The organism is Pseudomonas sp. P1_A1 (assembly GCF_056406935.1).
Genome location: NZ_JBFTZE010000022.1, coordinates 55,363 through 108,170 on the forward strand (window position 1 = coordinate 55,363; position 52,808 = coordinate 108,170).

Below are 52,808 nucleotides of genomic sequence, written 5' to 3' on the forward strand. Positions count from 1 at the left end.
GCAGACCCGCGCCGTGCCGATCGACACTGGCTGGTTGACCGACTGCACCTGTACGCGGTCCTTGCCGGTGCGCATGAAACGGCCCTTGCTGAAGATCGGATAGCCGTCGCCCAGTGCCTTGTTCACGTCACGGCAAACACCGTCGATGACGGTAGCGGCGATCTGTCGGGTGCCGGCGTACTGGGTCATGATGTCGCCCCAGACGGTGCAGTCGGTGCGGCCGCCGTTGTCGATGACCACCACGTCGCCGGGCGCGACGTCTTCGATGAAATCGCCCACCGTGCCCGGCGGAACACTGGCCGAGACGTACTGCACGGTGAACGCCGGTCCGACGACGACCTTGTTGTAGTTGTCCAGTGGCGCCACACCGAGGCATTGGCCGGGCAGGCCGAGTTTGTCCAGGGCATCGGAGACGCCCGGGGTGTCCAGGCCTTCAAACAGGGCGACCAGTTCTTTGTCTTCGATATTCATCAGGCGTGCTCCACGTGGATCGCTTCGAATTGGGTGTCATGCATCACTTCGGCTACCGAGCGGCCGCTGCGGACCGCCTCGACCATGCCGTCCTGGCGGCGGGCGATGCGCTCGCCGAGGTCGATCACTTTCTCGATATGGGTTGAGGGCACGAACACCGTGCCGCAGGTGTCGGCGATGACATAGTCGTTCTCGCTGACATCGACGCCGGCGACGTTRATCGTCACGCCAGCGTCGATCTGCACCAACCGATTGCGCGCGCTGATCATGGTCACGCCACGGCCGTAAACCGGGTAACCGATGACTTCGCTACCGTCGATGTCGCGACTGAAACCGTCGATCACCGTGCCGCGCACTTTCTTGCCGGCCGCTGCATTGGCGAGGATGTCGCCCCAGCAGGAAATGCCTTCGATACCACCGGCGATCACCAGCACGCGATCGTCGCTGTCGATCTGTTCAACCACCGGGGTAATCAGGTGCACTGTGGGCGCACTGTCGGATTTCGCGGCCAGCAGCACCGTGCTGGCGCGGCCGACAATCCTTGGGCAGTTCCACAACGGGCGCAGCCCAACGGTGGCACCCGGCAGGCCGAGGAAGTCGAGCGCATCGGAAACCGTATTGGTACCCAGCGCCGCCAAGCGATCCAGCAAACTTTTATTGATCATGGGAAAGCCCCAGTGGTGACGGAGGCGCCCAGTGTCAGTGAGACAATTTGATAGGTATATTACTAATCACAGATACGTTAGATACGTTAAACCTATGGATTAGCCATGATCAATTTTCGTCTGATTCGTCACCTCTGGTTGTTCCTCGCTGTTGCCGAAGAACAGAATTTCGGCCGCGCGGCCAAGCGCCTGGGCATGTCCCAGCCACCGCTGAGCGAGCAGATCCAGGTGTTGGAGCAGGCGCTCAAGGTCAAGCTGTTCGACCGTTCGCGACGCGGGGCGAAACTGACCCCTGTTGGCGCCGCGATCCTGCCGGCGGTGCGCAAGTTCGCCGACCAACTGGAGCGTCTGGAACTCGCCGTGGAGGAGGCGGTGGCGGGGCAGTCGGGGATGTTGACCATTGGTGCGATTTCCACGGCCATGTTCGATGTGTTGCCGGGGCTGATCGAGCAGTTGAAGAACGATTACCCGCACCTCACCGTGTCCGTGCGCGAGATTGACAGCGTTGAAGCCGTCCCGGCGCTGGAGGCCGGCGACATCGATTTGGCCTTCGCCCGGCTGGACGGTGATCTGGGGGCCTCGATCAAATCACTGCCGTTGACTCAGGACCGCCTGGTTGTGGCCCTGCCCAGCGATCACCCCTTGGCTGCACGCACACGAATCAGCCTGTCCAGCCTGGCCACTGAACCTTTGGTGATGTTTTCCCGAAAGGTCAGTCCGGTCTACTTTGACAATCTGATCGCAACCTGCCGCGCCAGCGGTTTTTCCCCGCGCGTGCTGCATGAAGTGCGCTCGGTCGCCTCGCAAATTGCCTTTGTCAGCTGCGGCCAGGGCATCGCACTAGTACCGGCGTCGCTGAAAAAACTGGCGCCCGACAACGTGGTGTTTCGAGCGCTGAGCCAGAAGCTCCATGTCGTGACCACAGCGGTGGCCTGGAATGCAGATCGGCCCAACCCGCTGGTGGAGCACCTGGTAACCCGGCTCCAGTCCCGGGCGTGAGTCGACCAAGGCCCTGTGCGTGAACAGCAATGATAGGTTTGGCGTATGTAAGCCTTCCCCTATAAGGAATTTACAGATGGCTCGATTCCCTTGAAATTGCGAGCCTGGCCGCCGGCAACCCAGGCTCGGCGCAACCTTTTCGCTCAAGGAGTCCAACATCGTGCCCTCACCAGAAACGTTCACTCACGTGCAACTCCCTCTGACGGTGGAGGGTGTCCAGCTGAACGTGGCTGCCATCCATCGCGACGGCCACCTGGCGCCGATTGTGTTCCTGCATGGGTTTGGTTCGACCAAGGAGGACTACGCCGACATCGTGCAGCAGCCCCCACTGCGCAATAACAAAAGAGGGCGCAGAACCTGTGGGAGCGTGCGATGCGGCGATCCCACAGGATCTTCGTTGCTCAAATTTCTTGGTCAGACCCTGGCTGCGCTCGGTTTTGAGTAACCCTTGATTCCGGTGCGCTCTTCGATCTCACCCGAGCCGCTGATGTACCCGTAGCGAGACAGGTTGGGCATCAGCATCGCGGCGATGAAGGTGATGGTGACTACCACGGCGACATAGAAGAAAAAATACTCCTCGATCCCCTGGGATCGCAGCGACAAGGCGACGTACTCGGCAGTGCCGCCGAATGCCGCATTGCCGACGGCATACGGAAAGCCCACGCCCAACGCGCGTACTGCCGGCGGAAACAGTTCGGCTTTGACGATCCCGGCGATCGGGGTGTAGAGCGATGCAATCGCCAGCCCGCCAAACACCAGCAGAAATGCCGTAAACGGGCTGCTGACCGACTGCAATGAATAGAGCAGGGGGATCACCAGCAACATGGCCAACCCGGAAAACATCAGCATGTGCGCCTTGATACCGATACGGTCGGCGAGCAAACCAAAGAGCGGCTGGCAGAACATGAAGCCAACCAGGGCGGCCGTCATGATTAAGCTCACCGTTTCCGGGCTGAAGCCTGCGGAGATCACCAGGAATTTCTGCATGTAGGTGGTGAAGGTGTAGAAGTACAGCGAACCACCGATGGTGAACGCCACTACCAGGGCGACCGCCCGTTTGTGTTTGAACAGGCCGCGCAGAGAGCCGGCATCTTTGCGGTTCATGTCTTTTTTAGTGGCGGTTTCATGCATGGCACGCCGCAGATACACCACCACGATCGAGCTTACGGCACCGATGAAGAATGGAATCCTCCAGCCCCATTCGCGCAACTCTTCGCCGGTCAGGGTTTGCTGGAGAATGACCACGGTCATCAAGGCCAACAGCTGCCCGGCAATGATGGTGAAGTACTGGAAGGAACCATAGAAACAGCGGCGACCCGGTGTCGCGATTTCGCTGATGTAGGTGGCACCGGTGCCGTACTCCGCGCCGACGGACAGGCCCTGAATCAGCCTGGCCACCACCAGCAGAATCGGTGCCGCGACGCCTATGGTTGCGTAGGTGGGCATGACGGCGATCAGCAGCGAGCCGGCGCACATCATGAACACCGAGATAATCATCGACACCTTGCGGCCACGGGTGTCGGCAATCCAGCCGAAGATCCAGCCTCCGAGCGGGCGCATGAAAAAGCCGACGGCGAAGACACCCGCAGTCGACAATAACTGGCTGGTGGTGTCCCCCTTGGGGAAAAACGAAGCGGCAAAATAGATGGCGGTGTAGGCGTAAATGAAAAAGTCGTACCACTCCACCAGATTGCCCGAGCAGGCACCCATGATGGCTTTGACGCGGTTCGGCGCTCTCATCGGAGCGGCTTCGCCAGCGTGGTCTTTGGCGTCTGTGATTGATGCGCACATGCTGTTCACCCTTTCTTCAAGGCGAGGCGATACGAGGAGCACGCTGATGCGTGTCCGACGTGACGGGCTCGATGGGTTGTCGGGTTTAACGAAGAGGCGTGAACCCGCTCATGGCCGGGTTTACGGAAGAGAAAGGKGAGGGAGGATGCACGAGCATGGCGAGCTGTACGTGGCCCGGGGAAACCGGACAGGTCAGGTAAGACGAAGCATTGAACATCATGGCGCGAGCCCTCGAATCTTATTCTTGTAGTGAGCCGGGCGCTCTTTGGCACCGACGTTGATTGCACGCTACCGCAGAGTCAGGAGGCTAATAAGCCGTCAGGCAGGCCTAACTGATATACCTGAATTTTATAGCTTGGCGTGCAGCCCCGGCGGGCTGGGGGATACAGCCGACTCGCCAGTCTTGAGGCCTCGCGATACGCGGTTGGCTAGGCATTCCAAGGTGCGCAAATGCGATTACACTCACAGCACTTTCGACGCATATCGCGCCGAGCCCGATGCTGACTGGCCTGGTAATGGATGTCGTTCAACTCAAGACCCTGATTCATGTGGCCGAGCTGGGCAGTCTCAGCAAGGCCTCCGATCGTCTTCACATCGCACAGCCGGCCCTGAGCCGGCAAATTCGATTGCTGGAAAAGGAGCTCGGTACTTACCTGTTTGATCGGCATGGGCGAGGCATGGAGATTACCGACGCCGGTCGCGAAGTGCTGGCCCATGCCACCCGAATCATGGAAGAAATGGAGTCCATCCGAAGCTCGGTGGTGGGCGGAAAAACCTCTTTTCGGGGAACGGTGGTTATCGGGACAACGCCTACGGTGGCGGAAATCGTCACCGTCCCTCTGGTGCGCAAGATCAAGGAGGCGCATCCGAATCTCGGCATCAGGTTTTCCTCGGCCTTCAGCGGCTACCTGCTGGATTGGGTTCAGCGTGGCGAATTGGAACTGGCGATTTCATACGATCCGCAACCCCTGCACACGCTGCGTATTGTGCCGGTGATGATGGAAAACCTGCTGTTGGTCGGCCCTGCCAGCGCCAACCTGCGTCTTGATACGCCGGTGTCGTTCGCGTCTCTGGCCGAGCAGCAATTGGTACTGCCCAGCGCCCGACATGGCCTTCGGGTGATTCTGGATAACTGTGCGCGTGAAGTCGGGATCAAGCTCAAGACCAGCGTTGAAGCCGACTCCTTTGGCGCGATGATCGACCTGGTCCGCAATGGCTTCGGTTTGACCGCTTTGCCGTTGGCCTCGATTTACGCGCAAATCGAAGCGGGCGTGCTCAGTGCTGCACCGTTGGTCGACCCCGTTCCCATGCGTAAATTGGTCCTGGTCTTTCCCGCGGACAGGCGAGTCAGCCCGGCCGCGAAATTTGTCGGGGAGGCTTTTATCGAGATCGCTGCGGATCTGGTCAATCGCAAGATCTGGGCTGGGCACTTGCTCTAAGCAATCCCTGCGACACCGATATCACTTCTTCGACGATTTACTGCTGGCGGGGATGTGCAAGTAAGACATCACGCTCTCAGTTAGCTCGGTCGCCAGCTTGACCGCTTCTTTATTGCGCGCCATCACACCCGCCACCAATCCTTCGATCAAGGCGAGCACGGCGATGTTGGAGCTGGTCATGACCGGATGGTCGGCGGGGGCAAACAGCACGTGTTCGGCAATGCTGGTGAGCGGCGATGCGGGTGAGTCGGTGATCGCCAGCACCGAGGCGCCGCGCTCATTGGCGAAGCGTGCGAGTTGCAGGGTATCGAGGGAATAACGCGGCAGGGAGATCGCCAGCAACACATCCTGATCGGTGATGGCGGCCAGGCGGTAAGCGGCGTTTTCGTTGCCGCCCTCCATGCTGATGGCGGTGGCGTCTGCACAGAAGGGCATCAGGGTCGAGGCCGCGAGGCCGGCGAAGTAGACGCTGTTGCCAAAGCCCAGGATGTAAATTTTGCGTGCTTCGATCAGGCGGGTGACGAGCGCTTCAAAGGTGTCTGCGTGGTTGTTGGTGGCTGCCGTGGCGAGGTTGCTGGTGGCGCTCTGGATTTGCTCATGCAGGCCAAATGCACCGCCAGGACGATGCGCCAGTTCGTTGCGCAGTTTGTCGACCGGCGACACCATCTGCTGCAACGTCGCGACCAGCTCGGCCTTCATGCCGGTGTAGCCACCCAGGTTCAGTGCCTTGGCCAGACGATTGACCGCGGCCGGCGAGGTGGAGGTTTCATGGGCCATTTCTTCGATAGAAAACGGGCGCCGATCAGGGCGCCCGTTTTTTCATTCCGGTATCAAGGTATTTGTTTTGCTCATCCCTCGGCTTTCGTCGATTTGATGAGGTTGTTGCGCAGTTTCACGATCGCGTTCTGCAACTGTGCGAACTCTTCCGGTTCCAGACCCGTTGCGTGGGAAAGGCCCTTCTCGGGGCGGTCTTCGCGTAGCTGTCGACCGCTTTTCGTCAGGCTGATCCGCACCTGTCTTTCGTCCTCGGGATCACGCTGCCTCTGCAGATAGCCCATCGCTTCCAGCTTCTTCAGGATCGGTGTGAGCGTGTTCGATTCGAGAAACAGCTTCTCGCCCAGGCTGCCCACGGTTTGGTGGTCTTCCTCCCATAGCGCAACGATGGTGATGTATTGCGTATAGGTGAGCCCCAAGTGCTCGAGTATCGGCTTATAGGCCTTGCCGAAGGCCAGGTTCGTGGAATAGACCGCAAAACACAGGAAGTCGGAGAGCTTCAGATCAGCGGGGACGGTCTTGTCAGTGCGTTTCATGTGCTTCCTCGTTGGCCAAAGTAGAAGGCTCGCAAAGGCAAAATATACCTCGTATACGATTGTGTCGGAACAGCTCTGATTGTTGACGGTGGCCGGTTCGACAGCAACGTCTGACCGGCCGCACGTATGGGTTTGTGATTCGTATGCGCTTAAAGCGCATGCGATGTATTTGAGGGGGAAATGCTAAGCCGTGAGAACGTTCAGGGCCACGTCGATATTGCCGCGCGTCGCCTTCGAGTACGGGCAAATTTGATCCGCGGTGTGCGCCAGTGTCGTCGCAACGTCGTGCGCCAGACCCGGCACGCGGAGCGTCAATCGAGCCTGAAGGAAGTAGGCCGCGCCGGTCTGGCCCAGATCGACTTCGATGTCGACCGACAAATCAGACGGCAGCACCACGTTCATGTCATTGGCCACCAGCCCGACAGCGGCGGTGTAGCAGGCCGACCATGCACCGGCGAACAATTGCTCGGCGGTCGGGTGTGGCTGAGCAGCGGCGAACACGTGCGCCGGTTTCGCGCTTCCAGGCGACGACAGCGTGATGTCGAGGCTGCCGTTATGGCCACGCGACGTGCTGCCAGCGGCGCTGGCGGTGGTGTGAGTCTTGCCGGTCATCAGGACTTTTTCGATCTTGCTCATGGGGTGGATCCTCAACGTTTCGAATGATGTGATTTGTGTGTCGTATGCGTTTGTATCGCATGCGATGTAATAATAATTGCGCAGGCACCCATCGATGTCAATCAGTCGGGTTGCGCCGCCCGACGAGTGGCCGGGCAATACGCCGTCCGACTGTTTCAGCGATGTGCCGAATTCGTCATCAACCCGACCTAAAGCGATCAAGCCGTGAGCCTTGGACTGGACCAGTCTGACCGGTCTATCCAAGGAGATGACCATGATTCGACTGACCCTGATCGAAGCCCGTGAATTGGCCGAATCGATCCTGTTGCACAACGGTTTTAACCTGGCCCATGCGCAAGCGGTGGCGGCGACGGTGATCGCCGGTGAGCGCGATGGCTGTGCCTCTCACGGTTTGTACCGGATTCTGGGCTGCGTGAATTCCCTGCGGGCCGGCAAGGTGTCGGCCGACGCCGAGCCACGGGTGATCGACCAGGCGCCGTCGATTGTGCGGGTGGATGCTGGCGGTGGTTTTTCGCAGTTGGCGTTTCAGGCAGGTTTGCCGCTGCTGGCGGAGAAAACCCGGGCCAACGGGATTGCGGCGTTGGCGATCAATCGTTGTGTGCATTTCTCGGCGCTGTGGGTGGAGATCGAGCAGTTGACCGCCGCCGGGCTGGTGGCGCTGGCGTGTAATCCGAGTCATGCCTGGGTGGCGCCGGCCGGGGGACGGGTGCCGGTGTTCGGCACCAATCCCATCGCCTTTGGCTGGCCGCGCGAGGGGCAGGATCCGTTTGTGTTCGACTTCGCCACCAGTGCGATTGCCCGTGGCGATATCGAGTTGCATCGGCGTGCCGGCAAGGCGATTCCCGAGGGCTGGGGCGTGGACGCCGAGGGGCGGCCGAGCACCGATGCCAGCGTGGTGCTCGACGGCGGCGCGATGCTGACGTTCGGTGGGCACAAGGGCTCGGCGCTGGCGGCAATGGTTGAGTTGATTGCCGGGCCTTTGATCGGTGACCTGACCAGTGCCGAGTCGCTGGCTTACGACGCGGGCAGCAAGTCATCGCCGTACCATGGCGAGTTGATCATCGCGCTGGATCCGCGACGTTTTCTGGGAGCGGCCACTGAAGAGCACTTGGCCCGGGCCGAGGTGTTGTTTCAGGGGATTGAAGGGCAGGGGGCGCGCTTGCCGTCGCAACGGCGTTATGCGGCGCGGAAGCACAGTTTGGTGGAGGGCGTGCAGATTCCCGAGGCGCTGTACAACGATCTGAAAGCACTGCTGAGTTGATAATCCGAGCTCCTGTGGGAGCGAGCAGGCTCGCCCCACAGGAGGTGGTGTTGTCAGACCGGTTCGCGGTGGCTGGCGCCATCGACCAGGCGGGCAATGCCCAGCGGGTTGGCGTTTTTCAGGGCGTCGGGCAGCAAGGCATCCGGGCAGTTCTGGTAGCACACCGGGCGCAGGAAGCGCTCGATGGCCAGGCTGCCGACCGACGTGCCACGGGCGTCGGAGGTCGCCGGGTAAGGACCGCCATGCACCATCGCATCGCACACTTCAACGCCGGTCGGGTAGCCATTGAACAGTACCCGGCCGGCCTTTTGTTCCAGCAGCACCAGCAGATCGGCGTGTTCGTGCAGGTCCTGCGCTTCGCCGATCAGGGTGGTGGTGAGTTGCCCGTGCAGGCTGTGCAGTGCCTGTTGCAGCTGCGCCTTGTCGGCCACTTCGACGACGAGGGTGGTCGGGCCGAACACTTCTTCCTGCAACAGCGGATCACCCTTGAGCAGCAGGCTGACGTCAGCCTTGAACAGTTGCGGCCGGGCTTTATTGCCGTGCTGGTCCTGGCCTGCCAGATGGCTTATCCCTGGATGGTCGACTAACGCCTGCACACCTTTTTCGTAGCTGGCGAGGGTGCCGGCGTTGAGCATGGTTTGCGCCGGTTGTTCGGCCATCAAGGCGCTGAGCCGCGCGGTGAACGCGCTGAACTGTGGTGAGCCAATACCGATCACCAACCCCGGATTGGTACAGAACTGACCGCACCCCTGAACCACCGACGCCACCAGTTCACCGGCGATTTTTTCGCCCCGTGCGCGCAGGGCTTCAGGCAATACCAGCACCGGGTTGATGCTGCTCATTTCGGCGAATACGGGAATCGGTTGTGGCCGTGCGGCGGCCATGTCACAGAGGGCGCGACCGCCTTTGAGTGAGCCGGTGAAACCGACGGCCTGGATCGCCGGGTGCTTGACCAGCGTTTCACCGACGCCCGCGCCGTAGATCATGTTGAACACGCCTTTGGGCATGTCGGTTTGCTCGGCGGCGCGGATGATTGCATCGGCCACGCGTTCAGCGGTCGCCATGTGTCCGCTGTGGGCCTTGAACACTACCGGGCAACCGGCGGCCAGAGCGGCGGCGGTGTCACCGCCGGCGGTGGAAAAGGCCAGGGGGAAGTTACTGGCGCCGAACACGGCCACCGGGCCGACGCCGATCCGGTATTGGCGCAGGTCGACCCGTGGCAATGGCTGACGTTCGGGCAACGCGCGGTCGATGCGCGCCCCGTAGAAATCGCCCCGGCGCAGCACCTGAGCGAACAGGCGCATCTGGCCGCTGGTACGGCTGCGTTCGCCCTGGATGCGTCCGGCTGGCAGGGCGGTTTCGCGGGTGACCAGGGCGACGAATTCGTCATCCAGGGCATCCAGTTGCGCGGCGATGGCCTCGAGAAAATCTGCACGGCGTGTCGCCGGCAGATTGCGGAAAACCGGGTAAGCGGCAGCAGCAGCCTGGGCGGCGGCGTCCACTTCTTCCACGGTGGCTTGCATGAAAGAGAGGGGCAACGCTTCGCCGGTACTGGCGTCATGGCTGCGCAGGGTGATGCTGCCAGCGGCGCTGCGGGCGCCGCCGATGTAGTTGTGGCCGATGATCTGGGGCATGGAAAAACTCCTGTCGGGAACGGGGCAAGATTTTTGTTGTTTGTCGGAATGCAAAGATCGCAGCCTGCGGCAGCTCCTACATGGATCGCCATGGATCGCTTGTGTAGGAGCTGCCGAAGGCTGCGATCGTTTAGGGCCTCAAGCCAACGAATCACCCCGGCGCGCAGCGGCCGGCACGGCGTTATCCAGAGCAGCAATACGCGCAGCGGATTCAGCATCCACCTGATGCAACGACTTGCCGCGGGTTTCCCGGGTCAGGCCGACGGCCACGATGGAGATCAGCGCGGCACCCACCAGGTACCAGGCGATCGGTGTCGAGCTGTGGTACTTGTTGAGCAGGGTGATGGCGATCAGCGGCGCGAGGGATCCGGCGAAGATCGGCGCCACCTGGTAGCACAGCGAAAGGGCGGTGTAGCGAACATGGGTCGGGAACATTTCGGCCATCAGCGCCGAGTAGGGCGCATAGGTCATCGACTCGATGGCCAGGCCCAGGGTGATGGCGCCGATGATCAGCCAATTGTTGCCGGTGTCCATCATCGGGAAACCGACAAAGCCCCAGAATGCGGTGAGCACCGCGCCGGTAAGGTAGATCGGTTTGCGCCCGACGATATCCGACAGATACCCCATCAACGGAATCAGGAAGAAGTGCACCAAGTGCGCGCCGAACATCAGCAGCAGAATTTCCGAGGTGTCCTTGTGCACCACCAGTTTCAGGTAGGTGATCGAAAAGGTGACCACGGTGTAATAGAGGATGTTCTCGGCAAACCGCGCGCCGATCCCCACCAGCACCGCGCGCCAGTGATGACGCAACACTTCCACCACGCCCAGTTGTTGCTGCTTGGTCTGCGCTTGGCGGGCCTGGGCCTCCTTGAAAATCGGTGCGTCATCGACGCTGGTGCGAATCCAGTAGCCGATCAGTACCACCACCGCCGAGAACCAGAACGCCACGCGCCAGCCCCAGGCGAGGAATTGTTCCTCCGACAGGTTCGACGACAACAGCAGCAGGGCGACGGTCGCCACCAGGTTGCCGGCCGGCACCCCGGCTTGCGGCCAACTGGCCCAGAAGCCTCGTCGATTGTCCGGGCAGTGTTCGGACACCAGCAGAATCGCGCCACCCCATTCACCCCCGAAGGCGAAACCCTGGATCAATCGCAGCAACACCAATAACACTGGCGCGGCATAGCCGATGCTGTCGAAGCCGGGCAGGCAACCCATCAGGAACGTGGTGATGCCGACCACCACCAGGCTCAGTTGCAGCAGGCGTTTGCGGCCGAACTTGTCACCGTAGTGACCGAACACCAGCCCGCCCAACGGACGGGCGAGGAAGCCGACGGCGTACAGGGCGAAGGCGGCGATGATGCCGTCAATCGGGCTGTCGGTCTGGCGGAAGAACAGCTGGCCGAAGACCAATGCCGAAGCGGTGCCGTAGAGAAAGAATTCGTACCACTCGGCGACAGTGCCGGCCATGGCGGCGGCCACTACGCGTTTGAGTCCCGAGGGGGTGGTTGCGCTTTGCGTGTGTAAAGGATTGGACATGCTGGCGTTTCCTGTAGAGGCGCGAAAACAGGTAGCCGGGCCGGGGCCGCAAGGGCCGGCCCGGCAATCACTCAGAGGCCGACGTCCGGCAGCTCCGGACGATTGGCCATGGCCTTGGCCATGATCTGCTCGACGAACTCCCGATCAGCTTGCGGCAGTGCCAGGCGTGGCGGACGGGTCAGCGCGCTGCCGCGACCGGCGATGGCTTCGCAGAGTTTGATGCACTGCACCAGGTCGGCACGGGCATCGAGGTGCAGGATCGGCATCAGCCATTCGTAGATCGGCATGGCTTCGGCGAAGCGACCGGCCTTGGCCAGGCGGAAGATGGTCTCGCCTTCTTTCGGGAATACGTTCGACATGCCCGAGACCCAGCCTTCGGCCCCCACCGCGATGCTTTCCAGCACCACGTCATCGAGACCTGCGAACAGCACGAAACGGTCGCCGACTTCATTGCGCACGTCGATGAAACGGCGGGTATCGCCGGAGGAATCCTTGAAGCACACCACGTTGTCGCAGTCGGCCAGGGAAATCAGGATGTCCGGGGTGACGTCGTTTTTGTAGATCGGCGGGTTGTTGTAAACCATCAGCGGTACGTCGGCGTTCTTCGCCACGTAGCGGTAATGCTCGGCGGTTTCGAAAGGCTTGGAGCCGTAGACCAGCGCCGGCATCAGCATCACGCCGTCGACACCGACCCTGCGCACCGCGTTGGCCACCTTGGCCGCTTGCACGCTGGTGAATTCAGCCACACCGCAAATCACCGGCACGCGGCCGCGAGAGGCGTCGACCGCGACTTCGGTCACGGCGATTTTTTCTTCGGCGGTCAACGAGGTGTTTTCCCCCACCGAACCACACACCACCAGCCCCGATACGCCGTCACGGATCACGTTGGAAATCACCTGATGGGTTTTTTCCAGGTTGATGGAGAAGTCATCGTTGAATTGAGTGGTCACCGCGGGGAAGACGCCACTCCAGTTAATGCGCTTGCTCATTGTTGCCTCCGGTTCGTTTATTGTATTTCGTATACGATATTTTAAATGCCGATACTCGGCCAGTGGTTTTTTCAATCAATCAGGGTTTTTTATAGCCGTTGGTCTGGGGGAGTTTCAGGCACCTGGCCAGGTGTCTGACAGGCGATAGCCCTGTGGCCAGGGATCGCTGGGGTCGAGCAGCAATTGGTGGGTGCCGGTGATCCAGGCCCGGCCGGAAATGCACGGGTAGATCGCCGGGCGGCCGGCCACTTCGGTCATCGAATCGATGCGGCAATGGAATTCGGAACCGAGGATCGAACGGCCGATAAAGCGCTCGCCGACCTGCATCAATCCCTTGGCCTGCAACACCGCCATACGCGCCGAACAACCAGTGCCGGTGGGCGAGCGGTCGATCTTGCCGGGTTGAATCACCACGGCGTTGGCCCCGGTGGCGATGCCGTTTTCAACCACGATGGGCGCGGCAATCTGGCAGAAGGAAATATGCGACCACTCGGGGTTCAGCGGATGGACGAAGCCCAGTTGTTCATTGGCCGCGCGGGTGATTTTCAACCCGACCTCGACCAGCTCGGCCGCCTCATCGGGGCGGATAGAGAAGCCCAGGCGTGCGGCGTCGGCGATGACAAAACTGTCGCCACCGTACGCGGTGTCGACCTGTAACGAGCCGAGGCCTTCGACTTCGATCCAGGCGTCGAGGCGGTCAGCGAAGGAGGGCACGTTCTTGATTTCCACCCGTTCGACCTTGCCGTCGCGACAATCGGCCACGGCCTCGATCAAGCCGCCGGGCGCTTCGAGCACCAGCCGGGTTTGCGGTTCGGTCATCGGCAGGATGCCGCTGTCGAGCAGCACCGTGGCGACGCACAGCGAGTTGGAGCCGGACATCGGTGGCGTGTCGGCCGGTTCCATGATGATCCAGGCCATTTGCGCCCGAGGGTCCTTGGCTGGCACCAGCAGGTTGACGTGGCGGAACACGCCGCCGCGGGGTTCGTTGAGGACGAAATTGCGCAGGGTTTCATCCTTGGCGATCCAGCGCGATTGCTCCCACACGGTGGCGCCGGGCGGTGGGGCGACACCGCCGACGATCACGTCGCCGACTTCGCCTTCGGCGTGGCAGCTGACCACATGAATGACTTTCGATGAACGCATGGCTGACTCCTTTTATCGCCTGTCGTTACTTCACTGATTTGAGAAACGCCGCCGTTTCCGCATGCACCGGATTGCCAATCACCTGATCCGGCGAGCCGATCTCGTGCACCAGGCCATTGCGAAAGAACGCCACGCGGTCGGACACATCGCGGGCAAAGCGGATTTCGTGGGTCACCAGCACCATGGTCATGCCGTCTTCGGCGAGCATGCGCATGGTGTCCAGCACCTCGCCGACCAGTTGCGGGTCGAGGGCCGAGGTGGCTTCGTCGAACAGCATGTAGTCCGGCGACATGGCCAGGGCGCGGGCGATCGCCATGCGTTGCTGCTGGCCTCCGGACAACTTGCCGGGGAAGGTCTTGAGCTTGTCGCCAAGGCCCACGTGGGTCAGTTGCTGCACCGCCAGCGCCTCGGCGTCGCACTTGCTTTTGCCCAAGACCTTGCGCGGCGCCAGCATCACGTTTTCCAGCACGGTCAGGTGCGGGAAGGCATTCCACTGCTGGAACACGATGCCGATTTTCTGCCGCAGGCGGTTGAGGTCGGTGGCGCTGTGATGAACCTCGACGCCATCGACGCGGATGTTGCCTTTCTGGATCGGCTCCAGGCCGTTGATGCACATCAGCAGGGTCGATTTGCCGGAGCCCGAGCCGCCGATGATCGACACCACTTCGCCCTTGTCCACCGTCAGGCTGACACCCTTGACCACGGCCAGATCGCCGAAGGATTTATGTACGTTGTCGATCTCAATCATTTTCTTGCCACCTTCTTTCCAGACGAGCGCCCAGGCGTGCAACCACCAGGCTCATGACGTAATAGATAAGGCCCGCGACGCACAGCACCAGCAACGGTTCCTGAATGCGGGTGACGATGGTTTGCGAGGCGCGCAGCAGTTCGACGATGCCGATCCACATCACCAGCGCGGTGTCTTTCATCACCCCGAGCACCAGGTTCAGCCAGCCGGGAAAAGCCACCCGGGTAGCCATCGGCAGGACGATCCAGCGCAGGTCCTGCAAAAAGCTCAGGCCTAGCGAGCGACTGGCCCGCCGCAAGGTGAACGGCACCGACAGCACGCCGCTGCGCACGATCTCGGTGAAGTACGCGGCGGTGTAGACCCCCAGCACAATGCAGCCGACGCTGAAGGCGCTGAGGTTCAAGCCGACGATGCTTTTGAGCGAGTTGAACAGCACGAACTGAATCAACAGCGGCACGCTGCGAAACACGTCCAGCACCCAGGCCAGGGGCAGGCTGGCCCGTGGCAACAGCGCTCGCAGCAGGCCAAACAACAGCCCGGCGAAGGAGCCGAGGATGATCGACCAGAACGTCAGTTGCAGGGTGACCCAGGCGCCATCGAGCAGGAACAGCAGGTCATTCCAGGAAAAACTGGTGGAAAACATGGTCAAGCCCTCAGTAACGGAACAACCGCCAGGCCATCAGCCGGGCTGACGCGACGATCGCCTTGGCAATCAGGTAATACAGCGCCGCGGCGATGGCGAAGTATTCGAAGGTGCGGAACGTTTTGACGTTGTAGTCTTGGGTCACCCCGGTCAGGTCATTGTTCAACCCGACGATCACCCCCAGCGACGTCATCAGCACCGCCCAGACCATCTGATTGGTCAGCGGGTAGAAAACGATCCGCAACAGCTGCGGGACGATGATCATGCGGTAGGCCTGGAAGGCACTCATGCCCAGCGAACGCGCGGCGCGCACTTGGGTGTCGGGTACGGCCTTGAGGCCGCCGCGAAAGTTCTCCGCCAGATACCCGGCATTGTTGAAGGTGATCCCGGCCAGCAGGGCGAACCATGAGCTGACGTGCAAGCCCAGCGAGCCGAGGCCGAAGTAGAGGACGTAGATCTGGAACAGCGACGGGGTGTTGCGCGCGATCGATACCCAGCCGTTGCCGATGCCGCGCAGCAGCGGGGTTTTGCTTTCGCGCATCACCGTCAGGGCCAGGGCGATCAGCACGCCGAAGATCATCGACAGCGCGGCGGTCTCGAAGGTGACCCAGGCGCCGGCGAGCATGTCCGGCAGGGCGCGCAGGGTGGCGCGCCATTGGAAGGTGTAATCAAACATGCGCGAGCGTCTCCTGAGGGGTGGCAATGTTCAGCCAGGCCGGCAGACGACCGCTGGCCGTGGCACTGCAAGCGGTATCGACGCATTCAGCCAGGCTGGCGAAATGCACCTTGCGGCCCACCAGGCCGGGTGCGTAATGGGCGTATTTGCCGGAGTTGGTCATCAAGGTTGTTGCACCCGGCGGGATCACCGGTTCGCCGAGCATGCACCAGCAGGTATCGGTGACCAGGGTCGCGCCGAAGGCTTCGATCACGGCGATATGCCCGGCTTCGCGAGCCTGCTCCAGCACGGCGCGGCCGCAAGTAATGGCGAGGACCACCTCAGGGTGTTTGTGCCGACCCAGGCACAGTCGCGCCAGGTGAGCGAACTCGCTGAGAGAGAAATGCGGGTTACCCAGCGAGACCACATCCACCCGGCTGTCGCGGGCACTGTTGAGTTCGCGCCAACTGACCAATAGATCCTTCAGACGGATTGTTTCCACGGGCAGGGCTACATCTCCCTCCAGCACCTGCGCCGGGTCGATAGCTTCCGGGGTGATCCCGGCGATATGGAACAAGGGAGCGGCAGAGGTGGTGGCAAACGCCGCGCCGAACGCCTTGAGGTCGTCCAGGCTCGGCTTGCGGTTTTCCAACCCGCGCACCAGTGGAATCCGGCTGCCCGCCAGCGCGCCGATGTGGTAACCGAGCAACGGGTAGAAGGCATCGTCCAGTTCCCCCAGGGCGGGCACCTCGACCTGCAGTCGGGCCTTGCGTTGGGCGTCCAGGTGGCAGCCGATCAACGGGGCGCGGCCGGTCAGGGCGATGCAGATGTCCAGGTAGTCCGGGTACTTCAGGGTGCGTGCACCCAGCACGCTGTTGGCGTAGACCACCGCGTTGGATTCGGCCCAGACGATCTGCTCGCCCGCCTTCGGCGCACTGTCGAGCAGGTAGGGCGCGCAGGTGAAACTGAGTTGCGCACCCATCGCCATATAGGCATCGCCCAAGGCACTGGCCGGTTCGCCGAGCGCCGGGTCGATGCCCAATTCGCGCCAGCGGCGCTGGTCCACGGAAATTGAATTGAGGGTGGTGGGCACCCGCACTTTGGCGCCCCATTGCACCAGTTGTTCGGCAAAGCGCAGGCTCGCAGGTCCGGTGTAGATGCAGCCGTCGATGTGCGCCTGGGTGACATCCACCAGGCGGCGGGCACCTTGCAGTTCGGCCATGCGCAGGACGATCTGCATAGCCACTTGCGTAGCCTTGCCATGTTGGCCGTCGAGCAGCGCCCGGTCGTGTTCGGTGAGTTCGATCGGGGCGCTTGGGTCTTGCGTTTGCAATGGGCTGTCGAGTGCCTGCCAGGCATCGCCCGGCAGGTGTTCGAACACGGTTACCGAGGCGCCGTCGACCCGAGCGAAGGCCTTGCCGCGCAACGCGGCGAAGGCCTCCCGGCCGATGCACAGCACCGGCAGGGAGCGCTCGAAAATCGTCTGCGCGACGAGCACGCCCAAGGTCAGGATCTCATCGGGTTCGGCCAGCACCAATGCAGCCGGTGCGTGGCCGTTGCTGATCAGTTCCATCAACACGCTACTGCCGGTGCACGAGCCGCGACCGCTGGGGATGGCCAGCACGCGGCCGGCCAGGTGTTCGCCGCTGAGGGGGTGGTGACGGTCAATGATCTCGCCGCTAAACGGATCGACCCCGCCCCAGAAACTCAACCCGATATCGGCGAACAGCAGGGCGCCCTCGGCGGCGCCCGCGACCAGGCTGCGACCGGTCAGAGAAGTGGGCCTAGGCATGCCGGATACCTCAGTAGTAGACCTGGGGCACGGTCAGGTTGGTCGGCGGGATTTCAGTGCCGACCCATTTGACGAACAGCTCTTTGTAACGACCGGTGCGCACCTGCTGGTTGACGAACAGGTTGAGGTAATTGAGCAGGCCATACTCGTTGCGCTTGGCACCGAGGGAGACATAGTCGATCACGTACGGCGCGTTACCGGCGACTTTCAGGTTTTTGTATTTGCCCGACTTGAGGGTGGCGGCGGCCACGGTGTTGGTGACCACGGTGGCGTCGATATGGCCTTGGGCAACCGCCAGCAGGGTGTCGTTCTGCGACTGATAGGCGCGGAAGGTGCCGGTGCCCCAGTTCTTCACGTCTTTCTCCAGGGCGATGGCCTCATAGGTGCCGCTGGTGTTGCCCACGGGTTTGCCCTTGAGGTCATCGAAGCTGTTGATGCCGGTGTCGTCGCGGGTCAGCACCACCATCTGGAAGGCGAAGTAGGGCACCGTCAGGCCGACAGTCTTGGCCCGTTCGAGGGTGTCGGAGGTGGAGGCGACGATCACATCGGCCCGCCCGGAGACCAGCGCCGGAATACGGTCCGGGAACGGCGTCTCGACCACTTCGGCCTCGACCCCGAGGATTTTCGCCAGGTCACGGCAGTAGTCCACGTCGAAACCGGCCGGGTTGTTACCGGCATCGCGGAAACCCATGGGCGGGAAGTCCAGGGTCACGGCGCAGCGCAGCTTGCCCGAACCGATGATGTCGTCGAGCTTGTCGGCCTGGGCGGTGGCAATGAAGCAGGTACTGAGAACAGCGCTGAGGGCTACGGCAAATGCGGGGTTTTTCATAGAGGCCTCGTTGATGTGAGTGCTGTTGGATATCGTATTGGGGATTTCGTATACGATATTAAGTATAGCAATCAACGTGCCCGTTTCCAGGCCGAGACGTGAATTTGTTGGCAGGCCTTGGAGTAGAGGTGTTGCGGTGCGTCAGGGGGATGTTATGAGGGACCAGGTCCGCGATGGCGGGTGTTACAGATGGGAGCAATGGTTGTGCGGGGCGCCCCTTTAAGGAACATCTGCCCTGAAAGTCAAAAGATCGTCCGAACGCGGCCCGATCTTTTGACTTTGCTTTTGCTGGCTAGCCCTGCGGATCGAGGTTATCCAGCACTCGATTCACCGCCAATTCACCGAGCATGACCACCGATTGAATCCCCAACATCACGTTGCGATGTGGCATGTCCATCAACCCGGCGAACTCACTGAGCATCATGCTCGCGGACGCCAGGGATTCGCAGGCGTTGACCAGCAGGGTTTCGTTATCGACCTTGGGGCCGACGTGGTAAATGGTGCTGGGTTTGCGCTTGGTGTCTTTGGGGATGGGTGGTTTGAGGTAGTGGTCGAGGGCGCGGTCGGCGGCTTCGTGGAGCTTTCTGGAATCGAGGGATTCGTAGGGGGAAACGTCGTCGGTTTCCGGAGGATTGGGTGTTGGTTTGAACATAGATGGAACTCCAGATATTAAAAGTGGAGCCATCACCTTCGCTACCAAACGAAGAGGTGGTGGCCATACGCAGGTTGGTAGACCGGTCATCTGGCAACCCGGCGCGCCCAAGGGCGCCCTACGCATAGCCACCATAAAAACAGAGGACGAAAATAGTCTCTGCATTAGGTCGCGCTATGCGCCAGAAAACCGGGCTACCAAACCCGATCGCTGTTTTTCAGCGACAGGGAAACGATATAGCCCGGGCCACAGACGCACTAGCCGGCGGATTCTGGCGTAGTCGTAGGCAGCGGCGCAAGGATGTGTAGCCTGGGTGAGTATCTGGAGATGTCCACTAAACATCGCTGTTTAAAATCAAAAGATCGCAGCCTTCGGCAGCTCCTACGGATTCGGTGCTCGTCGCCATACCGCGGTCGAACACAGTCCCCTGTAGGAGCTGCCGAAGGCTGCGATCTTTTGATCTTTCCCACGCAGAGCGTGGGGCACATTTCGCCTAACGCTGAGTATCGCGATACTGACTCGGTGACAGACCAGTCAACGCACGAAACTGTCGGCTGAACGCACTGTGGTCGGTGTAACCACAGCGCAGGGCGATCTCGGTGATCGGCAACTCGGTGTGCAGCAACAGCCGCGAACCTTCTTCCAGGCGCGCCTTGTTGATCATCTGCCGTGGCGTGAGCTGGAACACCCGTTTGCAGTGACGCTCCAGTTGCGCCACGGAATAGCCGGCGATGGCGGTCAGTTCGGCGAGGCTGATGGGGCGGGCGAAGTGGCTGCGGATGTGCGCGTCCACGGCGGCGAGTTTCTGGAACGCGGGGTGATTGGACTGCGGCGATTGCAGGTCGCGGGAGATCCCGGCCAGGCCCACGATGTGGCCCTTTTCATCCTTCAAGGCGAGTTTGTGGGTCAGGCACCAGATCGGCTGGTTGCCGTAATACAGGTGCAGTTCCAGTTGGTCGGCCATCTCGCGACCGCTGGACAACACCCGTCGATCCTGTTCGGTGTACAGCGGGCCGAAGCGTTCCGGGAAGACCATTTCAGCGGTGAGCCCCAGCAGATCCTCGCGATGTTTGAAACCGCAACGCCGGGCCAGGGTCTGGTTGACGAAGGCGTAGCGGGCTTCGCGGTCCTTGATGAAAAACACCACGTCCGCCAGGGTGTCGAGCAGCGGCGCAATCGGCTGCAGGCTGTTCAACAGCGTGGGCAGGTCGCAGGGTTTGAAGGTGCTGAGCGAGGGGTACATGGCGCTGGGGTCTGAGGGCGACCCCGGGATCATAGAGGCTCGACAGCGCGGCCGAAACCCCCGAGGGGGAATCAGGCCGGCGGGGTGTCGTCCAGGCACATCAAGGTCTCGATTCGTGCCGGGCTGAAGGGTGGGCGGGGCGCTGAAGGTTGCCAGCCAAACAGGTGCTGCACCGCGCCACCACATACCCGGCCCTGACAGGCGCCCATGCCGCAGCGACTGGCCAGTTTGGCTTCGCGCCAGTCAGTGTGCCCGGTCAATGCGCCGTAGGGCACGTCTTCGCAGCGGCAGACCAGGGTGTCGGGGCGGGCCAGGGATTTGAGTTGCGGGTCGAGGGCGAAGGCCTGATTCAGTGCCTTGGCGAAACCCTGCCAGCGTGCCCGGCGTGGCCACAACTGGCGCGCCGCTTCAAGGTCACCGACTGCCGCGTGGCCCGCAATGGCACCTTCGACCAACGCCAATTCACTGCCACCAAACCCGGTGCATTCTCCCGCCGCAAAATGATCGACGCGACTGGCCTGCCAGGCATCCACGGCCAACGCCTGACCTTCGATGGCATAACCCAGTGCCTGGCCCAATTGAATGTTCGGGATCAAGCCGAAACCACAGGCCAGCCGATCACAGGCCAGTTCGACGATTTTGCCCTGCTGTTGCAGGCGCACACCTTCCAGCCGGTCAGTGCCAAGGGCGGCCAGCACATGCGTCGCGGTGCGGTAATGGCGGTCGAACAGGCTGAACGATTGCAGCCATTTGCCAGGCCAGCGGGGCAGTTGCGCGGCGAAACCGGCGACGACGGTGCGCGAGGCTTGCTCGGCGATGCGCTGGATCTGCGCGCCGTGTTTTTTCGCCGTGGCGGCACTCGCCAGCAACAGCGGGCCGCTGCCGGCGATCACCACGCGCTCACCCTGCACCGGCAGGCCCGCCTTGATCAGCGCCTGCAAACCACCGGCGCCGGTCACGCCGGGCAACGTCCAGCCGGGGAAGGGCAGCAGCAACTCGCGGGCGCCGGTGCACAGAATCAATCGGTGATAACTGATCAGCCAGCCGTCATCGTCATTTTCGACCAGCAGCTGTTTCGGACCGGGACTGGCGATCACCCGGGTGCCGGCGTGACGGCGAATGTTGCTGCACGCCTGCAATCGCTCACGCAGGCGACGGGCCTGATCGGGTACGTTGGCTTGAGGGCCGTCACGCCAGATTTGCCCGCCCGGCAGCGGATTGTCGTCGAGCATGACGATACGTGCGCCACTGGGGGCAGCGGCCAGGGCAGCGGCCATGCCAGCGGGGCCAGCACCGATGATCAGCAGATCGGCGTATTCGTTCATGGGCATGTCTGCACCTGCATGCCGTCACGGCACAGTGTCTGGCAGGCCAGGCGTCGCCGGCCGTCGATGGTCACCCGGCATTCCTGGCAAATGCCCATGCCGCACAGCGGTGCGCGGCGCTGGCCACTGACCGAAGTGCGCGTGCAGCCGTCGCTGCCCAGCGCCAAGGCTGCGGCGACGCTGGTGCCCTCGGCCACCTTCAAGGCGCGGCCGTCCAGCAGTAATTCAGGCATAGACAGGTTCTCCGAGGAAACGCTGGGGCAGATAGGGTTGTGCAGCCAGTGGCGGGGTTTCGTTGAACAGCTGCGCCACCAGCAAGTCGGCCGTGCCGGGGGCCGTGGTGACGCCCAACCCTTCGTGCCCGACCGCCAGCCACAAGCCCTGGTGCTGGGGGTGCTGGCCAACCAGCGGCAGGCCGTCGGGGCTGGCGGCGCGAAAACCGGTCCAGGCACGGATGCCGTTGAGCCGGGCCAGCCCCGGCATGTACTCGGCGGCACGCTTGAGCATTTTCGCCAACATCCAGCCTTCGACCTGCGGGTCGGTGGTGCCGAATTGCCGCGAGGCACCGATGAACAATTGCCCGGTGGGGCGCGGCTGAATATTGCAGGCGGTCGACGGGCCGGTGGCGTTGTGCGCGCTGGTGACGTAACCCAGCTCCACCAAGGTGTGGGTGACGGTGCGGGGGTAGCGGTCGGTAATCAGCAGGTGGCCTTTTTTCGGCTCGATGGGCAACTCCGGGCACAGGTCGCTGGCCTGAATGCCGTTGGCCAACACCACCGCTTCGGCCCGCAACCACTGACCGTCGTCAAGGCAGACGCGATTGCCATCGACCGCGCTGACCCGCGCCCGATGCTGACGGATGTTCGGTGTGTCGAGCATCCAGCGGGCCGTCGCCGGCGCATACAGAATGCCGTCGCCATTGATCAGCAAGCCGCCTTCCAGATCCTCGCGCAGTTCCGGTTCACGCTGACGCAAGGCACTGGCGCTGACCAGTTCACACGCCACGCCCTGGGCTTTCAGGTTCAGGTATTTACTGTGGGCGACCGCCATTTCCTCGGCGTTGGCCGCCAGCCACAGAGTGCCGTTGTTGCGGTAAGCGCAGCCGTCGGGCAGGTCCGGTGCCAGTTCACGCCAGCGTTGCAGGGAATATTGGCTCAGGGCCAATTCGGCCGGGTTGTCATCGAGCACCAGCAGGTGGCCCATGCCTGCCGCCGTCGCACCGTGCAGGCCGGCGTCCAGCACCAGCACCTGCAAGCCACGACGGGCCAGTGCCTGGGCGCAGGCGGCGCCGATGATGCCGGCACCGATCACGATCACATCGGCCACCAGGCCCTCGCTCATGGGCGAATGCCCCAGGCGAACGGGTCATCCTGTTCGATGATCAAACTGGCTTCGGCGCTGATAAAGGCACGGCCACGAATGGTCGGCACGATGCGCTCGCCTTGCCATTCATAAGAGCCTTCGAACTCGCTGCCGATAACACTGGCCTGACGCCAGATCTGCCCCGGCTGCAACTTGTCGTCGGCCGCGAGGCACGCCAGTTTGGCGCTGGTGCCGGTGCCGCACGGTGAGCGGTCATAGGCCTTGCCGGGGCAGAGCACGAAGTTGCGGCTGTCGGCGTGATCGTCATCGGCGAACAGTTCGATATGGTCGATCAACCCGCCGTCTTCGCCACGAATGCCCTGGGCCTCCAGCGCCTGCTGCACGGCGTAGGTATAAGCGGTCAGCGCGTCGAGGTTGTCGCCGGCCACCCGCAGGCCATGTTCGGCGATCAGGAAAAACCAGTTGCCGCCCCAGGCGATATCGCCAACCACCTGACCGATGCCCGGCACCTGCAACGCCAGCGCCTTGCGGTAACGGTAGGCCGGCACATTGCGCACGCTCACCGAATGGTCTTCGTGCAGGGTCGCCTGCACCGTCCCCACTGGCGTTTCGATGCGGTGCACGCCGGGGCCGATCTTGCCCAGATGCGCCAACGACGCCACCAGGCCGATGGTGCCGTGTCCGCACATGCCCAGGTAACCGGTGTTGTTGAAGAAAATCACCCCGGCACAGGCGCTCGGGTCCACCGGCGTGCAGAGCAGGGCACCCACCAGCACGTCGCTGCCTCGTGGTTCCAGCACACAGGCCGCGCGCCATTGATCGTGATGGTCGGCCAGCCGCTTGCGCCGTTCAGCCATGCCGCCGGTGCCCAGGTCAGGAAAACCGGCGGTCACCAGGCGGGTCGGTTCGCCGCCGGTGTGGGAGTCGATCACGGTGATGCGTTTCATGGGAGGGCCACGTCCGTTCAGATGAGTGAACGCAAGAGTGGCCTGTGTAGCGGGGGGGCGGCTTGATGGATTTATCCTGTGCCGATGACGAAATCGGCACAGCGGTCAGTGGGCGTGAGGCAGGTGCTCGAACAGGGTCTTGCAGACCCCGGCTATGTGTTCGTCCAGCAGCTTCACCGCCAGCTCCACATCGCCGGCACGACAGGCCGCGAGGATCTCACGGTGTTCGTGATCGGCCCGTTCCTTGCCGGCCGACAAGCTCATTTGCATGCGCAGGTAGCGCTCCAGCTTGTCGTTGACCGAACGAATCAGGCTGACCAGAAACGGCCGTTGCGCTGGTTCGTAGAGGCAGGCGTGCAGCTCCCAATTGAGCTCGGCCCAGCGGCCCACGTCGTCCTCGCCGATGAACTCCTGACAGATACGCTCGGCACGGGCGAAGGTTTCTTCGGTCATGTTGGGGATGGCCAGGCGCAGTATTTTGTCTTCCAGCAACATGCGCACTTCGAACATCTGCGCCAGCTCGGCATCGGACACCCGCGTGACCATCGCCCCGCGATTGCGCTGGAACATCACCAACCCTTCGGCTTCCAGCCGCTTGAGGGCCTCGCGCACTGGAATCTTGCTGACGTTGAACTGGCGGGCAATGTCGTCCTGGCGAATCGGTTCGTCTTCGGCGAAATGCCCGGCGACGATGGCGTCGCGCAGATGACGGGTGATGATTTCCGAGGTCGAAGGCGTATTGCCAAGGTCGGGAGCGTTGAGTTTGGGTAGGTTCACGGCGGCGATCGTTTGGAGTGAGATAGCGATAGGGTATACGAAATCCTTTCGCTGATCTTCCCGGGACCGCACGAACGTCAGGACGCTGGCTGTGCAATCCGATTATTCACCCCGGTCGCCGATTTGCTGCTTTACCGTATATGCGGAAAAACATATATTCGGCAAAACGCATATTAATGAGGCTTGCCTGTGTCGCGAAGCCCGTGTTGCTGTATGAAACCCAAACGCCGAGACCCGAAATGGCTGACTCTCTGACGCCGACCACTGTTTTCAAATGCCTGGCTGACGACAACCGGGTCCGCATGATGCTGCTCATCGCCCGTGAGGGAGAGTTGTGTGTCTGCGAGCTGACCTGTGCGTTGGATGAGAGCCAGCCAAAAGTCTCCAGGCATCTGGCGCAGTTGCGCACCAGCGGATTGCTGTCGGACCGTCGACAAGGCCAATGGGTTTACTACCGGTTGCACCCGAGCCTTCCTGACTGGGTGCTTCAGATGCTGACTGTCGTGCTTGAAACCAACCAGCACTGGCTAAGCGCGGATGCCAAACGCCTTGAACAAATGGGCGACCGTCCTGAGCGGGCAGCCGCCTGCTGTCCGGCTTGATGATTGCCAAAGCACCCTCCCTGACAACCGCTACAGAGCACCTCAACATGACTATCAAAGTGGGCATCAATGGTTTTGGTCGCATCGGTCGTCTCGCCATGCGCGCCGCCTGGCACTGGCCGGAGTTTGAGTTCGTGCAGATCAATGACCCGGCAGGCGACGCGGCGACGCATGCGCACCTGCTGAACTTCGATTCGGTGCATGGTCGCTGGAATGATCAAGCCAGCGCCGAAGGTAACTGCATTGTCATCGACGGCAAGCGCATCAAGGTTTCCGCCAACAAGGCGATTGCCGATACCGATTGGTCGGGCTGCGACCTGGTGATTGAAGCCAGCGGCAAGATGAAGACTGTCGCGGTGCTTCAGGCGTACCTCGACCAGGGCGTCAAGCGCGTGGTGGTCAGCGCTCCGGTGAAAGAAGAGGGCGCGCTGAACATCGTCATGGGCGTCAACCATCAACTGTTCAATCCGGCGGAACATCGCATCGTTACCGCTGCATCGTGCACCACCAATTGCCTCGCGCCAGTGGTCAAGGTGATCCATGAAGCGCTAGGCATCCGTCACGGCTCGATCACCACCATTCACGACCTGACCAACACCCAAAGCATTCTCGACCAACCCCACAAGGATCTGCGCCGTGCGCGGGCTTCGGGCATGAGCCTGATCCCGACCAGCACCGGTTCGGCCACCGCCATCGCGGAAATTTTCCCGGAGCTGCGCGGGCGACTGAATGGCCACGCGGTGCGCGTACCGTTGGCCAATGCTTCGCTGACTGATTGTGTGTTCGAGGTCGAGCGCGTCACCACGGTTGACGAAGTGAATCGGTTTCTCAAGGACGCGTCCGAGAACGAACTCAAAGACATCCTCGGTTTTGAGGAGCGTCCGCTGGTGTCCATCGACTACCGCACCGATCCGCGTTCATCGATCATCGATGCTCTGTCGACTATGGTCATCAACGGCACCCAGGTCAAAATCTATGCCTGGTATGACAACGAATGGGCTTACGCGAACCGCACCGTTGAATTGGCCAGGATGGTCGGTCTGGCCGTTTAAGGAGCGTTGATGAAAGCCTTGTCAGCCCTCGCGCCGTCGGTGCGGCAATACCTGCTTGTTACGGGCAATTACTGGGCTTTTACCCTCACCGACGGTGCCTTGCGCATGTTGGTGGTGCTGCACTTTCACGGGTTGGGCTACAGCCCGTTGCAAATCGCGGCGTTGTTCCTGTTCTACGAACTCTTTGGCGTGATCACCAACCTGCTGGGCGGTTATCTCGGCGCGCGACTGGGGCTGAACCGGACCATGAACATTGGGCTGGGGATGCAGGTGGTGGCGCTGTTGATGCTGACGGTGCCAGTCACCTGGCTGACGATCCCTTGGGTGATGGGGGCTCAGGCGCTGTCGGGGATCGCCAAAGACCTGAACAAGATGAGCGCCAAAAGCTCGATCAAGCTTCTGGTGCCTGACGGGCAACAGGGCACGCTTTATCAATGGATAGCCATCCTCACCGGCTCGAAGAATGCCCTCAAGGGCGTCGGTTTCTTTCTCGGCGGGGCATTGCTCGCCCTGATCGGTTTCAGAGGGGCGCTGCTGGCCATGGCAGGCGTTCTTTCGCTGATCTGGCTCGGCAGCTTGATCCTGTTGAAAAAGGACCTGGGCAAGGCGAAAGCCAAGCCCAGGTTCCGTGACATCCTCTCCAAGAGCCGGGCCATCAACATCTTGTCGGCGGCACGGATGTTCCTGTTCGGTGCCCGCGATGTCTGGTTCGTCGTGGCTTTACCGGTGTACTTGAGCAGCGTGTTTGGCTGGGACTTCTGGAAGGTCGGTGGATTCCTCGCGGCCTGGGTGATTGGCTACGGCATCGTGCAATCGCTCGCGCCGCGGATCACCGGCAAGCAACGAGGGCATGTCCCGGATGGCCGCGCGGCGTTTCTTTGGGCGGTTGCCTTGGCAGGCCTGCCAGCGGCAATCGCGCTGGGGCTGAACACCGGGTTGTCGCCACAGTGGGTGCTGTTGGGCGGTTTGATGATCTTTGGTGCGTTGTTCGCGGTAAATTCCTCACTGCACAGCTACCTGATCGTGTCCTACGCCAAGGAAGACGGCGTATCGCTGGATGTGGGCTTTTACTACATGTCCAACGCCATGGGACGGCTGATTGGCACCGTGCTCTCCGGTTGGGTTTTTCAGGTCTTCGGGCTGGAAGCGTGTTTATGGATATCCAGCGCATTTGTTATTTTCGCGGCACTGATTTCTGTTAGGTTGCCGAGGCATTCCAAAGTGCTCTAAATCGCTCTAAAGGTGCTGTTTCACGCGTTTTACACTTATCAATTGCAACTTCCATTTTTATTTATTTCGGTGTGACTGACATTTTTCAGGCGCCAAATATTTGAAGCTTTTTATATGTAACGAAAAGCGATTGTTCTTAGCGCAATTAATTCATACACACGCTTACAACCTAAGCCATACATTACCCACCAGAACAGACGGCGAGGAAAAACTACAACAACCTAATCACTAAAAACCTGACACAACAAAAACTAAAACCTCCTTATAAGTCGGTGAACATCATGATTAAAATCATGGCCTACTTTTTAATAGGAGCTGGTATTGCAGGATGCAACGGTATGGTAAAACCCGACTTGTCGGGGCCTGCCAATGATTCATATTTCTCAGTCTTCTCAGGCTTTCCCTTGCCTTATCTGTACACCGCCTCGGCCGTGCAATGGAACGAGGATTACGCCGTCACCACCCGCCACACCCCACTCATTCGCAACGTGATATACAGCTGCAGCACCGGTTGCGACCTGGTCTTCATCAAGCACAAGGCTGACGGCCATTATCCATCATGGCGCGCACCGCGCGTGGGTGAGCACATCACTGCCGTGGGAACGAGCCCGTATATGACAACGGTCAGCGGGCAAGGCAAGGTGTATCCGGCGCCTTTCATCAACAGTGATGAAGGCAGCGGCGAACGCTATGCCATCCATGATGCGCCGATGATCAAGGGAATGTCGGGTGGGCCCGTTATCGCCAATGACGGCAGCATTGTCGGTATTAATGTCGGATTCTTCTCCACCACACTTCACGATGTGAGTTTTCACCCTGGGGTAAAGGGCGCTGAGCGGATCAGTATCTTTATTCCTTACTCGATCATTCAGCGTGAGTGGGGGTTGATGCAGGCACAGCTTAATGATCAGCACGGCACGAAATATGCCCAGAAGTAGTGTTGGGTTGTCACCCGGTTGGTATGGGGTGACAGCTCTTTAGCTCGTTATTGAATCCAGGCGTATATTGATAGTGTCGATCCCGTTAGTTGAGGCGATAGCCGGTCGTCGGTGGTGACGGGGGGCTGGAGGTGTTACATGAGCCAATATCAACGACTCTTTCTGATAGCCGGCCCAGCCATGCGTCATACTCCGGCGTTGGAACGAGCGGTCGCCATCGCCGAAGCCACTGGCGCAGCGCTGCACATCACGGTGTTTATCGAAGACTCTCACCTTTTGGGGTTGATGAGCGCCGGTGCGCGGTTTCGTGAGGCCTGTCAGCAAGAGAACGAAAAGTGGCTGAAGGATGAAGCAGATCTGATACGCGGGCGCGGGGTCACGGTAAGCACCGAAGTGCTTATAACCCGCAGCGCGTTGCAAGAGATCCTTCGGCATGTGGTAGAAATGCAGCCGGATCTGGTGATCAAGGACGTGCAGCACGAGTCTGCACTCAAGCGCGTTTTCGTTACGCCTCTGGATTGGCACCTGTTGCGCGAATGTCCGGTGCCTGTGCATCTGGTCAGCGAAGTCAGGTGTCCGCTGCCGCGGGTGATCGTGGCGGCGGTCGATCCGTCGCAACCCGAGACGCAGATCACCGGCATCAACGACCGCATCATCCAGGCAGCGAACGGATTGGCCATGCAATGCAACGCAGAACTGCATCTGCTGCATGCCTATGATCTATCGCTGACGCACATAGCCGACGCAGGCGCGGGTGCAGTGACGATGCCAGGCTTCAACAGTGACGTGCGCAAGTCTCTGCATAAGTCATTCATCGCATTGGCCGACCATTTTGGCGTGCCCACCGAGCGACAACACTTCGTTGCGGGGCCGCCCGGCAAAGCGCTGGCTGACTTTGCAGCGCATCACCGGGCCGATGTGATCGTCATGGGCAATGCGCATCGCAAGGGGTTGGGCAAGTGGGTGGGCAGTACGACGGAGCATGTTCTGTATCGAGTGCCCTGCAACATCTTCGCGGTCACGGGGTCAGCGGATCAGTGAATGGAGTTGTTGTTAAATGATTCGCGAGGGACGCCTCGGCGACCGGGGCGATTTTTTTTGTGGGCACGTGCCGAGATGTCCTCGAAGGTATCGCTATCGGTTGCCGCCAGGAGCTTGCCACCGTCCTTCAGGGTGGCCATGAAGGTCACTTCCGTGTTGTTGCCCGCGAGCAGATAGCCAGCGATGGCTCCGACCGGTCCCAACAACATCGCGCCCGCAATGCCCAGGCCGATGGCGCTCTTTATATTCTTGTTGGAGTCCGTGTTCTGGATCGTTAGATCTTTAAATTCCGAGACCGGGAAGCTTTTCCCCAGTCGTGGCTTAAGGGCCGTTTTGAGCGTGATGGTACCCGAGTGATATTCCCCGTCGCACTGCGGGAAGTCACCGGCGAGCACTATGATCTTTGCCATGTGGAGTATTCTCTGGGCGATCATTTTTGGGGTAGACATTGCGCGCGTCCAAACTCAAAACGTCAACGAGCTGACGATGAGTGGCAGCCATGGATTTGCGACACACAAGTATCAGTCTTCCGGGTCAATTTTTTCTTCAGGCGTCCATCTGGCGTCGAGCAGGGCGGGGGTAGGATCATCCGGCATGGTTATTCCTCCAGTCATGAACGCAAAGCGTAGCAGGTGGGTGGGGGCGGCGAGGTGGTCATAGCCCTGGTCATGGACGTTTTATAACGTTTGGCTCAAGCCGGTGGATAATGCGTTTTAATTCTCCGTTGATCCGACAGCTGCTCGGAATCAACAACAGACCTTTCAGCCGAAAGGGGTTAACGGGGGATTAATGGACTTCTGGACCACCACGCAAGTATCGATTCTAGGACTGGTTGAAGGACTCACAGAGTTTTTGCCGATCTCCAGTACAGGCCACCAGATTATTGCCGCGGACTTGCTCGACTTTGGCGGTGAGCGAGCCATGGCGTTCAATATCATTATTCAGTTGGGCGCTATTCTGGCGGTCGTCTGGGAGTTCCGTCGCAAGATTCTGGACATCACCACGGGTTTGCCGACCCAGCGAAATGCGCAACGTTTTACTCTGAATGTGTTGATCGGTTTCTTGCCGGCGGTTGCCCTGGGTGTGATGTTCGCCGACAAAATCCATCAGTATCTGTTCAACCCGATTACCGTGGCCGTGGCGTTGGTGATCGGCGGGATCATCATGTTGTGGGCCGAACAACGCGAGCATGTGGTGGTGATCGATCACGTGGACGAGATGCGCTGGACCGATGCCTTGAAGGTCGGTTGTGCACAATGCCTGGCGATGATCCCCGGCACTTCGCGCTCGGGGTCGACGATTATCGGCGGGTTGCTGTTCGGCCTGTCACGCAAGACAGCCACCGAGTTTTCGTTCTTCCTGGCGATGCCGACAATGGTGGGTGCCGCGGTGTACTCGGGCTATAAATATCGCGACCTGTTCCAGGCCGCAGATTTGCCGGTGTTTGCCCTGGGGTTTGTCGCCGCTTTCGTCTTTGCGATGATTGCCGTGCGCGGGTTGCTCAAGTTCATCGCCAACCATAGTTATGCGGTGTTTGCCTGGTACCGGATCGCCTTCGGTTTACTGATTCTGGCGACGTGGTTTTTGGGGTGGGTCGACTGGAATCATCTCTCGGAAGGGGCGTAGGTTTTCCTGGGCTGATAAAAAACGCCGCTTGTTGAGCGGCGTTTTTGTGTGAGCATCTAAAGCTTGTTGACCCGCGCCAGTGGCAGGCTGATTTGCTGTTCACGCTGCAGCAAACTCATCATCAGCAGCACCCGTTCTTCGCCGTCCATGGCCAGGAACACCGCTTCGAGATCGCAGAACGGACCTTCAGTGATGCGCACCGCATCTCCGTGTTTCAACAGCGTGGTCACGATCGCCTGGCTGTCCTGTTCCTGGAGTTCGTCGATCAGCGCATCGCGGATCGGCAATGGCTGACCACCAAACCCGACGACACGCGATACGCCGCGCGTCGAGCGCAGTGGACCCCAGCTGTCCTGAAGGCTCAGTTGAATAAACAGGTAGCCCGGAAACAGCGACTCGCTGATCACTCGACGTTGCCCGCGCAATATGCGCTCACGTCTGTAGGTCTTGCGAAAGCAGGCATAGCCCTGGCGCTGCAAATGTTCTTCGGCGCGCTCATCTTGTTTGGGCTTGCACTGAACCAGGTACCAGGCTTTGGTGGCGTGTTCGGCAATCGCGTTCATTCAAATGCCCTCCCTGCATCGATCTGCTCCAGCAGCTCGGTAGTTTTGCGCTGCAGGAGCGAGCTGTCGCCCCGACTTTCCACGGTCAGGCAAGCTACGCAACCCTCGCCCGAGAGGCGCAAGCTGAAGCGCCAGTCGGCAAAGACCAGGTTCAGCCCGCTGCTTTCGTTGAGGTCGAGGGCATCGTGGGCGTAACGCTGCTTGATGCTCGCCAATAGCGACGGACCATCCTTGACTTGGCGGCGGATCTCCCCGGAAGAGGGAAACGCGCCGATGCGTTCCACCAGCAGTACCGATGGTTTTCGCACGCGGGGGAAAATCAGTTCCGACGCATAGGCGCGCACGATGCGGTACGCGAGGCTGTGCTTAAGGTCAGTGCTATACGGGTGGCGACTGTCATCTGCCTTGAAACCGCTCAACGTATTCATAGAGGCTTCGTCCATAAGGTGATAAAGACCATATCGGGGGACAGCAACATCACAGGGCGTTTTGATGCAGATGCTCGAAGCAGAAGTTGGTGGCTTCGATATAACCTTCGGCACCACCACAGTCGAAGCGTCGACCCTCGAACTTGTAAGCCAGTACGCAACCGTTCTGGGCTTGCTTCATCAGCGCATCGGTGATCTGGATTTCACCGCCCTTGCCAGGTTCGGTGTCAGCGATCAGGTCAAAGATGTCAGGGGTCAGAATGTATCGACCGATGATCGCCAGGTTGGACGGAGCGTCTTCCGGACGGGGTTTTTCGACCATGCTGTTGACCCGGTAAATCCCCTCGCGAATCAACTCGCCGGCAATCACGCCGTACTTCTGAGTCTGCTCGCGGGGTACTTCCTGGATCGCCACGATCGAACAGCGGAACTGCTCATAAAGCTTGAGCATTTGCGCCAGAACTCCATCCCCCTCCAGGTTCAGGCACAGGTCGTCGGCCAGCACCACGGCGAATGGCTCATCACCGATCAACGAGCGGCCGCTGAGAATGGCGTGCCCCAGGCCTTTCATTTCCACCTGACGGGTGTAGGAAAAGCTGCAGGTATCGATCAGCTCGCGAGTGCCGTGCAGGAACTTTTCCTTGTCGGTGCCACGAATCTGGTGCTCCAGCTCGTAGCTGGTATCGAAATGATCCTCCAGCGCGCGCTTGCCGCGGCCGGTGACGATGGCCATGTGTTGCAGGCCGGCGTCACGCGCTTCCTCGACGGCGTACTGGATCAGCGGCTTACTGACAATTGGCAGCATCTCCTTCGGCATGGCCTTGGTGGCGGGTAAAAAGCGGGTCCCATAACCGGCGGCGGGGAACAGGCATTTACGAATCATGGAAGCGTCCTTGAAAGTAGACTGATGGAATGGCTGATGGCAGTAGGAAAGGTTCGATCCAGGCTGGCCGAACCGGTCACGCTGGGGAGTGCGGGCTCGAAGCGGCCCGGTCACTCGAGAAAAATGTTCGCAACGCGCCAGGGGCTGCGAATGGTCTGCACGCCATGCTTCTCGCCAGGCGCGGGCAGGGGAGATATCGAGCAGCCGATTGGCCGGCGAGCATGCCCGGTTGTTCCACGGCATGCTCGTGACGTAACCCGCTGTAAATAGAGTTATTGCCCAAGGCGTCCCTTACCCAACTACTAACCAAATGTTCGACACCCTGGCAATGCACTAGCGGAACGGCTATACATTAGCCATTCGCTATTTCAGTATAATTTAGATTGAACAGTCGCCAGAAAACGACAACCGTTAGAAATTGTCTGGATAAATTCGCTAACTGTTATTTTCACACTCTGGAGAGTGTGTTGTTATTTTTTGTCGGGATAAAAAGTTGGGGGCTGTTCAAACGTCATGGTAATAAATACGCATTGATTGTCTGAAAGTTTCAGTCGCAGTTCCTGGCCATTATAAGTGCCGGGGCTCATTCGTAATTTAAAGCTCTTATGTTCGGCAAGTGCTAGGTCACCGCCAATGTTGACAAGACGGGGAAGGTCATCTTGCTTAAAAGGGTTTTGATTGTCTGTGTTGGCAATATATGCCGCAGTCCCACCGCGGAGCATTTGCTGCGCGGGGCACTCGTCCATTCCGATATTCAGGTCAGTTCAGCCGGCCTTGCCGCCCTGACGGGCAAGCCCATCGAGCCGACAGCACACGCCGTACTCACGGAGCATGGTCATCTGCCCCATGAGCACCAGGCCGTTCAGCTCACTTCTCAAGCCGTCAGTGAGGCGGACTTGATTCTGGTGATGGAGCGGCGGCATGTCAGTGGCGTGCTCAACATTGCCCCTGAAGCGCGGGGCAAAGTGTTGTTGTTGGGCAAATGGCAGGACGATCGAGAGATCAGCGACCCCTACCGTCAAGGCAAACCTGCTTTTGTGCACGCTTATGCGTTGATCGAAGAAGCCGTACACGCATGGGCACAGCGTCTGGCACGCTGATGGCCACTCCTTTTTGAATCGTAATCAAGGCAAAGAATCCGACTTATGCAGCAAGCACCGGTAGTCAATGTGCGGGACGACGACAATGACGAGATTGATCTTCTCGGCCTGTTTGGAACACTCATCGATCATAAGTGGCTGATTGCCGCGATTACCGGTGCCTTCATGGTGGCGGGGGCCGCGTATGCGGTGCTGGCGACGCCGGTATTTCAGGCGAATGCGCTGTTGCAGGTCGAAGCGAAGAAGAACGACTTACTGGGCTTCTCGGATATCGGCAGCATGCTGGGCAAGGAGTCTCCTTCGGCCACCGAAATCGAGTTGATCCAGTCCCGCTCGGTGATTGGTAAAACTGTCGACAACTTGAAACTTGATATTGTCATACAACCGATGTACTTCCCGGTTGTCGGTGAGTTCCTGGCGCGTCGATTCCAGAATAAAAATCCCGGTGAAATAGCTGAACCCTTGTTGGGATTGAACAGTTTCGCCTGGGGAGGGGAGTCGCTGAAGATATTCAAACTGGATCTCCCCGACGCGCAACTGGGCAAGAAATTGACCCTGACTGCGGGTGAAAATGGTCATTTCACGTTGGTGGATGAAGATGACAACCTATTGGCGGCCAGCCGGGCCGGAGAGCTTTTCGAAAAAAATGGCGTAACGTTTCAAATAGAGGAAATGCACGCCAATCCTGGAACCCGCTTCCGCATTATCCGTAACTCCCGCCTGACCAGTATCCTCGACTATCAAGAATCTTTGGATGTGGCCGAGCGTGGAAAAGAGTCGGGCATGATCGGTCTGGCACTGGAAAGTACCGATCCGGACCAAGCGATTAAAATACTCAATGAAATCGCCGCTATCTATGTGCGGCAAAACGTAGAGCGCACTTCAGCAGAAGCTGCGCAGAGCCTGGCGTTCCTCAAAGAGCAACTTCCTGAGGTCAAGAAGGACCTGGAAAAAGCCGGAAATGCGTTGAATGAGTACCAGACGCGCAGCAAGTCCGTGGACATCACGCTCGAAACCAAAGCTATTCTTGATCAGATAGTCGGGCTCGATACCAATATTTCCGAATTGAAGCTGCAGCAAGCCGAGATGGACCGCAAGTTCACCCGCCAACATCCTGCCTATCGCGCATTGTTGACCCAGATCGGTGAGTTGAGCAGCAAGCAGAAAAGTTTGGCGTCCAAAGTGGAGAGCCTTCCCTCTACCCAACAAGAATTGCTAAGCCTTACCCGGGATGTAGAAGTCGGTACGGCCATTTACACCCAGCTGCTGAATAAGTCTCAGGAACTGGATGTGATGCGCGCGGGCACCGTCGGTAACGTACGGCTGATCGACACCGCGGACGTCAATTTCCTCAAACCGGTCAAGCCGAAAAAAATCCTGATTGTATTGATCGCTACTATTCTTGGCGGCTTCCTGGCAGTGGCCCTGGTGCTGGTACGCAAGGCGCTGAACCGCGGGCTGGAAAGCCCGGAAGCCATCGAGCAACTTGGGTTGCCGGTCTACGCATCGATTCCCTACAGCATTTTGCAGAAAGCCGAAGAAGATAAAGTCTCCCGCGGACGAGGACGTTCCAATGGGACTTCATTACTGGCCGTCACTCATCCTACCGATCTGGCAATCGAGGCGTTGCGCAGTTTGCGTACCAGTCTGCACTTCGCCATGCATGAGGCCGACAATAACCGCCTGATGATTTCCGGGCCCAGCCCTCAGGTGGGTAAAACGTTTGTCTCGGTCAACCTCGCGGCGGTGATAGCACAAACCGGGCTGCGGGTATTGTTGATTGATGTCGACATGCGCAAAGGCTATTTGCACAAAGTGTTAGGTGTTTCCTCAGACAATGGGCTCTCCGATATCCTGGCCCGGCGCTGTGATGTGGCCACCGCCATCCACAAGACCCCAATCGATAACTTTGATTTTGTCAGTCGAGGCCAGATTCCGCCCAATCCTTCCGAGTTACTGATGCACGCCAATTTCAGTGCGCTATTGGAGCAGGTGAGTGAGCTTTACGATCTAGTGATTCTCGATACACCGCCACTACTGGCAGTCACAGATGCGGCGATCGTCGGGCGTCTGTCCGGGACCAATCTGATCGTGACGCGCTATGGCCTGAACCCGGCGAAGGAAATCGAGTTGACCGTCCGCCGGTTCACCCAGAACGGCGTTGCCATTAAAGGCGCGATCTTTAACGGCGTGGAGAAAAAGGCCTCCAATAAATATGGCTACAGTGATTATGGTTATTACCACTATGCCTATGCCTCTGACAAAAACTGATGGGTATGGAACAGGTCGCATCATAAGTTCAGATGTTCGATAGCGCTGTTGTTGTGCTTGGGTTTTTATCGTTATCGCTGCACCGGATCATTAGCCAATGGGCATGATCAAACCGATATTTCATGGAAGCACTACGTCCTGAGGAAGATGACGAAAAATCCTGGGGCGGTAGCGTGTCAAATGACAACATCAGCATAAAGAATATCAAACTATGTTTTACCTATTGTCTCTTATGGCTTTGTCAGCGGGTTTGCTCGCAGTAAAAGCCCCAAAATACTCAATTATATTTTTTGGTGTAATGCTGTCTGTTATCCCTACCGGGAATTCCTATAGCGAAATAATATCCTTAAAGGGAATCTATTTTTTTGATTTCTATATAGCTGGCGGACTGGCGGCGCTGTTAATAAGGCAGGTCGTGACACAAAAAACTCAATTAACAGCACCTGCCGGACTTCTGTTTGGATGCGGGCTCTACGTGGTATTGCTCGCGTGTGGCTTAATAGGGTCTCCGAGTAAATATCTATTAAAAGACACTCGGCCATTTATAATGATCCTGTCATTTGTTGTGCTCACGAATATTGTCACGCTGGCAGCGAAAACATTGACGCTACAAACAGTGCTGAAAATATTGATTGCGATGACTGCCTTCAATATATTGGATATCGCTTGGCTGCGATTGGGGTTGTACAGTTTTCAAGACGTCTACTATGAGGAAAACGCCTACAGGTACCTTGATGGCGGCACATACGCAGCCGTTGCATATCTAATCTATTACTTTATAGATCCCCGCTTATTTGAAGATAAGAAAAATCTAGCGAGGATCTGTTTGATGACCTCATTCCTCTGTCTGTTCATCGCCAATTCGAGATTCATCTTCGTTTCTGTTTTTGCAGCTATCATTATTCATCAATATACAAAGCCTGCCCGAATGATAGGCATCATACTATTAGGTTCGGTTGTGCTATTGGCTTTTATTGAAGTCAGTAACATGATAGGTGCTGATCGAATCAATGATGCTTTGTCATCTGAAGGTTTGGCCGTTCAGCTAACCACTCGCTTTAGCCCTGCGCTGGACTTGATAAGAAATATGAACCCCGAGCACTACTTTGTCGGGCTAGGGGCCGGAACTCCTTTTGAAATTCCCTGGTTTGAATACCGTGGTCTCGATGACAAAAACTCGAATATCGACAGTGCGTACTTAACGTATTTTGTCAAATACGGGGTCATCGGCTTGTACTTGCTATTCGTATTTACTACGTCCATAACTCACCACTTGAAAACCCGGGTAGCGGTATCAATAGCCACCTTTCTGGCGGTGATGTTCATCGTGTCGGCCACACCTTATCAGCCGTACGCTATCGGAATCGCATATAGCGCAATTATTTTACGCGCCCTTTCGGAAAACACCGCCAGGCAACGTAAAAAAATACTGACACTTCATCAACCGCTGATCACTCCACCTTTACAGGTTGAAGCCAGATGAACAATATGCTGTTGAAAAAATTCGTGTCCAGCACTGCGTGGAGTTTCATATCAGCGGTGGCTACGAAAGTCTCGGTTGTCATTACGGGTATCTTGGTCGCCAGAGTGCTGGGTGCACAATCATTTGGAGAATATGGCCTGATACAAAGCGCCATTGTCATGCTCGCCAATGTGGCCGCCCAAGCCACAACGACGGCGACGGCTAAACATATTGGTCAATTTAAAGACACCTCCCCGGAAAAAACGGGCAGGGGTATCGCTTTAACGCTGATGTTTTCCTTATCCTTTAGTTTAATGATCATTGGTGTCGCTCTATTTTTTCCCCTTTTCTTCTCCACCATCATTCTCGGCTCCGACAATCTGCAATATGTATCACTGATTGTATTGAGCACCATCACCTTCATCATTTTATCTGGTTGGACCCAAGGGTGTTTAACCGGCTGGGGGCAGTATCGGTCTATTGCGACAATCAATGGAATTATCGCCATCGTTGCGATCCCGGCAACTTACTTTCTGACGATAAAATTCAGACTCAATGGTGCGCTACTGGGGGTGGCGTGCTCTCAGCTGTTAATCGTGTTGTTTAGCGCGCTTGCATGCTGGAAAACATTAAAGGCAAAGAGTACTGCGCTCAGTTTCAAAGGTGCCATGACTGAAAAGCATACCGTTCTTTCGGTCGGACTCCCGGTCTTGCTGACAGGGCTGATGGTCGCGCCAATGAATTGGTTTGCGAATAAATTGCTGACGGAAACAAGTAACGGGTTCGCCGCGTTAGGTATGTATGCAGCTGCCATGCAATGGAATGCAATATTCTCACATGTCTCCGTGGTATTAGGCTCCGTACTTGTCCCGATGTTAGCCGCAACGCTAGGAGGCAAAAACCGAAAATTAGACGCCTTGAATTTTCTGTCCGGCTGGCTAATTGTATTGATCATTATACAGCCAGTCATCATGTTCCCCGAACTGCTGGCAAAACTCTATGGCAATAGCTTCCTCGGACGGGATTTTGAAATAACGTTGATTCTGGTCATTCTGGGCTCGCTGCTAAGTGCATATAAATCCGGCGTTTCAAGAAAAATGATCGTGATGGATTTAGCGTGGTACAGCGTCATGAGTAATATTTTGTGGGGTGTATTGTTCATATCCGGGGCCCTGCTCCTGAGGGAAGAAGGCGCCATCGGAATTGCCAAAGCATTCATTGGCTCGCAATTAATACACTTCCTGCTAGGCTTGCCCTATTTCATATACAAAAAAATATTACCCTTGGAGCTGCTCGTCTCCCCCAGAATATTAATCTTGTGGACATTGCCTTTTGTCAGTTTCATCTCAAGTACTTACGTTGAAAGTGTCCTGTACCGATTGATGATAGTGGTCGTGATTTTTGTCTATATTCTAGCGACGACATTAACCTTGAATACTATGTTTAATGAACCCGTAGAGATTGGAAGCCCAGCATGAATTCCAGTAAAGTTTATATCCGTGGTGCTTACGGCCCAGGCAATCTAGGTGATGACATATTGATGCTGTGCGTCATCAATATTCTGAAAAAAAGATACAAAGAGTCGGACATTGCCGTGGGGGTGGATCATCCAGCTGTCGCCAAAAATTTTAACCCGCGCATAAAATGGTTGCATATCAAGGAGCCCGTCAAAGCAGACTTGGTGGTTTTAGGGGGTGGCGGTCAGTTTTTCTCGTTCATTCCTCCCGCCAGGAAGGCGTCCTCAATTCAACTTAAAGTGTCAAAACTTTACAAGAGCATAAAAGCCCAAACGGATTTAAAATCTACACTTTTACGTTTGTATGTAGGGATGCGCGGAGGGATAGACAAAATATTCTTCCATCGCCGTCTTGCTGCATTTTGTATTGGTTTAGGCCCGTTTGATGGTGGCGGCAAACTGCTGAATCGCGCAGTCAATGTCATTAATCGTTGTGATTATATTTCCGTCAGGGATGGTACAAGCCAAAAACATTGCAATGCTTTTGGGAAATCGGATGTAGATGTGTACACCGATCCGACCTTGCTTTCTGACCTATGGATCTCTAATACCGATCTGAAGATAAACAGCGTAAATAAGAACAAATACCTGTCATTTATCCTGCGGGATTGGCCGCATGATGCGAATGGGCAAAAATTCATCGAGGCTATGGTTCAGGCCGCTCATGAACTGTCCAAGCGTGGAGAGCATGTTCGTCTGGTGTCACTGTATAAAGAGCGCGACCAGCATCTTATCGATAAGCACCACACGTTTGAGTGGTTGTGCTGGGATGCTGCCGTCGATACGCCAGAGACGTTCATGGCGAAATTGATAGTTGAATCCGACGTCATTATCAGCGCCAGGGCGCATGGCGTACTTTTGCCTGCTTCCTTAGGCTATCCAACCATCGCAGTTGAAATCGAAAACAAGCTAAAAAAAGTACATGAGATGCTCCCTCGCGGCACCAAGCTGGTCAGCGCCCCTGACCATAACCTGATCATGGCAACCATTGGCGAGTTCAGACAAACCAGAGAGCACATGGCAGAGCACCTCAAACAAGAGATTTCGCAGAGATCATCCATCGCGCAAAATGCTGTTGATGATTTTCTGGCATGGGTCGATAAGAAATAAAATCAGAGGGGCAACTGACGTGAAAAAAAAAGCCGCGACGTTAATCGCTTTAGCCTTCTCTCTGCATGTGGCTACGAGCAGTGCATCCGATATAAATGACCGCTGTGAACAAAATGTTGAAAACATCTATCCAACACTTCCAGATGTTTCACAGGTGTTCAACAGCCGTCATGGAAACAGTCGCGCACAGGACAATATAAAAGGCAGTGCTAATTWAACAAACAAAACCTACAGTCATGAGATAAAAGACATTACGGTGCATTATCCCGCCGGGTCGTACGATCCGGGTTCGATGGTCCGGTTGGGGTTGCCCTATGGGGGGATTGAATTCAAATCCAAGCTCAAGCAGCCGGGTAGGGAATGCCTGATTCTTACGTATGAATTGAAATTCGATAAGAATTTTAATTTTGTAAAAGGCGGAAAACTTCCAGGGCTCTACGGCGGCACAGGCAATACAGGCGGAAAAATACCTAATGGCCATGATGGTTTTTCCACTCGCTACATATGGAAAGAGAACGGTGTCGGCGCAATCTATGCTTATTTACCCACTAGCAAAACATGGGGGACAGCGATAGGCCTGGGTTCCTGGACATTTAGTGTCGGCCAGTGGCATACATTGGAACAACTCGTAAAGTTGAATACGCCGGGTCGCGCCGATGGCGTGATTTCTATTTGGTACGATAAGAAACTGGTGCACTCCGAAACCGGGTTGACGTTCAGAGACACTAGAAACCTGACGATCGATGGATTGCTATTTTCTACGTTCTTCGGTGGAAACAATGCATCCTTCGCCACACCTGCCAGTACCAATATACAGTTCAGAAATTTCGTAATGAGTTCACGTCGCATCGCTAATACATCAGGGCAGAGTGCAGGTAACTAGATGAAGAACTTGAAGCTCAATATCAAGAAGGTCGCCGTGGCCTCGTTTAATACGGCGCTTAACCTGGTTTTCTTTTTCAGTTTGAGACGTTCACTGCTAAGGGCGACGGGATGCCGTGTTGGCGTTAAAACTACTGTCCATAGAAAGGTCGTTTTTTTTTCATTCGGTAAATTCTCCGTAGGAAAAAACTGCACCATAAATTACAACTGTTATATGGACAATAGAGCAGGAATTCGTATCGGCGATAACGTCAATATTTCTCATAACACAAAGATTTATACACTGGGGCACGATATCGACGACCCCATGAGTCACACGGTCGGGAAACCGGTTGTCATTGAAGATAACGTTTGGATCTTTCCCAGTGTGATGATTATGCCAGGCGTCAAAATAGGAAAAGGTGCAGTCGTTTATCCTGGTAGCGTTGTCACGCGTAATATTGAAGAGTATTCGATTGCGGGAGGGAATCCGGCTAAACATATTCGTTTCAGAAATAAACACATTCAGTACAGCGCTGACTTTCCTATTTGGTTTGCATTGTAGTGCTCGGTTTTCTTTACTATTCTTGCGCAGGATTCAGAAGTGAAATCATTAATGATCGCATGGGTCGGCTATCAACGACGCGCCGACACAATGAAGCAATATTGGGCGTATGATATTCTGCATCTACCTAATAAATTCAAAAAAAAATATGCACGTCCATTGGATTATTTAATTAAGGCTTTTAAAACTATTAAATCGCTTTTTATCGGCTCGCCGGAGGTTCTTTGGGTCCAGTTGCCACCGAGCCCTGTGTTGCACATAGCACTGGCCTACAGGTTTTTTATTAATAGGCGTCTCAAGATTATTGCTGATGTGCATAATAGTTTGCTGCGCAAGCAATGGATAACCTTCCCAGGGACCGTGTCCTTGCTCAATAAAATTGATGCTGTTGTAGTTCATAATTTTAAAGTCAAAGAGGAGTTGTCCCGCTCAGGCGTTAATGTGGAAAATATTTTCATCCTGGAGGATTTGCCGTGTGATTTTAATACTCCTCCTGCCAGTGATCATCAGACACCCTACGTGCTTTTTCCCTGTTCTTTCGATGTCGACGAGCCGATAGAAATCGTTATTAAGGCAGCCAGAGAAATGCCGCATGTAGACTTTTTTATCACCGGGAGGTACGGAGGAAAGTTGTCCGGAGCTCTCATCGCGTCAATGCCAGACAATATAAAGCTTACGGGTTTTCTGAGTAAATTGACTTTCGAACAACTGCTGTGCAACGCAAACGTCGTTCTCGGCCTGACAACGCGCGACAATGTCCAATTGAGTGTGGCAAACGAAGCGGTTAGCGCCGGCAGGCCGATGGCACTTTCGAACACACCAGTACTGCGATCATTGTTTTCGGACGCTGCTGTATTTGTTGATACGTTAGACCCCCTGTCAATAAAGTTCGGACTTTCTCAACTCCTCGAAAATGAAGAGCTCTATAAGGAAAAGTCAGCGTTGTTGAAAGCCAAGCGAATAACACGTTGGGAGGGGCAGGCGGAGTTATTGAAAGCAGCTGTTGTTATCTAATGATGTCTATTAATCCTGACAGAAAGGGATTCGTCATGAATCAATCGTATGATGTTTTACTGATTTGTTCCGGAGGTGGGCACTGGGTACAAATGAGCAAACTGCTTCCAGCGTTTGACGGCCAAAAAGTCAACATTGCCACCGTCGATACAAGCGTTCGCTCACAGTACCCACTTCACGATTTTGTTAAAGTTCCCGATTTCAATAGAAGTGAGCCCTTCAAGATAATTAAAGGGTTCTGTCAGATCTTCAACATTGTTTACCAAAGTAAAGCGAAATATGTCATCTCTACGGGGGCTGCACCGGGTCTGCTGGGTTTGATCACGGCAAAGATCATGGGAAAAAAAACGCTCTGGATTGATAGTATCGCGAATCCAAAAAAAATATCTTTGTCTGGCAGAATCGCTTCTTATTTTGTAGATGAATTACTCACGCAGTGGCCCACTCTTTCGGAAAACGGCAGGGCTCAGTATAAAGGGAGGGTTGTTTAAATGATATTCTGCAGCGTTGGTACTCAAGCACCCTTTGAGAGAATGCTCAGCTATTTATGTGAATGGAGTCATGCAAACCCCCATGTCCCTATTGTTGCTCAAGTCGGCAATGATGAAAGGGACTTGGGTCGCATTAACGCATTCAAGACAATAGCCGAACCTTTTTTCTCCGAAAATTTCAACGCCTCAACAGTCGTCGTTTCTCATGCGGGCATGGGTAATATCATTCGCTCGCTTGAACTGGGAAAGCCAATAGTTGTCGTGCCCAGGGATAGCAGCCGTGGGGAACACATTAATAATCATCAGTACGATACTGTCGAGAATTTTTCGGGCTTTCCATCTGTTTTCATTGCCCATGATAAAGACGAGTTTTTTTCGGCTATCGATTCGGCACTCAATTACAGTAATGCTGAAGTTCCTTTGGATTTCACAGAAAGAGATCGTTTAATCAGTTATATAAAGTCATTTGCGTCTTGACTCTTCGCTGTTTGTCGGCGCTCTCTTATCACTTTTAATTATTGAGTAATCGCTATGATTCCAGTTATTTTGTCTGGTGGCTCAGGCACGCGTCTGTGGCCGCTTTCAAGAGCACTCAAGCCAAAACAGTTTATGTCGATACATGGTGATCTGAGTTTATTTCAAGCCACTTTGGATAGAATAAAGAATCTGTCTGCAGAGGGAGATAGCTTAAGTCCTCCGATAATCGTTTGTAACGAAGATCATCGTTTTATCGTGGCTGAGCAAAGCAGATCACTGGATATAAAACCACAAAAAATACTCTTGGAACCCTCTGCACGAAATACCGCGCCCGCTATAGCGGCTGCGACACTGACAGCCCTGGAGGACGGGAATGATCCTATCCTGTTGGTTTTGGCTGCAGACCATGTAATAGCCGACGTTGATGCTTTTAAGGCCTCTCTGGCGTTGGCTAAGTTGGAAGTCAATAAAGGTAGAATTGTCACCTTCGGGATTGTACCCACTAAGCCAGAGACTGGTTACGGCTATATCCGTACTCAAGCGGGTGCTGCCGACGGCACTGCGCGCGTCGATGCTTTTATAGAAAAGCCCGATCTGGAAACAGCGCAAAGCTACCTCGCACAAGGAAACTATTTCTGGAATAGCGGAATGTTTATGTTCCGGGCTTCCGTCATGAAATCGGAACTGGAACGCTTGAATCCTGACATCGTTGTCGCGGCAGAGCTTTCTCTCGCCAACGCAACGCATGACCAGGATTTCACCAGGCTCAGTCAGGTGGATTTCGTGAACGCGCCCAATGTGTCCATTGATTATGCGGTCATGGAAAAAACCGACATCGCTTCAGTCGTTACCCTCAACTCCAGTTGGAGCGATCTTGGTGCATGGGATTCGGTTTGGGAGGCGGGAACGAAGGATGAAAATGAAAACTGCACACAAGGGGATGTGTTGCTGCACGGCGTTACTAACAGCTATGTCCACTCCAGTCATCGTTTAGTCACTGTTCTGGGTATAAATGATGTCGTTGTCGTCGAGACGTCGGACGCGATATTGGTGACGACCAAGGACCACTCTCAAGACGTCAAGAAAATAGTGTCTGAACTCACTAAAAATAATCGAGTCGAGGGTGCTAGTCATCGTGAAGTCTATCGGCCGTGGGGGAAATATGACTCAGTGGACCAAGGTCATAGATATCAAGTGAAGCGAATCACCGTCAAACCGGGGCATAAACTTTCCGTTCAGCTTCACCATCATCGGGCAGAACACTGGATCGTGGTTTCAGGAACCGCAAATGTGCAAATCGCTGACAAACAGGTGTTGTTGACCGAAAATCAATCTACCTTCATACCCATCGGGGTTGTGCACTCCCTTGAAAACCCGGGGAGAATTCCTCTTGAGTTGATAGAAGTTCAATCAGGTTCTTACTTAGGCGAAGATGACATCGTTCGTTTTGAAGATCGCTATGGTCGCCTCGAGCTCGTTTAAAGGATTATTAAAATGAATGTTACGGTTTTTGGAATAGGTTATGTGGGCCTCGTGCAGGCGGCTGTACTTGCTGACGCAGGTCATGACGTATGTTGCGTAGACGTCGACGCTATTAAAGTCGAGAATCTGAAGAATGGAATTATTCCTATCTATGAGCCTGGGTTGAGTGCCCTTGTAGAAAAATGCCATGAAGCAGGACGTTTACATTTCACAACTGATGCCGCACAAGGCGTGCACCATGGTGAAATCCAATTTATTGCAGTTGGTACGCCTCCAGATGACGATGGCAGTGCTGATTTAAAATACGTGCTGTCTGTTGCTACCACCATCGCACTCAACATGACGGAGGCTAAAATTATTGTTAACAAATCTACTGTGCCTGTTGGTACGGCGGATAAAGTCAGAGCTAAAGTTTCCGAAGTATTGACGTCCCGGGACCTTGAGGTGGAGTTYCACGTTATCTCCAATCCCGAGTTCCTGAAGGAAGGTTCTGCGGTAGCAGACTGCACCCGTCCCGATAGAATTATCATCGGCAGTGATAGCAGTTACGCGGTGGACCGAATGAGGCAACTCTATGAGCCTTTCAACAGAAACCACGAAAAAATAATCACGATGGACATCAGAAGTGCCGAACTGACGAAGTATGCGGCCAACTGTCTATTGGCAACAAAAATTTCATTCATGAATGAAATGGCTAATTTTGCCGAACGATTGGGCGCAGACATTGAGGCCGTTCGCAAAGGCATTGGCTCTGATCCAAGAATTGGCTACGATTTTATCTATCCCGGCTGCGGCTATGGCGGCTCCTGCTTCCCTAAAGATGTACAAGCCCTGGAACGCACAGCGTCGTCGATCGGCTATAAGGCAACGCTTTTGTCAGCGGTCGAAGAAGTCAATAAACGACAAAAGGAACATCTATTCGGGCATATCCAACATCACTTCGACGGGCACCTGGAGGGCAAAACATTTGCGATTTGGGGCTTGGCTTTCAAACCCAATACAGATGATATGCGAGAAGCATCCAGCCGCGTCTTGATTGAACAGTTGCGGAGCGTTGGCGCCAGAATACAAGCCTTCGACCCCGAAGCGATGGCCGAAACACAACGAATTTATGGAATGAATGAAGACTTGCTTTTAATGGGCACAAAAGAAGCCGCGCTTCAAGGTGCTGACGCTTTAATCATTGTGACAGAATGGCGCGAGTTCAAAGCCCCTGACCTGGACCTTATAAAGGAAAAGCTGAGTACTCCTGTCATATTTGACGGCCGTAACATATTCGATCCTCACCGCATGAAAGCTAATGGGTTCGACTATTATGGTATTGGTCGTGGGCTATCGGTACGGCCACTCATTTAATGCTGTTGTTCAGGCCCAAGAAAACGCCATAGTCCCTTTCCAAACCCTGCAACGGACAAGTCCGATAGTCAAAAGGTCGGGATAATGCTGACCATTATTAACAATGCGTCAGCATTCGCGCTCAACGAGGAGCGCTGAAAAGCGGCCAACGCCCTGCTAATTTCGTGGAAATTCTGCAAAAGTCACCGCTTCATCTTGGTTTGCAAGCGATCTGCGCAGGCTTTTGGGGGAATGTTGGCCACTGGTTTACGTTATCTACGAGTGAGATGATTCTGAGGAGGTGACGTGCGTGATCCGACAAGATCTTTCTGCAGTTGTCATTGCCTCTTCATCTCCGTTCCATCCCAGCTCCCTTATTATAGAGTTTCATAAGGGTTTAATATCGAGAAGGAGTCTGATATGAAGAAATTACTTTTAGCGGGCTTGCTGGCTGTCATGAGTACCGCGGCATTGGCAGCGGATGAATCAGTGAGCGAGGTGGCGAGTGAAAACGAGCCATTGTCTTTGAGCACCCCACTGGTTGGGGACGTGACGGTCGCCGAAACGGTGGTGATCGGCGCGGCCATTGTCGGCGCTGCGGCGGCCGCTTCAAACTCTGGAGGCAGTTCCAATGGCGGTACCTCTGGAACGGGTGGCACAACCGGTACTGGTGGTACGACGGGTACCAACTAAACCCCGCGAAGTATGTTGTTCAAGATCACTCAGAACTTTCTGGGTGATCTTGTTTTAGATTTGCCCTCGACTAGCGTAGTGCCCTTATGATCCGTAGATTATCTGTTGTTATGCTGGCAAGTATCAGCTTGCACGGCTGTATGTTTTCGCCTGGTCAACATATGGACACCAGTCAAATGGTCAGTGACGGCTCTCCGGAAAGTAGCCGGGTGGAGCTTATTCCCATCACGCCTAAATTGATTGCCATGGATGCGGCCACGCAAGTTCGCGAATCCGTTCCCCCAGCGTTGTTGTCCTATGCTCCAGGCGGTTATCGCGTGGGTGCCAACGACCTGTTGTTTATCACGGTCTGGGATCACCCCGAGTTGACGGCGCCGTCGGGGCCGCAACAGCAACTCGATGCCAACGGGCGTCTGGTGCGTCCGGACGGCACGTTGTTTTATCCCTACATCGGTAATATTCCAGCCGCCGGTAAAACCATCGAAGAGTTGCGAGCCTTTATTGCCGAGCGCTTGTCGCAATTTGTCGAAAGCCCTCAGGTCGACGTCAGCGTATTGCGCTTTGCCAGCCAGACCGTGGTGATTTCCGGTGCGGTGCTCAAGGCTGGCCAGCAGCCAATCACTACCACGCCGCTGAGCGTGGTGGAGGCTGTTGGCGCGGCCGGTGTGGACCCCTCGAACGCAGACCTGTCAGGCCTGACGCTGACCCGGGACGGGCGCAAGTACAAGCTCGACCTGGACACCCTCAATCGCCAGGACTCACAGCTGCAGGGCGTTTACCTCAAGGGCGGCGACCGATTGTACTTGCCCTATAACGACCAAAAGCGGATCTATGTCATGGGTGAGGTCAACTTGCCTCGTGCGCTGAGCTTCAAAGGCAAATCGATCAACCTGACCGATGCGCTGGGCACAGTGGGGGGCTTGAATCAGACCACCTCCAACGGCAACGCGGTGTACGTGATTCGCGGTGCCGACCACCTGGAAACCGAACCGGCCAAGGTGTTCCAGCTCGATGCCGAATCCCCTTCGGCCCTGGTATTGGCCACCCGTTTCGACTTGCAACCGCAAGACATCGTCTATGTCRGCCCGGCCGGCGTGACGCGCTGGAACCGTCTGATCAGCCAGCTTCTGCCTACGGCCAGTGTCCTGGGGACCGGCGCCAGCTCTCTCAATAACCTCAGCGAAGCCAACAGCAGATAAGGCTCTATCCCGCCGTGAAAACTTTGCCTATCTTCGCCAGTCTGACGATGGCGCTCTTGTTGTGCGGGTGTAACCCGTTGATGAAGGCCTCCTGGGACACCCTTGAAACATCCGTCGCGGGGACTGCCTCCATCAACTTGACCCGTGCTCAGGTCGACGCCGTTCCGTATCCGCAGATCCTGGTCACCACCCCCTCCAGTGAGGGCGTGATGGCCATGGCTCGTCGGCGGGGCGATCTGCAGTTCTGGGTTGCTTCTGGCAAGCAAGTGCTGATGATGCGCGACGGTTTGGTGGTGCGCACTGTCGGGCTGGGCGTTTCCCTGGATGGCACTCGCTTCAATGAAGAGTCGCCCTTCAAGCGCGGCCTTCAGCATTTGCCCGACGGCTATACCAGCACGCGCTGGATCGACATCTACAACGGCAACCGCATCGGTATCGCGGTCAACAGCCGTTTCAGTCCCCATGGCATCGAGACCATCAGCATTCTGGACAAGGAATACGCCTTGCTGCGCATTGACGAGCAGGTGGATGCACCCACCCTGAATTTCCGCGCCACCAACCGCTACTGGGTTGACCCCCAGGACGGTTTCATCCTGCGCAGCGAGCAGCATCTGACGCCGCAACTGTTTCTGAAAATCGTGCAGGTGCGCCGTGATCGGGGAGCTGCCCGGTGAAGTGTTCAAACCTTTTCTTGCTTGGCCTGCTGTTGATCGGCCCGGGCGTGGGCCAGGCGGCCGTGACAGTCAGCGGTGACGTGCGTAGCCCTGGCCAATTCGAAATCAAGCCCGGTGCGCGCTTGCTGGATGTCATTCGTAATGCCCAACCCAATGCCGAAAGTTACTGGCTGGGCGCGGCGTGGCTGCACCGTTCATTAGTGGACAAGCAGACGCGCTTGAAGGCAGGTGTTCTGTTCGATCTGAAACTGCTGCAACGGGGCGCCTTGCTCGATGGCAAAAACACGCGAGCAGAATTGAGTGCGCGCCTATATGAGCAGGTCGCGCAACTGCCGGTCACCGGACGTCAGGTCGCGGTGCTCGATCCGATCGCTGTGGAAACGGGGTTCGCCCGCAACGCGCTGCTGGATGATGGCGACCATCTGATTTACCCCCAGCGGCCGTCCACCGTGGAAGTTTTCGGGGCGATCGCGCAGCCTTGTCAGGTGCCTTACCGAGCCCTGCAGGAAGTGCGTGCCTATGCCCGTGACTGCGCCATTCTTGGCGACGCCGAGGGCGACTATCTGTGGCTGATCCAGCCTGACGGCCAGGTGCGGCGCCTGGGCGTGGCGGCTTGGAATCGTGAGGACGGCGTCGTGGCGGCGCCCGGCAGCAAGATTCTGGTGCCGATCAGGAGCGACGATCTCGAGACGCCGACCCCTGAGCTCAATCAACAACTGGCCGAGTTTCTCGCCACTCAACCGCTGGCTGAGGTGGCCCCTTGAAGTGCCCGTTGAAGTTACGTTTTGCTGCTGCATTGCTCCTGCCCTGCGGATTAGCTCACGGTGAACCGCGCTACACCCAGAGTGATTTTGGTGGCGTTGGTCTGTTACAGACCCCCACCGCGCGCATGGCCCCTGCGGGGGAGTTGAGCGTCACGGCCAGTCGTACCGACCCTTATTCGCGCTATAGTTTTTCCTTGCAGCCACTTGATTGGCTGGAGGGATCGTTTCGTTACACCGCAATCTCCAACCGCAGGTACGGCACCGAAGAATTGAGTGGTGATCAGAGCTTCAAAGACAAGGCCATCGACGTCAAGGCGCGGCTTTGGGAAGAAAGTCACTGGGCACCGCAGGTCGCCATCGGTGCGCGGGACATCGGTGGTACCGGGCTGTTTTCCAGCGAGTATTTCGTCGCCAACAAACGTTATGGCGACCTCGATTTCAGCCTGGGCATTGCCTGGGGTTATCTGGGTAATCGAGGGGATTTCAGTAACCCGCTTTCGGTTTTGGGCAGCCAGTTCAACGACCGCCCGCAGAGCACTGCAGTGGTCGCCAGGGCAGGGGACGTGAACACCAACGCTTACTTCAGGGGCCACCCTTCGTTGTTTGGCGGGATTGCCTATCAAACGCCCTGGGAACCACTGAGCCTGAAGATCGAGTACGAGGGCAACGATTACAAGAATGAGCCACTGGACAACCCACTCAAGCAAGACCTGCCGATCAACTTCGGTGTGGTCTACAAGCTGGCCGACAGCGTCGACCTGAGCGCCGGTTGGGAGCGTGGCAATACGGCGATGTTCGGCATCACCCTGCACACCAACTTTGTCAGCCGCAAGGCACCGGTGAAGACCTATGACCCTCCCGCCGAGCCTCTGCCGGCGCAGGCACCATCAACTCCGGCCGACCAGGTCAACTGGGCCGATGTCTCCAATCGGTTACAGCAAAATGCTGGTTATAAGGTTAAACGGATCACCCAGCGCGGTTCGGAGTTGATGGTGTATGGCGAGCAGTCTCGCTATTTTTATTCGGCCAAGGCCGTCGGGCGAGCCAGCCGGATTCTCGATAACAGCGTCAATCAGGATATCGACTGGTTCACCCTGGTGAATCAGCGTTATGACATGTCCATCGAAGAAACCAGCGTGCCGCGGGAAACCTTCCGTGCGGTGGTGAACAACGATCAGCCACTGAAAGATCTGCACCGTACGACCGAGGTCAATCCGGCGACTGCGCACCGCGAAACCACGCTCTACACCCAGGCGCTGGAGCCGTTCAGCTATGGCTTGGGGCTGGGCTACAAACAGAACATCGGTGGCCCCAACGGCTTGCTCTATCAGTTCACCGCCGATGCCGACGCGGAGTACCGTTTCACCCGCAACACCTGGTGGAGCGGCTTGCTCAGCGCCAACCTGCTGAACAACTACGACAAGTTCACCTACGACGCACCGAGCGGGTTGCCGCGAGTGCGCACCGATTTACGTCAGTACCTGACCACCTCCGATGTGACGATGCCGACGTTCCAGTTCAATCACGCGGCGCAGCTGGATCGGGACTGGTATGGCATGGTCTATGGCGGCTATCTGGAATCCATGTATGCCGGGGTCGGCAGCGAAGTGCTGTATCGACCTAACGGGAAACGCTGGTCGGTGGGCGCCGATCTGAATTTCGTGCGCCAGCGGGATTTTGATCAGGGCTTTGGCCTGCGCGATTACCAGACCATAACGGGTCATGTCACCAGCTATACTGAATTGCCCAATGACATGCTTGCAGCTGTCAGTGTCGGGCGTTACCTGGCACGGGACTGGGGTACCACCGTCGACTTGTCGCGGGAGTTCAAGAACGGCGTGAAGTTTGGCGGCTGGGTCACCCTGACCACTGCGTCGAAGGCGGAATATGGCGAGGGCAGCTTTGACAAAGGCATCTACATTTCCATCCCGTTCGACGAGTTGATGAGTACCTCGACCATGCGTCGTGCGAATATCGTCTGGGCGCCACTGACTCGCGATGGTGGTGCGCGCCTGAACCGTGCCTACTCATTACAGACCATGACCGACGGGCGTGACAGCAGCTTGTTCTACAACAACTTCGAGAAAATTACCGAATGATCACGTGGCTCAAAGGCTTGGTCGAGTTGCCATTCTGGCTCCGGGGTCTGGTCTTTGCCGCGGTGACTGTGATTCTGCTGTTCGCGGGATTGCGCGCTCAGCCGATCCCGGAGTTGTTCGCCGAAGAGGACAAGATCCATCACTGGATCGGCTTTCTGGTGTTTGCATGCAGTTGCCGTCTGGCTTTCCCCAATGTGAAGTTTGTCTGGACAGCCTTGGGGTGTTTGCTCACCGGCGTACTCATTGAGCTTGCGCAAGGGTTGATGCCGCTGCGCACGGCTTCGCCCTACGACATGCTGGCAAATAGTATCGGCGTGTTGATGGGGTTATTTATTTCAAGGTACTGGGTACGTTGAAAAGGCGTTAGGCACCTGGCAATTTGTCGGCATGTTGTAACCGTTGATCCTCGCTATATCCCCCCTCCAGTAACACCTCTCTTGCCACTCCATCCGGCATATGTTCCGTAATGCAATCTGTAGCAGCTTCCGAGCCTGCGAGGCTGCGTTCGGCTGCGCAGCAGTCGT

At 57.0% G+C, this 52,808-nt stretch carries 52 protein-coding genes and 2 pseudogenes (1 of these 54 running past the window's edge); 28 read left to right on the plus strand and 26 right to left on the minus strand.

The annotated features are described in order from the left end of the window. Together AC1D2Q_RS25735 and AC1D2Q_RS25740 are read right to left on the minus strand one after the other, a co-directional pair. Positions 1-471: the 5' portion of an RraA family protein gene (locus AC1D2Q_RS25735; RefSeq protein ID WP_305411800.1), read on the minus strand. It extends 192 nt beyond the left edge of the window; 471 of the gene's 663 nt are visible here — the first part of the coding sequence; it begins with the start codon at positions 469-471; the stop codon falls past the left edge of the window. Further along, complete coding sequence (locus AC1D2Q_RS25740; RefSeq protein ID WP_477814999.1) at positions 471-1,136, minus strand: RraA family protein; 666 nt, start codon at positions 1,134-1,136, stop codon at positions 471-473. Before AC1D2Q_RS25740 ends, AC1D2Q_RS25735 begins: the two co-directional genes overlap by 1 nt. 105 nt (positions 1,137-1,241) lie before the next feature. On the opposite strand from AC1D2Q_RS25740, the gene AC1D2Q_RS25745 reads away from it, so the two are divergent. Both AC1D2Q_RS25745 and AC1D2Q_RS25750 read left to right on the plus strand, forming a co-directional pair. Then, positions 1,242-2,135: a LysR family transcriptional regulator gene (locus AC1D2Q_RS25745; RefSeq protein ID WP_477815000.1), complete on the plus strand. Its 894-nt coding sequence runs from the start codon at positions 1,242-1,244 to the stop codon at positions 2,133-2,135. Between the two features lie 160 nt (positions 2,136-2,295). Next, a pseudogene (locus AC1D2Q_RS25750) lies at positions 2,296-2,461 on the plus strand (alpha/beta fold hydrolase); the annotation flags it as partial. Positions 2,462-2,549: 88 nt separating this feature from the next. Here the strand turns inward: AC1D2Q_RS25750 and AC1D2Q_RS25755 are convergent. Next, complete coding sequence (locus tag AC1D2Q_RS25755; protein WP_477815001.1) at positions 2,550-3,926, minus strand: MFS family transporter; 1,377 nt, start codon at positions 3,924-3,926, stop codon at positions 2,550-2,552. 497 nt (positions 3,927-4,423) lie between these two features. On the opposite strand from AC1D2Q_RS25755, the gene AC1D2Q_RS25760 reads away from it, so the two are divergent. After that, positions 4,424-5,365 carry a LysR family transcriptional regulator gene (locus tag AC1D2Q_RS25760; protein WP_477815002.1) on the plus strand — a complete coding sequence of 314 codons (942 nt, stop codon included), beginning with the start codon at positions 4,424-4,426 and terminating at the stop codon, positions 5,363-5,365. A 21-nt stretch (positions 5,366-5,386) separates the two neighbouring features. Here the strand turns inward: AC1D2Q_RS25760 and AC1D2Q_RS25765 are convergent. The 3 genes and pseudogenes from AC1D2Q_RS25765 to AC1D2Q_RS25775 all read right to left on the minus strand — a co-directional run. After that, positions 5,387-6,154: pseudogene (locus AC1D2Q_RS25765) on the minus strand (MurR/RpiR family transcriptional regulator); the annotation flags it as partial. Between the two features lie 59 nt (positions 6,155-6,213). Next, the gene (locus AC1D2Q_RS25770; RefSeq protein ID WP_192351466.1) at positions 6,214-6,675 is read right to left on the minus strand and encodes a MarR family winged helix-turn-helix transcriptional regulator; all 462 of its coding nucleotides are present in this window, start codon (positions 6,673-6,675) and stop codon (positions 6,214-6,216) included. A 183-nt stretch (positions 6,676-6,858) separates the two neighbouring features. Next, positions 6,859-7,311: an Ohr family peroxiredoxin gene (locus AC1D2Q_RS25775; RefSeq protein WP_477815003.1), complete on the minus strand. Its 453-nt coding sequence runs from the start codon at positions 7,309-7,311 to the stop codon at positions 6,859-6,861. A 253-nt stretch (positions 7,312-7,564) separates the two neighbouring features. On the opposite strand from AC1D2Q_RS25775, the gene AC1D2Q_RS25780 reads away from it, so the two are divergent. After that, positions 7,565-8,572: an Ldh family oxidoreductase gene (locus AC1D2Q_RS25780; protein ID WP_477815004.1), complete on the plus strand. Its 1,008-nt coding sequence runs from the start codon at positions 7,565-7,567 to the stop codon at positions 8,570-8,572. Positions 8,573-8,625: 53 nt separating this feature from the next. Here the strand turns inward: AC1D2Q_RS25780 and AC1D2Q_RS25785 are convergent, their stop codons facing one another. From AC1D2Q_RS25785 to AC1D2Q_RS25860, 16 genes are all read right to left on the minus strand, one after another. Beyond that, on the minus strand, positions 8,626-10,206 hold the full coding sequence (locus tag AC1D2Q_RS25785) for an aldehyde dehydrogenase (NADP(+)) (protein WP_477815005.1): 1,581 nt from the start codon (positions 10,204-10,206) through the stop codon (positions 8,626-8,628). A gap of 138 nt (positions 10,207-10,344) precedes the next feature. Next, positions 10,345-11,742 (minus strand): fosfomycin efflux MFS transporter AbaF, encoded by a 1,398-nt coding sequence (gene abaF, locus AC1D2Q_RS25790; protein ID WP_477815006.1) that lies wholly within the window; start codon positions 11,740-11,742, stop codon positions 10,345-10,347. 71 nt (positions 11,743-11,813) lie between these two features. Next, positions 11,814-12,731 (minus strand): dihydrodipicolinate synthase family protein, encoded by a 918-nt coding sequence (locus tag AC1D2Q_RS25795; protein WP_018928306.1) that lies wholly within the window; start codon positions 12,729-12,731, stop codon positions 11,814-11,816. Between the two features lie 114 nt (positions 12,732-12,845). After that, complete coding sequence (locus tag AC1D2Q_RS25800; RefSeq protein ID WP_477815007.1) at positions 12,846-13,874, minus strand: trans-3-hydroxy-L-proline dehydratase; 1,029 nt, start codon at positions 13,872-13,874, stop codon at positions 12,846-12,848. A 25-nt stretch (positions 13,875-13,899) separates the two neighbouring features. After that, positions 13,900-14,622, minus strand: a complete 723-nt coding sequence (locus AC1D2Q_RS25805) for an amino acid ABC transporter ATP-binding protein (RefSeq protein ID WP_477815008.1) — start codon at positions 14,620-14,622, stop codon at positions 13,900-13,902. Further along, a complete protein-coding gene (locus AC1D2Q_RS25810; RefSeq protein ID WP_018928303.1) occupies positions 14,615-15,265 on the minus strand; it encodes an amino acid ABC transporter permease in 651 nt (216 codons plus the stop codon). The genes AC1D2Q_RS25805 and AC1D2Q_RS25810 overlap by 8 nt, the downstream gene beginning before the upstream one ends. 10 nt (positions 15,266-15,275) lie before the next feature. Then, complete coding sequence (locus tag AC1D2Q_RS25815; RefSeq protein ID WP_018928302.1) at positions 15,276-15,941, minus strand: amino acid ABC transporter permease; 666 nt, start codon at positions 15,939-15,941, stop codon at positions 15,276-15,278. Continuing rightward, positions 15,934-17,712, minus strand: a complete 1,779-nt coding sequence (gene lhpI / locus AC1D2Q_RS25820; RefSeq protein ID WP_477815009.1) for a cis-3-hydroxy-L-proline dehydratase — start codon at positions 17,710-17,712, stop codon at positions 15,934-15,936. The genes AC1D2Q_RS25815 and lhpI overlap by 8 nt, the downstream gene beginning before the upstream one ends. 10 nt (positions 17,713-17,722) lie before the next feature. Beyond that, positions 17,723-18,541: an ABC transporter substrate-binding protein gene (locus tag AC1D2Q_RS25825; protein ID WP_477815010.1), complete on the minus strand. Its 819-nt coding sequence runs from the start codon at positions 18,539-18,541 to the stop codon at positions 17,723-17,725. 292 nt (positions 18,542-18,833) lie between these two features. Continuing rightward, entirely contained in the window at positions 18,834-19,193 is a 360-nt protein-coding gene (locus AC1D2Q_RS25830; RefSeq protein ID WP_477815011.1) for a DUF6124 family protein, read from the minus strand. Positions 19,194-19,686: 493 nt separating this feature from the next. Beyond that, complete coding sequence (locus AC1D2Q_RS25835) at positions 19,687-20,436, minus strand: AraC family transcriptional regulator (RefSeq protein ID WP_477815012.1); 750 nt, start codon at positions 20,434-20,436, stop codon at positions 19,687-19,689. A 71-nt stretch (positions 20,437-20,507) separates the two neighbouring features. Further along, the gene (locus AC1D2Q_RS25840; RefSeq protein ID WP_477815037.1) at positions 20,508-21,761 is read right to left on the minus strand and encodes an FAD-dependent oxidoreductase; all 1,254 of its coding nucleotides are present in this window, start codon (positions 21,759-21,761) and stop codon (positions 20,508-20,510) included. Next, positions 21,758-21,994, minus strand: coding sequence for a (2Fe-2S)-binding protein (locus AC1D2Q_RS25845; RefSeq protein ID WP_008074690.1), 237 nt, complete (start codon positions 21,992-21,994; stop codon positions 21,758-21,760). The genes AC1D2Q_RS25840 and AC1D2Q_RS25845 overlap by 4 nt, the downstream gene beginning before the upstream one ends. Then, positions 21,987-23,102 (minus strand): NAD(P)/FAD-dependent oxidoreductase, encoded by a 1,116-nt coding sequence (locus AC1D2Q_RS25850; RefSeq protein WP_477815013.1) that lies wholly within the window; start codon positions 23,100-23,102, stop codon positions 21,987-21,989. The genes AC1D2Q_RS25845 and AC1D2Q_RS25850 overlap by 8 nt, the downstream gene beginning before the upstream one ends. Continuing rightward, complete coding sequence (locus tag AC1D2Q_RS25855; protein WP_477815014.1) at positions 23,099-24,031, minus strand: 4-hydroxyproline epimerase; 933 nt, start codon at positions 24,029-24,031, stop codon at positions 23,099-23,101. Before AC1D2Q_RS25855 ends, AC1D2Q_RS25850 begins: the two co-directional genes overlap by 4 nt. A 105-nt stretch (positions 24,032-24,136) precedes the next feature. Next, positions 24,137-24,808 (minus strand): GntR family transcriptional regulator, encoded by a 672-nt coding sequence (locus tag AC1D2Q_RS25860; protein WP_007935506.1) that lies wholly within the window; start codon positions 24,806-24,808, stop codon positions 24,137-24,139. 239 nt (positions 24,809-25,047) lie between these two features. Here AC1D2Q_RS25860 and AC1D2Q_RS25865 point away from each other — a divergent pair, with 239 nt between their 5' ends. From AC1D2Q_RS25865 to AC1D2Q_RS25885, 5 genes are all read left to right on the plus strand, one after another. Then, positions 25,048-25,410: a metalloregulator ArsR/SmtB family transcription factor gene (locus AC1D2Q_RS25865; RefSeq protein ID WP_477815015.1), complete on the plus strand. Its 363-nt coding sequence runs from the start codon at positions 25,048-25,050 to the stop codon at positions 25,408-25,410. A 47-nt stretch (positions 25,411-25,457) separates the two neighbouring features. Then, complete coding sequence (locus tag AC1D2Q_RS25870) at positions 25,458-26,462, plus strand: ArsJ-associated glyceraldehyde-3-phosphate dehydrogenase (RefSeq protein ID WP_477815016.1); 1,005 nt, start codon at positions 25,458-25,460, stop codon at positions 26,460-26,462. Between the two features lie 9 nt (positions 26,463-26,471). Further along, entirely contained in the window at positions 26,472-27,692 is a 1,221-nt protein-coding gene (gene arsJ, locus AC1D2Q_RS25875) for an organoarsenical effux MFS transporter ArsJ (RefSeq protein ID WP_477815017.1), read from the plus strand. A gap of 338 nt (positions 27,693-28,030) precedes the next feature. Continuing rightward, a complete protein-coding gene (locus AC1D2Q_RS25880; RefSeq protein ID WP_019581963.1) occupies positions 28,031-28,630 on the plus strand; it encodes a trypsin-like peptidase domain-containing protein in 600 nt (199 codons plus the stop codon). Between the two features lie 138 nt (positions 28,631-28,768). Further along, complete coding sequence (locus AC1D2Q_RS25885; protein WP_477815018.1) at positions 28,769-29,671, plus strand: universal stress protein; 903 nt, start codon at positions 28,769-28,771, stop codon at positions 29,669-29,671. Here AC1D2Q_RS25885 and AC1D2Q_RS25890 read toward each other — a convergent pair. After that, positions 29,665-30,081, minus strand: a complete 417-nt coding sequence (locus AC1D2Q_RS25890) for a hypothetical protein (protein WP_477815038.1) — start codon at positions 30,079-30,081, stop codon at positions 29,665-29,667. The two genes, AC1D2Q_RS25885 and AC1D2Q_RS25890, sit on opposite strands and share 7 nt — an antisense overlap. Positions 30,082-30,460: 379 nt before the next feature. Between AC1D2Q_RS25890 and AC1D2Q_RS25895 the strand changes: the two genes are divergently transcribed. Then, positions 30,461-31,297 (plus strand): undecaprenyl-diphosphate phosphatase, encoded by an 837-nt coding sequence (locus AC1D2Q_RS25895; protein ID WP_477815019.1) that lies wholly within the window; start codon positions 30,461-30,463, stop codon positions 31,295-31,297. A gap of 56 nt (positions 31,298-31,353) precedes the next feature. Here the strand turns inward: AC1D2Q_RS25895 and rfaH are convergent, their stop codons facing one another. Genes rfaH through galU form a run of 3 tightly spaced genes read right to left on the minus strand, consistent with a single transcriptional unit; the run spans position 31,354 to position 33,171 of the window. Next, positions 31,354-31,860, minus strand: coding sequence for a transcription/translation regulatory transformer protein RfaH (gene rfaH / locus AC1D2Q_RS25900; RefSeq protein ID WP_477815020.1), 507 nt, complete (start codon positions 31,858-31,860; stop codon positions 31,354-31,356). Continuing rightward, complete coding sequence (locus tag AC1D2Q_RS25905; protein ID WP_477815021.1) at positions 31,857-32,288, minus strand: phosphomannomutase; 432 nt, start codon at positions 32,286-32,288, stop codon at positions 31,857-31,859. The genes rfaH and AC1D2Q_RS25905 overlap by 4 nt, the downstream gene beginning before the upstream one ends. 49 nt (positions 32,289-32,337) lie before the next feature. After that, on the minus strand, positions 32,338-33,171 hold the full coding sequence (gene galU / locus AC1D2Q_RS25910) for a UTP--glucose-1-phosphate uridylyltransferase GalU (RefSeq protein ID WP_018928284.1): 834 nt from the start codon (positions 33,169-33,171) through the stop codon (positions 32,338-32,340). A gap of 659 nt (positions 33,172-33,830) precedes the next feature. Between galU and AC1D2Q_RS25915 the strand changes: the two genes are divergently transcribed. From AC1D2Q_RS25915 to AC1D2Q_RS26000, 18 genes are all read left to right on the plus strand, one after another. Then, positions 33,831-34,271, plus strand: a complete 441-nt coding sequence (locus AC1D2Q_RS25915; protein WP_172901207.1) for a low molecular weight protein-tyrosine-phosphatase — start codon at positions 33,831-33,833, stop codon at positions 34,269-34,271. A gap of 45 nt (positions 34,272-34,316) precedes the next feature. Continuing rightward, the gene (locus tag AC1D2Q_RS25920) at positions 34,317-36,542 is read left to right on the plus strand and encodes a polysaccharide biosynthesis tyrosine autokinase (RefSeq protein ID WP_477815022.1); all 2,226 of its coding nucleotides are present in this window, start codon (positions 34,317-34,319) and stop codon (positions 36,540-36,542) included. 211 nt (positions 36,543-36,753) lie between these two features. Further along, on the plus strand, positions 36,754-38,025 hold the full coding sequence (locus tag AC1D2Q_RS25925) for a DUF6369 family protein (RefSeq protein ID WP_477815023.1): 1,272 nt from the start codon (positions 36,754-36,756) through the stop codon (positions 38,023-38,025). Then, positions 38,022-39,482: an oligosaccharide flippase family protein gene (locus tag AC1D2Q_RS25930; RefSeq protein WP_477815024.1), complete on the plus strand. Its 1,461-nt coding sequence runs from the start codon at positions 38,022-38,024 to the stop codon at positions 39,480-39,482. Before AC1D2Q_RS25925 ends, AC1D2Q_RS25930 begins: the two co-directional genes overlap by 4 nt. Further along, positions 39,479-40,630 carry a polysaccharide pyruvyl transferase family protein gene (locus tag AC1D2Q_RS25935; RefSeq protein ID WP_477815025.1) on the plus strand — a complete coding sequence of 384 codons (1,152 nt, stop codon included), beginning with the start codon at positions 39,479-39,481 and terminating at the stop codon, positions 40,628-40,630. The genes AC1D2Q_RS25930 and AC1D2Q_RS25935 overlap by 4 nt, the downstream gene beginning before the upstream one ends. Positions 40,631-40,649: 19 nt before the next feature. After that, the gene (locus AC1D2Q_RS25940) at positions 40,650-41,513 is read left to right on the plus strand and encodes a polysaccharide lyase (RefSeq protein ID WP_477815026.1); all 864 of its coding nucleotides are present in this window, start codon (positions 40,650-40,652) and stop codon (positions 41,511-41,513) included. Then, positions 41,514-42,056, plus strand: coding sequence for an acyltransferase (locus tag AC1D2Q_RS25945; RefSeq protein ID WP_477815027.1), 543 nt, complete (start codon positions 41,514-41,516; stop codon positions 42,054-42,056). It abuts the gene before it with no gap. Between the two features lie 39 nt (positions 42,057-42,095). Then, complete coding sequence (locus AC1D2Q_RS25950; RefSeq protein ID WP_477815028.1) at positions 42,096-43,070, plus strand: glycosyltransferase family protein; 975 nt, start codon at positions 42,096-42,098, stop codon at positions 43,068-43,070. 35 nt (positions 43,071-43,105) lie between these two features. Next, positions 43,106-43,561, plus strand: a complete 456-nt coding sequence (locus tag AC1D2Q_RS25955) for a polysaccharide biosynthesis protein (RefSeq protein ID WP_477815029.1) — start codon at positions 43,106-43,108, stop codon at positions 43,559-43,561. Further along, positions 43,562-44,038 carry a glycosyltransferase gene (locus AC1D2Q_RS25960; protein ID WP_477815030.1) on the plus strand — a complete coding sequence of 159 codons (477 nt, stop codon included), beginning with the start codon at positions 43,562-43,564 and terminating at the stop codon, positions 44,036-44,038. Between the two features lie 54 nt (positions 44,039-44,092). Further along, a complete protein-coding gene (locus AC1D2Q_RS25965; RefSeq protein WP_477815031.1) occupies positions 44,093-45,520 on the plus strand; it encodes a mannose-1-phosphate guanylyltransferase/mannose-6-phosphate isomerase in 1,428 nt (475 codons plus the stop codon). Between the two features lie 12 nt (positions 45,521-45,532). After that, on the plus strand, positions 45,533-46,876 hold the full coding sequence (locus tag AC1D2Q_RS25970; protein ID WP_477815032.1) for a UDP-glucose dehydrogenase family protein: 1,344 nt from the start codon (positions 45,533-45,535) through the stop codon (positions 46,874-46,876). A gap of 399 nt (positions 46,877-47,275) precedes the next feature. Continuing rightward, positions 47,276-47,548, plus strand: a complete 273-nt coding sequence (locus AC1D2Q_RS25975; RefSeq protein WP_477815033.1) for a hypothetical protein — start codon at positions 47,276-47,278, stop codon at positions 47,546-47,548. A gap of 86 nt (positions 47,549-47,634) precedes the next feature. Beyond that, on the plus strand, positions 47,635-48,747 hold the full coding sequence (locus AC1D2Q_RS25980) for a polysaccharide biosynthesis/export family protein (RefSeq protein ID WP_477815034.1): 1,113 nt from the start codon (positions 47,635-47,637) through the stop codon (positions 48,745-48,747). A gap of 14 nt (positions 48,748-48,761) precedes the next feature. Further along, complete coding sequence (locus AC1D2Q_RS25985) at positions 48,762-49,421, plus strand: YjbF family lipoprotein (RefSeq protein ID WP_477815035.1); 660 nt, start codon at positions 48,762-48,764, stop codon at positions 49,419-49,421. Further along, positions 49,418-50,185: a capsule biosynthesis GfcC family protein gene (locus AC1D2Q_RS25990; RefSeq protein WP_019581985.1), complete on the plus strand. Its 768-nt coding sequence runs from the start codon at positions 49,418-49,420 to the stop codon at positions 50,183-50,185. The genes AC1D2Q_RS25985 and AC1D2Q_RS25990 overlap by 4 nt, the downstream gene beginning before the upstream one ends. 8 nt (positions 50,186-50,193) lie before the next feature. Beyond that, complete coding sequence (locus AC1D2Q_RS25995; protein ID WP_477815039.1) at positions 50,194-52,284, plus strand: YjbH domain-containing protein; 2,091 nt, start codon at positions 50,194-50,196, stop codon at positions 52,282-52,284. Then, complete coding sequence (locus AC1D2Q_RS26000) at positions 52,281-52,640, plus strand: VanZ family protein (RefSeq protein ID WP_477815036.1); 360 nt, start codon at positions 52,281-52,283, stop codon at positions 52,638-52,640. Before AC1D2Q_RS25995 ends, AC1D2Q_RS26000 begins: the two co-directional genes overlap by 4 nt. Positions 52,641-52,808: the final 168 nt, after the last annotated feature.

Coding starts and splice junctions, on each gene's coding strand:
- AC1D2Q_RS25745 (WP_477815000.1), top strand. CDS start 1,242: ATGATCAATTTTCGTCTGATTCGTCACCTCTGGTTGTTCCTCGCTGTT.
- AC1D2Q_RS25755 (WP_477815001.1), bottom strand. CDS start 3,926: ATGTGCGCATCAATCACAGACGCCAAAGACCACGCTGGCGAAGCCGCT.
- AC1D2Q_RS25760 (WP_477815002.1), top strand. CDS start 4,424: ATGCTGACTGGCCTGGTAATGGATGTCGTTCAACTCAAGACCCTGATT.
- AC1D2Q_RS25770 (WP_192351466.1), bottom strand. CDS start 6,675: ATGAAACGCACTGACAAGACCGTCCCCGCTGATCTGAAGCTCTCCGAC.
- AC1D2Q_RS25775 (WP_477815003.1), bottom strand. CDS start 7,311: ATGAGCAAGATCGAAAAAGTCCTGATGACCGGCAAGACTCACACCACC.
- AC1D2Q_RS25780 (WP_477815004.1), top strand. CDS start 7,565: ATGATTCGACTGACCCTGATCGAAGCCCGTGAATTGGCCGAATCGATC.
- AC1D2Q_RS25785 (WP_477815005.1), bottom strand. CDS start 10,206: ATGCCCCAGATCATCGGCCACAACTACATCGGCGGCGCCCGCAGCGCC.
- abaF (WP_477815006.1), bottom strand. CDS start 11,742: ATGTCCAATCCTTTACACACGCAAAGCGCAACCACCCCCTCGGGACTC.
- AC1D2Q_RS25795 (WP_018928306.1), bottom strand. CDS start 12,731: ATGAGCAAGCGCATTAACTGGAGTGGCGTCTTCCCCGCGGTGACCACT.
- AC1D2Q_RS25800 (WP_477815007.1), bottom strand. CDS start 13,874: ATGCGTTCATCGAAAGTCATTCATGTGGTCAGCTGCCACGCCGAAGGC.
- AC1D2Q_RS25805 (WP_477815008.1), bottom strand. CDS start 14,622: ATGATTGAGATCGACAACGTACATAAATCCTTCGGCGATCTGGCCGTG.
- AC1D2Q_RS25810 (WP_018928303.1), bottom strand. CDS start 15,265: ATGTTTTCCACCAGTTTTTCCTGGAATGACCTGCTGTTCCTGCTCGAT.
- AC1D2Q_RS25815 (WP_018928302.1), bottom strand. CDS start 15,941: ATGTTTGATTACACCTTCCAATGGCGCGCCACCCTGCGCGCCCTGCCG.
- lhpI (WP_477815009.1), bottom strand. CDS start 17,712: ATGCCTAGGCCCACTTCTCTGACCGGTCGCAGCCTGGTCGCGGGCGCC.
- AC1D2Q_RS25825 (WP_477815010.1), bottom strand. CDS start 18,541: ATGAAAAACCCCGCATTTGCCGTAGCCCTCAGCGCTGTTCTCAGTACC.
- AC1D2Q_RS25830 (WP_477815011.1), bottom strand. CDS start 19,193: ATGTTCAAACCAACACCCAATCCTCCGGAAACCGACGACGTTTCCCCC.
- AC1D2Q_RS25835 (WP_477815012.1), bottom strand. CDS start 20,436: ATGTACCCCTCGCTCAGCACCTTCAAACCCTGCGACCTGCCCACGCTG.
- AC1D2Q_RS25840 (WP_477815037.1), bottom strand. CDS start 21,761: ATGAACGAATACGCCGATCTGCTGATCATCGGTGCTGGCCCCGCTGGC.
- AC1D2Q_RS25845 (WP_008074690.1), bottom strand. CDS start 21,994: ATGCCTGAATTACTGCTGGACGGCCGCGCCTTGAAGGTGGCCGAGGGC.
- AC1D2Q_RS25850 (WP_477815013.1), bottom strand. CDS start 23,102: ATGAGCGAGGGCCTGGTGGCCGATGTGATCGTGATCGGTGCCGGCATC.
- AC1D2Q_RS25855 (WP_477815014.1), bottom strand. CDS start 24,031: ATGAAACGCATCACCGTGATCGACTCCCACACCGGCGGCGAACCGACC.
- AC1D2Q_RS25865 (WP_477815015.1), top strand. CDS start 25,048: ATGGCTGACTCTCTGACGCCGACCACTGTTTTCAAATGCCTGGCTGAC.
- AC1D2Q_RS25870 (WP_477815016.1), top strand. CDS start 25,458: ATGACTATCAAAGTGGGCATCAATGGTTTTGGTCGCATCGGTCGTCTC.
- arsJ (WP_477815017.1), top strand. CDS start 26,472: ATGAAAGCCTTGTCAGCCCTCGCGCCGTCGGTGCGGCAATACCTGCTT.
- AC1D2Q_RS25880 (WP_019581963.1), top strand. CDS start 28,031: ATGGTAAAACCCGACTTGTCGGGGCCTGCCAATGATTCATATTTCTCA.
- AC1D2Q_RS25885 (WP_477815018.1), top strand. CDS start 28,769: ATGAGCCAATATCAACGACTCTTTCTGATAGCCGGCCCAGCCATGCGT.
- AC1D2Q_RS25890 (WP_477815038.1), bottom strand. CDS start 30,081: ATGGCAAAGATCATAGTGCTCGCCGGTGACTTCCCGCAGTGCGACGGG.
- AC1D2Q_RS25895 (WP_477815019.1), top strand. CDS start 30,461: ATGGACTTCTGGACCACCACGCAAGTATCGATTCTAGGACTGGTTGAA.
- rfaH (WP_477815020.1), bottom strand. CDS start 31,860: ATGAACGCGATTGCCGAACACGCCACCAAAGCCTGGTACCTGGTTCAG.
- AC1D2Q_RS25905 (WP_477815021.1), bottom strand. CDS start 32,288: ATGAATACGTTGAGCGGTTTCAAGGCAGATGACAGTCGCCACCCGTAT.
- galU (WP_018928284.1), bottom strand. CDS start 33,171: ATGATTCGTAAATGCCTGTTCCCCGCCGCCGGTTATGGGACCCGCTTT.
- AC1D2Q_RS25920 (WP_477815022.1), top strand. CDS start 34,317: ATGCAGCAAGCACCGGTAGTCAATGTGCGGGACGACGACAATGACGAG.
- AC1D2Q_RS25925 (WP_477815023.1), top strand. CDS start 36,754: ATGTTTTACCTATTGTCTCTTATGGCTTTGTCAGCGGGTTTGCTCGCA.
- AC1D2Q_RS25930 (WP_477815024.1), top strand. CDS start 38,022: ATGAACAATATGCTGTTGAAAAAATTCGTGTCCAGCACTGCGTGGAGT.
- AC1D2Q_RS25935 (WP_477815025.1), top strand. CDS start 39,479: ATGAATTCCAGTAAAGTTTATATCCGTGGTGCTTACGGCCCAGGCAAT.
- AC1D2Q_RS25945 (WP_477815027.1), top strand. CDS start 41,514: ATGAAGAACTTGAAGCTCAATATCAAGAAGGTCGCCGTGGCCTCGTTT.
- AC1D2Q_RS25955 (WP_477815029.1), top strand. CDS start 43,106: ATGAATCAATCGTATGATGTTTTACTGATTTGTTCCGGAGGTGGGCAC.
- AC1D2Q_RS25960 (WP_477815030.1), top strand. CDS start 43,562: ATGATATTCTGCAGCGTTGGTACTCAAGCACCCTTTGAGAGAATGCTC.
- AC1D2Q_RS25965 (WP_477815031.1), top strand. CDS start 44,093: ATGATTCCAGTTATTTTGTCTGGTGGCTCAGGCACGCGTCTGTGGCCG.
- AC1D2Q_RS25975 (WP_477815033.1), top strand. CDS start 47,276: ATGAAGAAATTACTTTTAGCGGGCTTGCTGGCTGTCATGAGTACCGCG.
- AC1D2Q_RS26000 (WP_477815036.1), top strand. CDS start 52,281: ATGATCACGTGGCTCAAAGGCTTGGTCGAGTTGCCATTCTGGCTCCGG.